Source organism: Stenotrophomonas sp. A3_2 (assembly GCF_036624925.1).
Classification (GTDB): Bacteria; Pseudomonadota; Gammaproteobacteria; order Xanthomonadales; family Xanthomonadaceae; genus Stenotrophomonas; species Stenotrophomonas hibiscicola.
The window spans coordinates 1-41,089 of record NZ_JAZKVY010000218.1 but is presented as its reverse complement, the minus strand read 5'-3'; the positions used below and the strand labels follow the sequence as shown (position 1 = coordinate 41,089).

Sequence of the window (41,089 nt, the reverse complement as noted above, 5' to 3'; positions counted from 1 at the left end):
TGCTGGATGGTGGGGCCGCGGGGGCCGCCGCCCGCCGCCCGCGGGCCCCGCGCCGGGCGGGGGGGGGGGGCCCCGCCGCTACCCGATAACTGAAAACGCCGCCCTGGGGCGGCGTTTTCCGTTCTGCTTACTTGCCGCCCAACCGCTCCCACAGGAAGCTGTAGGCCAGCGCCGACATGTGTGCGGCCTGCGCGTTGTTGGCGGCGCCGCCGTGGCCACCTTCGATGTTCTCGTAGTAGGTCACGTCCTTGCCGGCGTCGATCATCTTCGCCGCCATCTTGCGGGCATGGCCCGGATGCACGCGGTCATCGCGGGTGGAGGTGGTGAACAGCACCGGCGGGTACTTCTTCTTCGCATCGAACAGGTGGTACGGCGAGAAGGTCTTGATGAACTCCCAGTCGCTGGTATCCGGGTTGCCGTACTCGGCCATCCACGATGCGCCTGCCAGCAGGTGGTTGTAGCGCTTCATGTCCAGCAGCGGCACCTGCACCACCACCGCACCGAACAGCTCCGGGTACTGGGTCAGCATGTTGCCGGTCAGCAGGCCACCATTGCTGCCGCCCTGCACGCCCAGGTGCCTGGCGCTGGTGATCTTGCGCTTGACCAGATCGCGCGCCACCGCGGCCATGTCTTCATAGGCCTTGTGGCGGTTCTGCTTCAGTGCCGCCTGGTGCCAGCGCGGCCCATACTCGCCACCGCCACGGATGTTGGCGACCACGTACACGCCGCCCTTTTCCAGCCAGGCGCGGCCCATGCCACCGGAATAGCTCGGGGTCAGCGAGATCTCGAAGCCACCGTAGCCGTACAGCAGGGTCGGATTGGAACCGTCCAGCTTCATCGCCCGATCGTGCACAACGAAGTACGGCACGCGGGTGCCATCCTTGCTGGTGGCGAAGTGCTGCTCGATCACCTTGCCCTTGGCATCGAAGAAGGCCGGCATGGTCTTCAGCGTTTCCGGGGCCTGGCCGATCTCGGCCAGCGCCAGCGTGGTCGGGGTCAGATAGTCGGTGGCCGTCAGCCACACCGCGTCGCTGTCATTGCTGTCGACCGCAGCCACGCCCAGCGTGCCGAAAGCCGGTGCACCAACGAAGCGGCTGGTCTGCCAGCCATTGGCGCCCGGCGTCAGCACCGACAGGCGGTTCTTGACGTCGTCCAGCACGTTCAGCACCAGATGGTTCCTGGTCCAGGTGGCGCTGGCCAGCGAGGTGGTCGCGGTCGGGGTGAACAGCACGTCGAACTCGCGCTTGCCGGCCAGGAAGTCATCCAGCTTGGTGGCCAGCAACGAACCGGACGCATAGGTCTTGCCCCCGACAGTCCACGGATCACGCAGCTCCAGGGTCAGCCATTGCTTGTGCAGGCCCTTCTCGGCCGAATTCGGCGCGTCGATCTTGGTCAGCGTGCCATCGTCACCGCGCAGGTAGATCTCGTTGTTGTAGAAGGCGAGCGTGCGGCTGACCAGGTTGCGTTCGAAGCCCGGAGTGTCATCGTGCGTCGCCGCGATGTACATGTCTTCCGGCTTGCCTTCGTACACCGTCGTGGCCGAGGCCATCGGAGTGCCACGCTTCCACAGCTTGGCCACGCGCGGGTAGCCGGAGGTGGTCATCGAGCCGGCACCGAAGTCGGTGTAGACGAACACGGTATCGCGGTCGATCCAGTTGAGGCCGCCCTTCGACTCCGGACGGAAGAAGCCATCCTTGATCCAGGTCTTGTTGGCCAGGTCGAATTCGCGGGTGACGTCGGCATCGGCGCCGCCGCGCGACAACGCGATCAGGCAACGGCTGTAGTCCGGGCGCAGGCAATCGGCGCCGTGCCAGACCCAGTTCTCACCCTCGGCCTTGTTCAGTGCATCCAGGTCGAGCACGGTTTCCCACTGCGGCGAGGCCTTGCGGTATTCGGCCAGGGTGGTGCGTCGCCACAGGCCACGCTCGTGCTGCTGGTCCTTCCAGAAGTTGTAGTAGTAGTCGCCGATCTTCTGCACGGCGGGAATCTTGGCATCGGAGTCGAGCACCTCGCGGATGCTGGCTTCCATCTGCTTGAATGCCGGGGTCTGCGCAAGGCGCGCCTCGGACTTGGCGTTCTGTTCCTTGACCCAGGCCAGCGGCTTGTCGCCGGTTACGTCTTCGAGCCAGGCGTAACGGTCGGTGTCTTCAGCGGCCACGGCGGTCCCCACCGAGGCAGCGGTCATCATGCCAGCCAACAGGCAGGCGGAAGCGAATCGTGACATTGCAGCTCCAGGCAGTCATAAGCCTTGGAACGCTAGCATGGATCACCGCTGTCGCCCCCGTGTCGAAGGTCAGGCCGCGGCGGTGGCGCCGCGACGGCGGCGGGCCGCACCGCCACCGCGTCGGTCCGCCTGTCCACCGGTGTGACGCGCCCGCCGCAGCCACGACAGGCGAGGCAACGGGAAGCGCAGCAGCGCCCACCAGGCCACCAGCGGCATGCCCACCAGCCACATCGGCAACCAGCCCAGCCACGCGCTGCTACCACGCGCGGCCGGCCAGACCAGGACCAGTGCCACACCGGCCAGGGCCAACTGCCGCACGCTGCGCAGCAGGCGCGGGTCGGCACGTTCAAGGCTGACGCGTTCAGCTGCAGGGCGACGGACGGAACGTGCGTTCATGGGGCTTCTCCGGTAGACAGTGCAACACAGCTTGGTCAATGCCCTTCTCAAAGGCTGCGACACCATTGACGGATCGCGCACGCTCAGTCGACCATGCTCACGCAAAGCCCTCCTGAGCCCGCTCCCGCATGACTTCGATCCGCCCGCTCTGCGCCATGCTCTTGGCCCTGTCCCTGGCGGGCCCCGCCGTGGCCGCCAGCGAGCCGCCATCGCCCCGTGCCAGCGCCCCACGCGTCGCCGACCCGGATGCGCCGATCGACCTGAAGCGCTTCATGGGTACCTGGTACGTGATTGGCCGCGTGCCGAACTTCGTCGAGCGCGGCCATGTGGCCAGCGTCAACGAGTACGAACTGCGCGACGCGCACAAGGTCGGCATCACCTACCGCTATCGTGATGGCTTCGGCGAACCCCTGCAGGAGATCCGCGCACGCGCCAGTGTCGACCCGGACAGCGGCAATCACGGCTGGCGCACCTGGTTCTATCGCGTGGTGCCCACCCATTCACGGGTGCTGGAAGTAGCACCGGATTATTCCTGGGCACTGATCGGCTACCCGGGCCGCGAGATGGCCTGGATCTTCTCGCGCACACCGGACATGGACAAGGGCCTCTACAAGGAACTGGCCGAGCGCCTGCGTGACGAATACGGGGTGAACACCGACAAGCTCAAGCGTGTGCCACAGCGCCCGGAGCAGGTCGGCAAGCTGGGTTACGAAGTACCCAACGTGCGTTGAGAGAGCGCCGGGCGCAGATGTAGTGCCGGCCGCTGGCCGGCAGCTCCGGCACACCTGGAGCAGCGCATCGTTGCCGGCCAGCGGCCGGCACTATCTGAGGCGGGCTACTTGCGGGTGTAGTGCGCGACCAGGCGGTCGCCGAGCATCTGCAGCAGCTGCACCAGGATCAGCAGCACCACCACGGTAACCAGGGCCACGTCGGTGCGGTTGCGCTGGTAGCCTTCGCGCAGCGCCAGGTCGCCCAGGCCGCCGGAACCGATCGCGCCGCCCATGGCAGTGAAGCCAACCAGAGCAACGGTAGTGACCGTGGCGGCGGCAATCAGGCCCGGCCGCGCCTCGGGAAGCAGCACCCGGGTGACCAGTTGCCAGGTGGTGGCACCCATCGACTGCGCGGCCTCGACCACGCCGCGGTCCACTTCGCGCAGCGCGGTTTCCACCAGGCGCGCGTAGAACGGCGCCGCACCGATGACCAGCGCCGGCAACGTGCCGAGCACGCCGATCGACTGGCCCATCAACCACAGCGACACCGGGATCAACACCACCATCAGGATGATGAAGGGTACCGAACGCAGCAGGTTCACCACGATCGCCAGCGCGCCATAGACCAGTGGCCGGCGTTTCATCTGCGGCGCGCCGAACACGTACAGCAGCACGCCCATCGGCAGGCCGATGGCCAGGGTAAGCGGCAGCGAGCCGGCCATCATCAGCAGCGTCTCGAGGGTGGCCTTGCCGATATCCACCCACTTGTCCGCATCCAGGTGGCGGAAGAAGCCGCCGGCAGTAGCGATGATCATCGACGCAGTTCCTCAACGTGCACGCCGGCGGCCACGAACGCGGCCTGCGCGGCGGACTGGTCACCGCCCACCAGGGCGACGACCAGCTGGCCATACGGGGTGTCCTTGATCCGGTCGATACGGCCGGACAGGATGTTGTAGTCGACCCCGGTCTGCCGCGCGACGCTGCCGAGCAGGGGTTCGTAGGTGTCGCCACCGAGGAACGTCAGCCGCACGATGCGGCCACCGACGGCATCGAAATCGCGATGCAGCGCACCTTCGTCCATGTGCTCCGATTCGCTGACGAAACGGCGCGTGGTCGGATGCTGTGGATGCAGGAACACCCGGGTGACCGGCCCGGTCTCGACCATCTGGCCGGCGTCGAGCACGGCGACGCGGTCGCAGACGCGGCGGATCACGTCCATCTCGTGGGTGATCAGTACGATGGTCAGGCCCAGCTCGCGATTGATCTTCGACAGCAGCGACAGCACCGATGCCGTGGTCTGCGGATCGAGCGCACTGGTGGCCTCGTCGCACAACAGGATCTGCGGACGCGTTGCAAGTGCGCGGGCAATGCCGACGCGCTGCTTCTGGCCACCGGACAGCTGCGCCGGATACTTCTGCGCATGCGCTTCCAGGCCAACGGTCTGCAGCAGCTCGACCACGCGTGCGTCGATCTCCGCCTTCGGCGTGCCGGCCAGCTCCAGCGGGAAGGCGACGTTGCCGGCCACCGTGCGCGAAGACAGCAGGTTGAAGTGCTGGAAGATCATGCCGATGCGCCGGCGCAGCGCGCGCAGGCCGTCCGCGTCCAGTGCGGTGACATCCTCGCCACCGATCAGCAGACGCCCACCACTGGGTTCTTCCAGGCGGTTGATCATGCGGATCAGCGTCGACTTGCCGGCGCCGGAATGGCCGATGATGCCGAATACCTCACCGGCCTCGATGGTCAGGTCCAGCGGCTGCAGCGCGCTCACTGCGCGGCCGGCAACGGCATAGGATTTGTGCAGGCGCTGGAACTCGATCACGGGCGTGGCTCACCGGCTGGGTGACGGAAGGGGGCGTGCAGCCTACCAGCGCAGGCGGTCGCGCGCCCGCGCCATGGGCCAGAATGTTATTCCTTTTGGTTCTAAGCCGCTGCCCACGGTAGCGCCGGCCGCTGGCCGGCACCTGCAGCGGTCCCTCCGGCGCGAGGGGTTGCCGGCCGCCGGCCGGCCCTACCCCGGCTCAGGGGTGGTCCAACGGCTTCGGCGGCTCCTGCCGGTTCACCCGCTCGCGATGCAGCAGGTACAGGCCGGACGCAACGATGATCGCCGCCCCCACCCAGGTATAGCCATCGGGCAGCTGGCCCCAGAACGCCAGGTCCCAGCCGATCACCCAGACCAGCCCGCTGTACTCCAGCGGCGCGATCATCGAGGCCTCGCCCAGCTGGAAGGCCCTGGTCAGGGCGATCTGGCCCAGCGCTCCGGCCAGGCCCATGCCGCCGATCAGCGGCGCATGTGCCAGTTGCAGTGGCACCCAGCCGGGTAGGGCCAGCAGGCCGGCACCGATGGCCATGATCACCAGGAACCAGACCACCATCGACTGCGAGGTATCGGTGCGGGTCAGCAGGCTGACCGTGATCGCGGCTACGGCATAGGCGGTGGCCGCGGCCAGCACCATCAGCCCAGGCACCGAAATGAAGCCGTCCACGCCCGGCCGCAGCACGACCAGCACGCCGACCAGGCCGATGCCGATGGCTACCCAGCGCCGCGGCCCGACCCGTTCGCCCAGCAGCGGCACCGACAGCGCAGCGATCAGCAGCGGGGCGACGAAATAGATGGTGTAGGCAGTGGACAGCGGCAGGTCGCGCAGGGCGAACACGAAGCAGCCGATCATCGCCATGCCCAGCGCACCACGCAGCAGGTGCAGCCCCCAGCGGCGCGGCACCAGTGAACGCGGCCCGGCGCTGGCCAGCACCCAGACCAGCACGAACGGCAACGAGGCCGCGCCGCGCAGGAAGGTCACTTCCAGGGTGGGGTAGCTGGCCGACAGCTGCTTCATGCCGGCGTCCATCAGCGAGAAGCAGGCGACCGCAGCGACCATCCAGGCCACTGCGCGCGAAGGGGAGCGTTGCACGTTCATGGCCCATTATCGCCCGGTCGTCGCTTTCTGTAGAGCCGAGCCCACGCTCGGCTGCTCTTCACAAAGCAGCCGAACGTGGGCTCGGCGCTACAAAGGGCGGGCATAGGGCCCTCGCGATAGAATGGCTGCCACTGAATCCTGCGGAGCATCGCCATGCCTTCCTTCGACGTCGTGTCCGAAGTCGACACCCACGAACTGACCAACGCCATCGACCAGGCCAACCGCGAACTGGCCACCCGCTTCGATTTCAAGGGCGTGGATGCCAAGTTCGAGCGCGATGGCGATGTGATCAACCAGTTCGCGCCGACCGAGTTCCAGCTCAAGCAGATGAACGACATCCTGCGTGCACGCCTGGCCGCGCGCGGCATCGATGTGCTCAGCCTCGAATTCGGCGACATCGAGACCAACCTGGCCCAGGCCCGGCAGAAGATCACCGTCAAGCAGGGCATCGAGCAGAAGGTCGCCAAGAAGATCGCCGCTGCGCTGAAGGAGGCCAAGCTGAAGGTTGAAAGCCAGATCAATGGCGACAAGCTGCGCGTGCAGGGCAAGAAGCGCGATGACCTGCAGGACGCCATCGCCGTGCTCAAGGCCGGCAAGTTCGAGCTGCCGCTGCAGTTCAACAATTTCCGCGATTGATCTGGCCGCCGGGCATGGCCCGCCGCCGGCACCTGCGGTACGACGGCGCGTTGCAAGCGACGCGCCTACAATGTCCGCCCCGCCAGCCGACGTGCCCGCCATGACCGACGCCCAACTGCCCACCGAGGACCCGATCGCCGCCACCCGCCTGTGGCTGGAACGCATCGTCATCGGCCTGAACCTGTGCCCGTTCGCCAAGGCGGTGTATGTGAAGGACCAGGTCCGCATCGTGCTCAGCGATGCGACCACCACGGAAGCCCTGGTTGAGCAGCTGGCCGAGGAACTGGTCCTGCTGCGCGATACGCCGGCCGAGCAGATCGATACCACGCTGATCGTGCATCCGCAGGTGCTGACCGATTTCCTCGACTACAACGACTTCCTCGACAACGCCGATGCGGCGATCGAAGCGCTGGACCTGCAGGGCATCCTGCAGGTGGCCAGCTTCCATCCGGACTACCAGTTCGAAGGCGTGGCGCCGGGCGATGCCAGCAACTATACCAACCGTGCGCCCTTCCCCACCCTGCACCTGCTGCGCGAAGACAGCGTGGCGCGCGCGGTGGACGCGTTCCCTGATCCGGACGTGATCGTCGAGCGCAACATCCAGACCTTGGACCGTATCGGCGTGGACGGCTGGCATCGCCGCCTGCGTGGCGAAGACCTGTCGTGAGCACGGTGCCGCCGATTGCCGCTTGGCCGGCCGCGCCGCTGTCGGGCAAGGTGGTGCTGGTCACCGGCGGCGCCAACGGCATCGGCCGTGGCATCGCCCAGTGCGTGCTCGGTGCAGGTGGCCGCGTGTTGATCGGCGACCTGGACGTGGAAGCCGGCCAGGCCTGCCTGCGCGAGTGGCAACGCGGTGAGGACGCCGCATTCCAGCACCTGGACATTACCGACGAAGCCAGTGTGCGCGACTTCATTGCCACGGCCCTGCAGCGTTTTGGTCGCATCGACGGGCTGGTCAACAACGCGGGCATCGCCGGTGCGCACGGCTCGCGGCTGCAGGACATGGACTGGGATGAATGGCAGCGCCGCCTGTCGTCGCTGCACGGCGCTTTCCTGTGCAGCAAGCACGCGTTGCCGGCGCTGACAGCCAGCGCCGCCGGCGCCATCATCAACATCGCCTCGACCCGCGCCTGGCAATCCGAAGCGCACAGCGAGGCCTATGCGGCGGCCAAGGGTGGCCTGGTGGCCTTCACCCATGCGCTGGCGATCAGCGCCGGCCCGGCGGTGCGGGTGAACAGCATCAGCCCGGGCTGGATCGGCACCAGCGAGTGGCAGGCACCCTCACGGCGACACGAGCCGGAGTACTCGGCCATCGACCACGCACAGCATCCGGTCGGCCGGGTCGGCCACCCCGAGGACATCGGCGCGCTCGCGGTATACCTGCTGTCGTCGCTGTCCGGCTTCAGCACCGGCCAGGATTTCATCGTCGACGGCGGCATGACCCGGAAGATGATCTACGCCGAATGACCCGCCACCGGTAGTGCCGGCCGCTGGCCGGCATTCCGGTAGATCCACGCCATGCGTGGATGGCGGTGAAGTGCCAACCAAGGTTGGCACCCACCGCCATGGATTACGCCATGCCCGAGTGGCGAAGCAGCGCATCGATCTGCGGAGCACGGCCGCGGAAGGCCTTGAAGTTGTCCGCCGCCGGGCGGCTGCCACCGCGCGACAGGATCTCATCACGGAAGCGTGCACCGGTTTCAGCCAGTGCCTGCGGCGCTTCCTCGAAAGCGGCATAGGCGTCGGCGCTGAGCACCTCGGCCCACTTGTAGCTGTAGTAACCCGCGGCGTAACCGCCCGCAAAGATGTGGCTGAACTGGTGCGGGAAGCGGTTCCAGGCCGGCGGGTGGTTCACCGCCACTTCCGCGCGCACGCGGTCCAACAGTGCCAGCACGCTGTCCTGCGCTGGTTCGAACTGGCTGTGCAGCAGCATGTCGAACAGGCCGAACTCCAGCTGGCGGACGGTGGCCATGCCGCTGTGGAAGTTGCGCGCGGCCAGCATGCGCTCGTACAGCGCGCGCGGCAGCGGCTCGCCGCTGTCCACGTGCGCGGTCATCGCCTGCAGGTGGTCCCATTCCCAGCAGAAGTTCTCCATGAACTGGCTGGGCAGCTCAACCGCATCCCATTCCACGCCGTTGATGCCGGCCACGCCCAGTTCGCCGATGCGGGTCAGCAGCTGGTGCAGTCCGTGGCCCATCTCATGGAACAGCGTGGTCACTTCGTTGTGGCTGAAGGTGGCCGGTTTGCCGTTGGCACCCCGGCCGAAGTTGCACACCAGGTAGACCAGCGGCGTCTGCACGCTGCCGTCGGCGCGCACGCGACGGTTGCGGCAATCATCCATCCACGCCCCGCCGCGCTTGCCCTCGCGTGCGTACAGGTCCAGGTAGAACTGGCCGACCAGCGCGCCCTGCGCATCGACCAGGCGGAAGAAGCGCACGTCTTCGTGCCAGACCGGCGCGCTGTCCTCCTGCACATGCAGGCCATACAGCTGCTCGATCACCGAGAACAGGCCGCCCAGCACCTTCGGCTCGGTGAAATACTGCTTCACCTCCTGCTCGGAATAGCTGTAACGCGCCTGCTTCAGGCGATCGGCGGCGAACGCCAGGTCCCAGGCCTGCAGCTGCTCGATACCCAGTTGCTCGCGCGCGAACTGCTCCAGCTCGGCACGGTCCTTGGCCGCGAACGGTTTGGCGCGCGAGGCCAGGTCACGCAGGAAACCGAGCACTTCGGCCGGGTCCTGCGCCATCTTGGTCGCCACCGAGTAATGGCCGTACGAATCGAAGCCGAGCAACGCAGCCAGTTCGGCGCGCAGGGCCAGGATGCGGTCGATGTTGCCGCTGTTGTCCAGTGCGTCATCGCCGAATTCGGACGCACGCTGGGCGCTGGCGCGGTACAGGATCTCGCGCAGGTCGCGGTCCTCGCCCCAGGTCTGCACTGGCAAGTAGCACGGCATCTGCAGGGTCAGTTTCCAGCCGGCCTTGCCGTCCTTTCGGGCTGCGGCATGCGCGGTGGCCTTCACGTCTTCCGGCAGGCCCTTCAGCCGCGCTTCGTCTTCGATGATCAGCGACCAGGCATCGGTAGCGTCGAGCACGTTCTGCGAGAACTTCGCCGACAGCGCCGACAGTTCTTCCTTGATCGCAGCAAAACGCTGCTGGGCCTCGGGCGCCAGCTCGGCGCCGCCCAGGCGGAAGTCGCGCAGGGTGTTGTCCAGCACCTTGCGCTGGGCTTCATCGAAATGCGCCGCCTCCGGGCTGGCGGCCAGCGCCTGGTACTGCCGATACAGCGCCAGGTTCTGCCCCAGCGCACTGGCGAAGCGGGTCACCCGCGGCAGGTTGCTGTTGTAGGCCTCGCGCAGTTCCGGGGTGTTGACCACGCCCTGCAGGTGGCCGACCAGGCCCCAGGCGCGCCACAGTCGCTCGGTCGCGTCGTCCAACGGGGTGACGAAGGTCTCCCAACGCACCGGCTGCACCTGCTCGGCCGCGCTGACGGCGGCTTCGGCCTCGGCCAGCAGCACATCCAGCGCCGGCGCGACGTGCTCGGGGCGGATCGCCTCGAAGCGCGGCAGGCCGGAAAAATCGAGCAGGGGGTTGGCAACGGTCACGGCAGATCTCCAGGATACGGGCCCGGCACCCGGGCAGCCCTCCAGATATGGCGCTGCCGGGCGCGGCTGACAAGGGGGCACGGCATTCACATCGGCCTTACGCGCGCCCCCCGAAGCTCTGGATGCGGGGGAGTCCGCAGCGGCACGTACCGAACGAGGCCCCACATGGAAGGTCTGGCTGCAGTTGCATCCGCCTCACCGGCGCGGTCGCTGGCACTGTCTGCCAGCGCGGCCGAACTGGCCTGGATCGCCGCGCTGTGCGATGCCGGCGACGACGCCCCGCGCCACCTGCAGCAGTTGCAGGCGGTGCTGCAGCAGGGCGGCACGTTCAATGAAAGCCAGGAGTGGTACCCGTTCGAAGTGGTCGAGCGCGGCGCCAGCCAGCTGCAGCTGGGCCATGAGCGCGAGTTCGTGATCTGCGTGCTGCTGTGGTTGCAGGCATTGGCCCAGGGCCGCGCCAGCATCCTGGATCCCACCCTGCACCTGGATGACCGCGCGATGGACATCGAGGCCTTGCCCGATGCACTGCGCGACGCGGTGCTCGACGCCTTCACCGCAGCGGGTTACTGAGACACCGTCGCGGACGCCGACATGGCCCGGCGACAACGTCGGCCGTCCTACAACGCTTCCAGGCTGCACCACGGCAATTCGGGCAGTCCCTGCCCGGCCACCGCAGCGGCCAGCTGTGCGTCGGCGCCGTCGACATCAATGCCCTGGCGCGCGTACCACGCCGGATCGTAGTAGCTCTGCGCATAGCGCTCGCCGCTGTCGCACAGGATGCTGACGATGCTGCCCTGGTGGCCCGCCTCGCGCATCCACTGCGCCGCCTGCAGCACGCCGATGAAGTTGGTGCCGGTGGAGCCACCGACGCGTCGGCCGAGCTGGCGGCTGACATGGCGCATCGCAGCCAGGCTCAGCGCGTCGGGTACCTTGACCATCGCATCGACGCTGGTCGGGATGAAGCTCGGCTCCACCCGTGGCCGGCCGATGCCTTCCACGCGCGAACCACCACTGCAGGTCAGGTCGCGCCAGTCCTGTTCACCGGCCACGGCGGCCCGGTAGCCGTCGAAGAACACCGACACTTCCGGGTCCGCACACAGGATGCGGGTGTCGTGGCGGCGGTAGCTGACATAGCGGCCCAGGGTGGCGGCGGTGCCGCCGGTGCCGGGGCTGCACACGATCCATTCCGGAACCGGGCTGGGCTCTTCGGCCATCTGCTTGAAGATGGACTCGGCGATGTTGTTGTTGGCACGCCAGTCGGTCGCGCGCTCAGCGTAGGTGAACTGGTCCATGAAGTGGCCACCGGTTTCACGGGCCAGCTTTTCCGAATCACAGTTGAGGTCGCAGGCGCGTTCGACCAGGTGGCAGCGGCCGCCTTGGAACTCGATCGCGGCGATCTTTTCAGGCGAGGTGGTGGCCGGGATCACCGCAATGAACGGCAGGCCGAGCAGGCGCGCGAAATAGGCTTCGGACACCGCCGTCGAGCCGCTGGACGCTTCGATCACCGGTCGCCCTTCGCGCAGCCAGCCATTGGCCAGCGCATACAGGAACAGCGAGCGCGCCAGCCGGTGCTTGAGGCTGCCGGTGGGATGGCTCGACTCATCCTTCAGGTACACATCGATGCCCTCGAACCCGGGCAGCGCCAGCGGGATCAGGTGGGTATCGGCGGAGCGGTTGAAATCGGCTTCAATCTTGCGGATGGCGGCGGCCACCCATTCACGCTGCGACATGGCGGGCAATCGTTGTCAGGACGGAACGGTGCGATCCGGCCATTGTACGTCGCGGTACCGTCAGGTGCTGGCCGGTAGAATGCCCCCATCCGGCCGGCAACGGCCCTGTCTGAAGGACCTCCCCCCATGACCATTCCCGCCCTGCGCGATGTCCCCGGCGTCGCCGCCCAGGCCCCGGCCGAAACCACCGGCTTCGTGTTCAACCACACCATGCTGCGGGTGAAGGACATCACCGCCTCGCTGGACTTCTACACCCGCGTGCTCGGCTACCAGCTGATCGACAAGCGCGACTTCCCCGAGGCCCAGTTCAGCCTGTACTTCCTGGCCTACCTCCCGGCCGGCGTGGTGGTACCGGAAGACGACAGCCAGCGCCGCCTGTGGATGGCCGGCCTGCCGGGCGTGCTGGAACTGACCCACAACCACGGCACCGAAACCCAGGACGGCGCGGTCTACCACGACGGCAACAGCGACCCGCGCGGCTTCGGCCACATCTGCGTGTCGGTGCCGGACATCGAGGCGGCCTGCCAGCGCTTCGAGGACCTCGGGGTAACCTTCCAGAAGCGGCTGACCGACGGCCGCATGAAGAACCTGGCCTTCATCAAGGACCCGGACGGCTACTGGGTCGAGATCATCGCCAACGTCTGACCCGGAAAGGGGCACAATTCCGGTAGCGCCGGGCCATGCCCGGCGGCCTTGAGCAGGCCGCGCTGCGCGCGCGCCGGGCACGCCCCGGCGCTACCGACTCCGTCCCCTTTTTGAAGAGGTTCGTATGGAAACGATGGAACTGCACCGTGGCCGCCTGATCGACCACATCCAGCTGGTGGTGCGCGACCTGGCCGCCAGCCGCCGCTTCTACCAGGCAGTGTTCGATACGATCGGCATCCCACTCGGCGGCGAAGGGCCGGACTTCTTCTGGGCCGACGAGCTGTTCATTTCCAGCGCCAGCAGCCGTGCCGCCGCCGGCCAGCTGACCGGCCGCCATCATCTCGCCTTCCAGGCCCGCGACAGCGCCACGGTCGATGCCTTCCACACCGCTGCCATCGCCGCCGGTGGCACAGACAACGGCGCACCGGGCGAGCGCCCCTACCACCCGGGCTACTACGGCGCCTTCGTGCTCGACCCCGATGGCAACAACATCGAAGTGGTCTACCACGGCCCGGCGAACTACAGTGCCGACTCGGTGAAGGTGACGTTCTGACTTCACCGACGCCGTGAACGAAGAAGCCGGGCAATGCCCGGCTTCTCTATTTCCAGCGCTGCAGCCCTCAGTGGGCGGCCATGTAGATGTCCTGCAGCACGGCCTTTTCCAGTTCCAGCTCGCCCAGCAGGTTCTTCACGATATCGCCCAGGCTGAGGATGCCGACCAGCTGGTTGCCGTCGGTCACCATCAGGTGACGGCGACGCGAGTATGTCATCAGCGACATGGCCTGCTTCAGCGTGGCGTCCGGCGCAATGCCCTCCAGGCCCGTGGACGGCAGGCTGGAAATCACCCGGCGGCCGGCCTGCGGGCCATCGTCGGCCAGGGTGCGCACGATGTCCTTCTCGGAGATGATGCCGACCGGGGCATCGTCCTTCATCACCACCAGCGCAGCGATCCTGTTCGCGCTCATCTTGTGGGCGGCGGCACCGATGGTGTCTTCGGCATCGATGGTGATGACAGCTTCTTTCTTGGATTGCAGGAGTTCGCGGACGTTCATTCTTGTTTCCTGGTGCAGGTCACTGAAGTCAAAAAAGTGTGCTCTTCCGATACGCCCCCTCCCCGGGAACAGACCTTTCAGCGCACGTCTGGCGCACCCGTCTGCCGCATGGGAGGCATCGGCAGACGACGTGCTGCAACGCGAACGAGGTGGGGGTTCAACCGCTCAACCCGGACCTCGGTCAAATCGATTCTACGACTGCGACCATCGGTCACTACCGGCATCGATTAGGACAGTTCGTCGTGGGAACCAGCTGACGATCCAGAGAATGGCACCGCGGCTGAAACCGTCGCTGAATACAAGCGCAGTTGCGCATTAAAGATTGATTGCCCGCTGCCGACAGCGGACAGAACACCCGGCGGCAATCCCACTTCGCACTGTCCGGCCAAACGAAAGGGCCCACGCGGGGCCCCTTCACTTACAGCATCCAACCGGAGCGATGGGTATTACTCCACCGTCACGCTCTTGGCCAGGTTGCGCGGCTTGTCCACGTCGGTGCCGCGTGCCAGCGCAGTATGGTAGGCCAGCAGCTGCACCGGGATGGTGTGCACGATCGGGCTGAGCACGCCGGCGTGGCGCGGGGTGCGAATCACGTGCACGCCTTCGGACGCGTTGAAGTTGCTGTCCTGGTCGGCGAACACGAACAGCTCGCCGCCACGCGCGCGCACTTCCTGCATGTTCGACTTCACCTTTTCCAGCAGGCTGTCGTTGGGGGCGATCACCACCACCGGCATGTCCTCGTCCACCAGCGCCAGCGGACCATGCTTCAGCTCACCTGCCGGGTAGGCCTCGGCGTGGATGTAGGAAATCTCCTTGAGCTTGAGCGCGCCCTCCAGCGCGATCGGGTAATGCAGGCCACGGCCCAGGAACAGCGCATTGGACTTGCGCGCAAAGCGTTCGGCCCACGCCGCGATCTGCGGTTCCAGGTTCAGCGCGTGCTGCACGCTGCCCGGCAGGAAGCGCAGCTGCTCCAGGTAATCCGCTTCCTGCGCCGCGTCGATGCGGCCATGCAGCTTGCCCAGCACCACGGTCAACTGGAACAGCGCGGCCAGCTGGGTGGTGAAGGCCTTGGTCGAAGCCACGCCGATCTCTGCGCCGGCACGGGTGTAGCAGACCAGCTCGCTGGCGCGCGGAATCGCGCTTTCCGGCACGTTGCAGATCGACAGCGTGTGCTTGTGGCCAAGCGCCTTGGCGTACTTCAGTGCCTCCATCGTATCCAGCGTTTCGCCGGACTGCGAGATGGTCACGATCAGATGCTTCGGGTTCGCGTAAGCGGCGCGGTAGCGGTACTCGCTGGCAATCTCCACGCTGCACGGCAGGCCGGCGATGGCCTCGATCCAGTAGCGCGCGGTCAGGCCTGCGTAGTAGCTGGTGCCGCAGGCTATGATCTGCACGCCTTCGATGCCCGACAGCACCGCCTCGGCGTTCTTGCCGAACAGCTCGGCCGGGAAGCCACCGGCGTCGATCGCCGCTTCGATGGTGTCGCCCAGCGCACGCGGCTGTTCGTGGATTTCCTTCTGCATGAAGTGGCGGTACGGACCCAGCTCCAGCGAGGCCAGCGACACATCGGACAGATGCACGTCGCGCTCGACCGGCTGGTCATGCTCGTCGAAGATGCGCACGCCATCGCGACGGATCTCGGCGGTGTCGCCCTCTTCCAGGAAGATCACCTTGCGGGTGGCCGAGATCACCGCCGAGACGTCGGAGGCGACGAAATTCTCGCCCTCGCCCAGGCCGATCAGCAGCGGGCAGCCCATGCGCGCGCAGACGAAGCGCTCCGGCTCGGCGCGGCTGACCACGGCCAGCGCATAGGCACCGGTCAGCTCTTTCACCGTGTGCTGCAGCGCCACCAGCAGGTCATCGCCGTCCTTCAGGTGGTGGTGGATGAGGTGGGCGATGACTTCGGTATCGGTCTGCGACTCGAAGGTGTAGCCCAGCGCACGCAGCTTCTCGCGCTGCTCCTCATGGTTCTCGATGATGCCGTTGTGCACCAGCGCCACGCCATGGCTGATATGCGGATGCGCGTTGGCCTCGGTGACACCACCGTGGGTGGCCCAGCGGGTGTGGCCGATGCCCAGCACCGCATTGAAGCCCTCTGCCTCGGCCGCGGTGGCCATTTCCGACACACGACCGGTACGACGCACGCGGCGTACATCGCGGCGCTCACCCTGGTCGACTACCGCAATACCCGAGGAATCGTAACCACGGTATTCAAGACGCTTCAGCCCCTCGATCAGTACCGGCACCACGTCGCGATCAGCGATCGCACCCACGATTCCACACATGTCACGCGTTTCCTTGAAGACGATCGGCGCATTCTAGCCCGCGCGTCCGGCGTCGCCCTCCTGTCCGCTTAATGAAAGTGTCCGGAAAGGTGTCCGCGGACACCCGGACACTTCGCCTCCTCATCCAAGCTGTTGAACCAAAAGGAAATAAGGTTGGCACGCAACCTGCTTGGTACTGGTTACCACCGTCAGGCACGCATCCGATGATCCGCGACACCTCCGCACAGGACCAGATCGTTTCCACCGCCCCGGCCGGCACCTCCCGCGTGGCCTGGCACCGCTATCGCTGGCCGGCGCTGGGTGCCATCGCGCTGCTGGCCGGCATCGGCTGGGCGGTACATGCCTGGTCCAATGCCAGCCGCTCCTTCGACAGCAGCCGCGTGCGCATCGCCGAAGTGAAGCGCGGCGACCTGGTGCGCGACATCGCCGCCGACGGCCGCGTGATCGCCGCCAACAGCCCGATCCTGTATGCCATCTCGGCCGGTACCGTGGACCTGAAGGTGGTCGCCGGTGACGTGGTCAAGAAGGGCCAGGAGCTGGCGATCATCGACAGCCCGGAACTGCGCAGCAAGCTGGCCCAGGAACAGGCAACGCTGGCCGGGCTGGAAGCCGAGGCCAGCCGCGCCGCGCTGGACGCGACCCTGGCCCGCGCCAAGTCCCGCAAGGAAACCGACCAGGCCACCATCGAGCGTCAGGCCGCCGACCGTGACCTGCAGCGCTACCAGCGCGGCTACGACGGCGGCGCGGTACCGCAGATCGACCTGGCCAAGGCCAAGGATTCGCTGAAGAAAGCCGACATCGCCCTGGCCAACGCCACCACCGATGCGCGCCTGCAGAGCCAAGGCGCCGACCTGGATGCCCGCAACAAGCGCCTGCTGGCCGACCGCCAGAAAGCGGTGGTGGCCGAAGTGCAGCGCCAGGTCGATGCGCTGACGCTGCGCGCGCCCTTCGATGGCCAGGTTGGCCAGGTGCAGGCCGTGCAGTCCACCAACCTGGCCGCCAACGCGCCGGTGCTGGGCGTAGTCGACCTGTCCAAGTTCGAGGTCGAGATCAAGGTGCCGGAGAGCTTCGCCCGCGACCTGGCGATCGGCATGCCGGCCCAGCTGACCGGTGGCAACGGCCAGCCGTTCCCGGGCGAGATCAGCGCAGTATCGCCGGAAGTGGTCAACGGCGAGGTCAACGCCCGCGTGCGCTTTGCCAGCGCGCAGCCGGAAGGCCTGCGCCAGAGCCAGCGGATGTCGGTGCGCGTGCTGCTCGATACCCGCAAGGACGTGCTGAAGGTCGAGCGCGGCCCGTTCGTCGAACAGGGCAACGGCATGGCCTACGTGATGGATGGCCGCACCGCCGTGCGCCGTCCGGTGGAACTGGGCGTCAGCAGCCTGGGCGAAGTGGAAATCAAGTCCGGTGTGCAGCCAGGCGACCGCATCGTGGTCTCCGGCAGCGACCTGTTCAAGGACGCCGAACGCGTCTCCGTCAACTGACACCTGATACCTGAATCCTGGAGAGAGGACACCCCATGTACATGCTCGAAATGCGTTCGGTCGCCAAGGTCTTCCGTACCGAACAGGTGGAGACCCACGCTCTGCGCTCGCTGGAACTGCAGGTCAAGGAAGGCGAGTTCGTCGCCGTCACCGGCCCGTCCGGTTCCGGCAAGACCACCTTCCTCAACATCGCCGGCCTGCTGGAAACCTTCACCAGCGGTACCTACCTGCTGGACGGGCAGGATGTGAGCACGCTGGGCGACGACGCACGCAGCCGCCTGCGCAACCAGAAGATCGGCTTCATCTTCCAGGGCTTCAACCTGATTCCCGATCTGAATCTGTTCGACAACGTCGACGTACCGTTGCGCTATCGGAAGATGAGCGCCAACGAGCGCCGCGAGCGCATCGAGAAGGCGCTGACCCAGGTCGGCCTGGGTTCGCGCATGAAGCACTACCCGAATGAGCTGTCCGGCGGCCAGCAGCAGCGCGCGGCCATCGCACGCGCCCTGGCCGGCAGCCCTCGCCTGCTGCTGGCCGACGAACCGACCGGCAACCTGGATACGCAGATGGCGCGCGGCGTGATGGAACTGCTGGAGGAGATCAATGCCGCCGGCACCACCATCGTGATGGTCACCCATGATCCGGAACTGGCCGCGCGTGCGCAGCGCAACGTGCACATCGTCGATGGCCAGGTCACCGACCTGGTGCGCGAACCGGTGCTGGCCCCCCCCCCGCGCCACATCGTCGCCGTCAACGAGTGAGGGGCCGGCCATGTTCGCCTACTACGCCCGACTGGCGGTGCGCAGCTTCCGCCGCAACAAGGTCCTGACCGCGCTGATGGTGGTGGCCATCGCCCTCGGCATCGGTGCCTCGATGACCACCCTGACCGTGTTCCATGTGCTGTCCGGTGACCCGATTCCCGGCAAGAGCGACCGGCTGTTCTACGTGCAGCTCGATGCCGCGACCGGCGCCTATGTCGCGGGCGAGGAACCGGAAACCCAGTTGACCCGCTTCGACGGTGAAGCCCTGCTGCGCGAAGCCAAGGGCGAGCGCCAGGCGCTGATGAGCGGCGGTGGCGGCACCATCGAACCGGACAACAGCACCCTCAAGCCCTTCAGCATCGACACCCGCTGGACCTCCGCCGATTTCTTCCCGATGTTCGAGGTGCCGATGCAGTACGGCCGCCCCTGGACGCGCGAGGACGATGAAGGCCGCGCACGCGTGGTGGTCATCTCCAAGGCGCTCAACGACAAGCTGTACCAGGGCGCCAACAGCGTGGGCCGCGACCTGCGCATGGAAGGCCAGAGTTACCGCATCGTCGGCGTGATGAAGGAATGGAGCCCGGAGCCGCACTTCTACGACCTGACCACCGGCAGCTACGGCAAGAACGAAGACCTGCTGCTGCCGATCTCCACCTCGTTCGACCTGAAGCTGGGCAGCAACGGCAACATGAACTGCTTCGGCGAGAATCCCGATGGCAACAGCTACTCGCTCAACGCACCCTGCGCGTGGCTGCAGTACTGGGTGGAGATGGACCCGGCCAAGGCCGCCGACTACCGCCGCTACCTGGAGAACTATTCGAGCCAGCAGCGCCAGGCCGGCCGCTTCAAGCACCCGCCGAACGTGCGCCTGCGCACCGTGATGGAATGGCTGGACTTCAACGGCGCGGTGCCCAGCGACGTGCGCCTGCAGCTGTGGCTGGCACTGGGTTTCCTGGGTGTCTGCCTGGTCAACACGGTGGGCCTGCTGCTGGCCAAGTTCCTGCGCCGCAGTGGAGAGATCGGCGTGCGCCGCGCACTCGGTGCCAGCCGTGGCCAGATCTTCCTGCAGTGCCTGGTGGAAGCCGGCGCGGTCGGCGTGGTCGGGGGCGTGCTGGGCATCGGCCTGGCCCTGCTCGGCCTGTTCGCGGTGCGCCAGCAACCGGTGGAGTACGCAAAGCTGGCCCACCTGGACGGCAACATGCTGCTGCTCGCGCTGGGCCTGACCCTGTTCGCCAGCCTTGCCGCCGGTTTCCTGCCTGCCTGGCGCGCCATGCAGGTCACTCCGGCCATCCAGCTCAAGTCGCAGTAAGCAATCGAACGAGGACTCCCATGGACATCCGCCCCATCCTCAGCACGCTGCGCCGGCACAAGACTGCCGCTGCCCTGATCGTGCTGGAAGTCGCACTGACCTGCGCCATCGTCTGCAACGCGCTGTTCCTGGTCAGCCAGCGCGTGGAGAAGATCAGCATGCCCAGCGGCATCGCCGAGAACGAACTGGTGATGCTCCGCGTCAGCGGCATCGGCAAGCAGACCGATGCCATGGCCCGCACCCGTGAGGACCTGGCGTCATTGCGTGCGCTTCCCGGCGTCAGCAACGTCACCATCATCAACCAAGTGCCTTTCCGCAACGGCTCGTCCAGCAGCAGCATCTCGCGGGAGATCGACCAGGAACGGCCGACCACCAACGCTTCGATGTACACCCTGTCCGAGAACGGGCTGGCCACGATGGGCATCAACCTGATCGCCGGCCGCGATTTCCTGCCCAGCGAGTACCAGAACTTCGAAGACGCCAGCAAGGGGGGCGCCAAGGAAAACGCCATCCCGGTCATCCTCACCCAGGCCACCGCCGCCAAGATGGAACCCAACGGCAGCGCGCTGGGCAAGACCTACTACATGGGCAAGCAGCCGCTGCACGTGGTCGGCATCGTCGACACGCTCAGCACGCCCAATGGCTGGAATGACAACTGGACGAACTCCATGCTGCTGCCCATGCGGCGCACCTTCGACGAGGGTGGCACCTATTTGCTGCGCACTTCGCCGGAACGCCGCCAGGAGGTGCTTGATGCGGGGGCTGCTGTACTGGAGCGCAACGACCCCAACCGGCTGATGCGCGACAAGCTGACCTATGAAGACCAGCGCAAGGACTTCTTCAAGAACGACCGCGCGATGGTTGGCCTGCTGATCACCGTCAGCGTCTCGCTGCTGGTGGTCACCGCACTGGGCATCATCGGCCTGGCCAGCTTCTGGGTGCAGCAGCGCAGCAAGCAGATCGGCATTCGCCGCGCACTCGGTGCCACCCGCGGGCAGATCCTGCGCTACTTCCAGACCGAGAACTTCCTGCTGGCCTCGCTGGGCATCGTGCTGGGCATGCTGGCGGCCTACGCGATCAATCTGGCACTGATGAACCTGTACGAGCTGCCACGCATGCCCCTGTACTACCTGCCGCTGGGCGCGCTGCTGCTGTGGGTGCTGGGCCAGGTCGCGGTGTTCGGGCCGGCCCGGCGCGCGGCAGCGGTCCCGCCCGCAGTTGCCACGCGGGGCGCGTGAGATGCGTGCCTGCCGGATGCTGTTGATGGCACTGCTGCCACTGCCGGCGCTGGCCGGCGGTGGCAGCTCGCAGACGCTGGAATGGCGCCAGGATGATGCCCGCCTGGCGCTGCGCTCGACCGAGGGCCAGGTACGGGTGGAAGCCGCGCGTCCGGAAGCCCGCTTCGGCGTGCGCAGCGGTGATCGCATCCTCCGCGTGGACGACACGGCGGTGCGCCGGGTCGAACATCTGGCCGAGGCACTGCGCCATTCCCACGCCGCCACCGCCTATCTGTTGCTGCGCCGCGACAGACGCGAACTGACGGTGGCGGTCGACGCCGCAGCCTGGCGCCAGGCACTGGAAGTGCCGCCGCCACCTGCGCCGCCAGCGCCCCCGGCGCCTCCCCGGCGCTGAGCAGGGGCCGCTCCTGCACAGCCACGGGTTTGGCTATGCTTGATGGGTGGCGCCGGGCTCTCCCGGTGCGTGGACACGAACGGCTCCAACGGCGCCGCCCATCCCTTTCTGCAGAACCGTTTGATGCCTTCGATCCTGATCATCGACGACAACGCCAGCGTGGGCACCGCGCTGGACGTGCTGTTCTCCCTGCATGACATCGACACCCTGCAGGCGCAGAGCCCGGCCGAAGGGCTGGCCCTGCTCGAGTCGCAGCCGGTTGATCTGGTGATCCAGGACATGAATTTCAGCGAGGACACCACCTCCGGCGAGGAGGGCGAAGCGCTGTTCGCACAGATCCGCGCGCGCCACCCGGACCTGCCGGTGATCCTGCTCACCGCCTGGACCCACCTGAGCAGCGCGGTGGACCTGGTCAAGGCCGGTGCCGCCGACTACCTGGCCAAGCCCTGGGACGACCGCAAACTGCTGACCACGGTCAACAACCTGCTCGAGCTGTCCGAGGCACGCCGCGAGCTGGACCGGCGGCGCGCGCGTGAGCTGCGGCAGCGCAACACGCTGGAAGAGAAGTACAAGCTCTGTGGCGCGGTCTTTGCAGATCCGGCCAGCGAGCGCGTCATCGCGCTCGCCTGCCAGGTCGCGCGCTCCGAACTGCCGGTGCTGATCACCGGTCCCAACGGCGCTGGCAAGGAGAAGATCGCGCAGATCATCCAGGCCAACTCGCTGGTGGCCAAGGGCCCGTTCATCACGGTCAACTGCGGCGCATTGCCGTCGGAACTGATCGAAGCCGAACTGTTCGGTGCCGAGGCCGGTGCGTACACCGGCGCCAACAAGGCACGCGAAGGCAAGTTCGAGGCCGCCGATGGTGGCACCCTGTTCCTGGATGAGATCGGCAACCTGTCGCTGGGCGGGCAGATGAAGCTGCTGCGTGTGCTGGAAACCGGCCGCTTCGAGCGTCTTGGCTCCAATCGCGAGCGCCAGGTCAAAGTCCGCGTGGTCAGTGCGACCAATGCCGACCTGCCGGCGATGATCCGCGACGGCACCTTCCGCGAAGACCTGTACTACCGCCTCAATACGGTGGAACTGGTACTGCCACCATTGGCCGAACGCCCGGGCGACATCGTGCCGCTGGCCGAGCGCTTCCTGACCGCCGGCAAGCCGCTGTCCAGCGCCGCCACCGCGGCCCTGCAACGGCATCCCTGGCCCGGCAACGTGCGCGAACTGCGCAACGTGATCCAGCGCGCCGAGCTGCTGGCGACCGGCAACCGCATCGAAGTGGCCGACCTGAACCTGCCGCGTGCCGCACCTGCTTCGCGACCGGCGCCCAGTGCCGGCAATGATCCTGACCGTGCGCGCATCGAGGATGTGCTGGCGCGCAACCACGGCGTCATCGCCCAGGCTGCCGCCGAACTCGGCCTGAGCCGCCAGGCGCTGTACCGGCGCATGGACCGGCACGGCATCCCACGCGAATGAAGCGGCGTTCGTTCACCTTCCGTCTGTTCCTGCGCCTGCTGCCGGTGCTGGCGCTGGCCGCCGCGTTGCCGTGGCTGCTGGCGTACTGGATGGACCATGGCTGGGTTGTGACCACCGTGTCGGCACTGATCCTGCTGTCGCTGATGTGGTGGACGCTGCGCCGTGCCACCGCCCCCGTGCGGTCACTGATGCGGGCCCTGGCGGGCACCACCAGCAGCTATCGCGACGGCGAATACAACTTCGGCGTGCACTGGCCCGGCAATGACGAGCTCGGCGACCTGGTGCAGGCACACCGCGAACTGGGTGATGTACTGCGTGCACAGCGGCAGGGCCTGGTGCAACGCGAGCTGCTGCTGGACACAATGGTGCAGAACACGCCGGTGGCGATGCTGCTGATCGCCTCCGGCGGCGATGGCATCGCCCGCGTGGTGTTCTCCAACCTGGCCGCGCGCAAGTTGCTGCATGGCGGCTGGAAGCTGGAAGGACAGCGCCTGGAGGACGTGCTGGAACAGGTGCCGGTGGAACTGCGCGATGCCATCGCCCGCGGCGGCGACAGCCTGTTCGCGGTGCATGCGGAAGGCGAAGACAGCGACGAGGATGACGAACAGGTCTATCACCTCTCACGTCGTTCTTTCCACCTCAATGGCCGTCCGCACGACCTGTTGCTGGTACGCCTGCTCACCGCCGAGCTGCGCCGCCAGGAAGTGCAGACGTGGAAGAAGGTGATCCGGGTGATCAGCCATGAGCTGAACAACTCGCTGGCACCGATCGCTTCGCTGGCACACTCCGGCGGCGTGCTGGTGCAGCGCGAGCGCTTCGATCGGCTGCCGGAGATCTTCACCACCATCGAAGACCGGGCGCGCCATCTGGAAGGTTTCATTCGCGGCTATGCGCGTTTTGCCAAGCTGCCGCAGCCGCAGTTGCAGACCGTGCACTGGGCCCCCTTCCTGTCCAGCCTGCGCCAGCAGATTCCGTTCACCATGGAGCGCGAGCCGGACGAGGAACTGAGCAGCCGCATCGACATCGCGCAGTTCGGGCAGGCGTTGTTGAACCTGTTGAAGAACGCGCATGAGGCCGGCGCCGAAGCCGATCCGCCCAATGATGACGTGCAGGTGCAGCTGACGCGGTTGCCGCAATGGCTGCGCCTGGATGTGCTGGACCGTGGCAAGGGCATGAACGAGCAGGTGCTGCAGAACGCGCTGATGCCGTTCTATTCCACCAAGCGCAACGGCACCGGGCTGGGGCTGGCGTTGACCCGCGAGATCGTGGAGGCGCACGGCGGGCGTGTGTCACTGCAGAATCGTGGCGATGGCGGGTTGTGCGTGTCGATCCTGCTGCCGGTGGGGTGAGTTGCCGACTTGGCTCGGTCTGCCAGTAGAGCCACGCCATGCGTGGATGTGCCGACCAGGGTCGGCACCTACCAGACCTGCCGCATCGCCACCCGCAGATGCATTGGAAATCCCAGCGCGGCCTCTTCGGCCATCACCGACTGCAGCCCGGCATCCCACTCCGCCTCCGGCACTTCAACGAATCCTTCGCTGGCATAGAAAGGCGCATTCCACGGTACGTCGATCAACGTTGTCAGCACCGCTGACGCGTAGCCGTCGGCCCTGGCCTGTGCCAACGCATGGCGCAACAACGCGCGGCCATGGCCTTGCCGCCCGTGTGCAGGATCCACATCCATCTGCAGGACATGGAACTCGCCTGCCAGGTCGCCGGCCAGCAGGTAGCCGGCAACACCGCCGGCGGCGCCATCCACCACCCACAGCTGCCCACGCTCAAGGCCTTCCTGCAGCGTCGGCAGGTCCAGGCCGTGGCTGGCAAACACCGGATAGGCCTCGTGACCCCTCAGCAGTTCGCCGGCACGTTGTTCGATCGCCGGCAGCACACCCAGCTCATCGGTGCGCGGAACCCGTGGCTCAGGACTTCTTGACCGGGCGCTTCCAGCCATCGATGGTTTCCTGTCGTGCACGTGCCAGCGTCAGCTTGCCGTCCGGCGCGGTGCGGGTGATGACCGACCCGGCAGCGATGGTCGCGCCCTCGCCGATGGTGATCGGTGCCACCAGCGAGCTGTTGGAGCCGATGAAGGCGTTGTCGCCGATGGTGGTGGTCGACTTGTTCACGCCATCGTAGTTGCAGGTGATGGTGCCGGCACCGATGTTCACCCTGCTGCCGATCACCGCGTCGCCCAGATAGGTGAGGTGGTTGGCCTTGCTGCCCACACCGAGGGTGACCTTCTTGGTCTCGACGAAGTTGCCGACGTGCACGCCATCGGCCAGCACGGTGCCCGGGCGCAGCCGTGCGAACGGGCCAATCTGCGCAGCGCCTTCGGTGACCACGCCGTCCAGATCACAGTGCGCACGCACTTCGGTGCCTGGCCCCAGGTTGACGTCCTTCAGCCTGTTGAACGGGCCTACGGTGACGCCGTCACCGAGCACGATGTTGCCTTCAAGGACAACGTCGACATCGATCAGCACATCGCTGCCCACGGTGACGGTGCCACGGATATCCAGGCGTGCCGGGTCGCGCACGCGCGCGCCCTGTGCGCACAGTGCACGCACCGCACGGCGCTGCCAGGCGCGCTCCAGCTGCGACAGCTGCCAGGGATCATTTGCCCCCTCGGCCTCCTGCGCATCGGCGACCAGCGCCATCTCGGCCGGGGTGTACTCGTTCGCGGCGAACGCGAACACGTCAGTGAGGTAATACTCGCCCTGGGCGTTGCTGTTGGACAGCTGCGACAGCCAGCGGCGCAGCGCGGTCGACTCGGCGGCGATGATGCCGGTATTGATCGTGCGCACGCGCAGCTGGTCGTCAGTGGCGTCCTTCTGCTCGACGATGGAGCCGACCTTGCCCTCCGCATCGCGCAGCACGCGGCCGTAACCGGTCGGGTCATCGAGCTCGGCCACCAGCACCGCCAGGCGCCCCGGCTCCGACAGCAGGTGGCGCAGGGTCTGCGCACGGATCAGCGGCACATCGCCGTACAGCACCAGCACCTGCGCCGCATCGGGCACCTGCGGCATCGCCTGCGCCACGGCGTGGCCGGTGCCGAGCTGCTGCGCCTGTTCGGCCCACTGCAGGTCGGGCTGGTCGGCGAAATACTGCCGCACCGCCTCGCCACCATGGCCATGGACCACGTGGATCGCCGTAGGCTGCAACTCGCGGGCCACATCGATCACATGCGCCAGCATCGGCTGGCCGGCGATCGGCTGCAGCACTTTCGGCAGCACCGACTTCATGCGCTTGCCCGCGCCAGCGGCGAGGATGATGACGTGCAGGGGTTGGGTCATGGAAACGGCGGTCCGTGGTTCGTTGCAGATGATTCTAGAGCGTGGGCCGTTAACATGGGCATCCCGCCTCCTTCACCACGCTGATGGGCCTCGTCCGCCAGGGAAGCACCTATCTCGTCATCGGGCTCGTGCAGCTGCTGGTCGATTGGCTGGTGTTCGTGGCCGCCAGCGCGCTGGGCATGCCGGTCGCGCCGGCCAATATCACCGGCCGCTTGGCCGGCATGCTGCTGGGCTTCTGGCTCAACGGCCGCTACACCTTTGCCGAGGCCGGTGCCCGCAAGCTGGGATGGAAGCGATTCGCACGCTTCTTCGGGCTGTGGCTGCTGCTGACGGCAGCGAGCACGCTGCTGGTCAGCCTGGTCGACCAGGCGTTGGGCCTGCAGTACACGTGGCTGGCCAAGCCGCTGGTGGAAGGCGGGCTGGCCTGCGTGTCGTTCCTGTTGATGCGCTACGTGGTGTATCGCTGAGACGGGGCGGGATCCGGGATGCCGGATCGGGATCGGGATCGGGATCGGCATCCGCATCGGCATCGGTAGAGTCGACTGTCAGTCGACTGCTCTTCCATCAGGCCGCGAAATCCCGCGCTGCGCGCGGTAGTCGACTAACAGTCGACTCTACCCAGTCGGCGCTGCCCCGCCAGCACAAACAAGAACGCCGGCACAGGGCCGGCGTTCTCGTGGGTGCAGCGCGAACCTCAGTGCTTGAGATTCTTGCGCAGGCGTTCCAGTGCCTGCAGCTGGACGACGGCCTCGGCCAGCTTCTGCTGGGCTTCGGCCACTTCCATCGCTTCGCCGCGGTTGGCCAGGATGCGTTCGGCTTCTTCCTTGGCCTTGCGGACCGAGGCTTCGTCGATGTCCTGCGCGCGGATCGCGGTGTCGGCCAGCACGGTCACCACCTGCGGCTGCACTTCCAGGATACCGCCGGAGATGGCGAAATCCAGCTGCTCGCCATTCGGCGTGGTCACCACCACCTTGCCCGGCTTCAGGCGGGTGATCAGCGGCGCGTGCTTGGGCGCGATGCCCAGTTCGCCCAGCTCACCGGTGGCCACGACCAGGGTCGCTTCGCCACGGAAGATTTCCTGCTCGGCGCTGACGATGTCGCAACGGATCGTGCTCATGCAAATCTCTTCGCTGTTCGCGGCGGCGCAATGCCACCGTGGGGGTCCACCGGCGCGGGCGGTTGCCCGGCGCCGGCGTCAGGTCGGGCAGGATAGCTCCCGCCCGTCCCGGATCAGGCCTTCTCGGCCATCTTCTTGGCCTTCTCGACCGCTTCTTCGATGCCGCCGACCATGTAGAACGCCTGCTCCGGCAGGTGGTCGTACTCGCCATCGACGATGGCCTTGAAGCCACGGATGGTGTCCTTCAGCGGCACGTACTTGCCCGGCGAACCGGTGAACACTTCGGCCACGTGGAACGGCTGGCTGAAGAAGCGCTCGATCTTACGGGCGCGCGACACGGCCTGCTTGTCCTCTTCGGACAGTTCGTCCATGCCCAGGATCGCGATGATGTCCTTCAGTTCCTTGTACTTCTGCAGGGTCTGCTGGACGCGCTGGGCGGTGTCGTAGTGCTCGTGGCCGATGACCAGCGGATCCATCTGGCGGCTGGTGGAGTCCAGCGGATCGACGGCCGGGTAGATACCCAGCGAGGCGATCGAACGCGACAGGGTGACGGTCGAGTCCAGGTGGGCGAAGGTGGTCGCCGGCGACGGGTCGGTCAGGTCGTCCGCGGGAACGTAGACGGCCTGGATCGAGGTGATCGAGCCGTTCTTGGTCGAGGTGATGCGCTCCTGCAGGACGCCCATTTCCTCGGCCAGGGTCGGCTGGTAACCCACCGCGGACGGCATACGGCCCAGCAGTGCCGACACTTCGGTACCGGCCAGGGTGTAGCGGTAGATGTTGTCGACGAACAGCAGGACGTCCTTGCCCTTGCCGTTTTCGTCCTTCTCGTCGCGGAAGTACTCGGCCATGGTCAGGCCGGTCAGCGCGACGCGCAGGCGGTTGCCCGGCGGCTCGTTCATCTGGCCGTACACCATCGCCACCTTGTCCAGGACGTTGGAGTCCTTCATTTCGTGGTAGAAGTCGTTGCCCTCACGGGTACGCTCACCCACGCCGGCGAACACGGACAGGCCGCTGTGCGCCTTGGCGATGTTGTTGATCAGCTCCATCATGTTGACGGTCTTGCCGACGCCGGCGCCGCCGAACAGGCCGACCTTGCCGCCCTTGGCGAACGGGCACATCAGGTCGATGACCTTGATGCCGGTTTCCAGCAGCTCGGTGGCCGGGGACTGGTCTTCATACGACGGCGCAGCGCGGTGGATTTCCCAGTTGTCGCTGGCAGCGACCGGGCCGGCTTCGTCGATCGGACGGCCCAGCACGTCCATGATGCGGCCCAGGGTGCCGGCACCGACCGGCACCGAGATGCCACGGCCGGTGTTGACGGCAACCAGGTTGCGCTTCAGGCCGTCGGTGGAACCGAGGGCGATGGTACGCACCACGCCGTCACCCAGCTGCTGCTGGACTTCGAGGGTGATCTCGGTGTTTTCCACCTTCAGTGCGTCGTACACCTTCGGCACCGATTCACGCGGGAATTCGACGTCGACGACCGCGCCGATGATCTGAACGATCTTGCCCTGACTCATTGCTGCATCCTCTAATGTGTGCTTTGAACGAACGCGGTCAGACTGCTGCCGCGCCGCCGACGATTTCGGAGATTTCCTGGGTGATCGCTGCCTGGCGCGCCTTGTTGTAGACGAGCTGCAGGGTGCCGATCAGCTTGTTGGCGTTGTCGCTCGCCGCCTTCATCGCAACCATGCGTGCGGCATGCTCGGAGGCGACGTTTTCCAGCAGTGCCTGGTACACCAGCGACTCGATGTAACGCGTCATCACGTGCTCCAGCACGGTCGCGGCATCGGGTTCGTACAGGTAATCCCAGTCGTGGTGAGCGACCTGCTTCTCAGCCGGCGGCAGCGGCAGCAGCTGATCGAAGCTGGCCTTCTGCACCATGGTGTTCACGAAGCGGTTGTACACCAGGTACACGCGGTCGATCTTGCCTTCGGTGAAGGCGTCGAGCATGACCTTGATCACACCGATCAGCGATTCCAGCTTCGGCACGTCGCCGATGTGGGTCACGCTGCCGACCATGTTGACCTTCACGCGGCGGAAGAAGGTCGAAGCCTTCTGGCCGATGGTCACCAGGTCCACTTCGGCACCCTTGTCCTGCCATGCCTTGGCTTCGCCCAGCATCTTGCGGAACAGGTTGTTGTTCAGGCCGCCGGCCAGGCCGCGATCGGAGGAGATCACGATGAAACCGACCCGCTTGACCTGCTCGCGCTCGACCAGGAACGGATGCTGGTAGTCGGTGCTGGCCTGGGCCAGATGACCGATCACCTGCTTCATCGCCTGCGCGTACGGACGCGAGGTCTTCATCCGATCCTGCGCCTTGCGGATCTTGGAGGCCGAGACCATTTCCAGGGCGCGCGTCACCTTGCGGGTGTTCTGCACGCTCTTGATCTTGGTTTTGATTTCGCGTCCGCTTGCCATCTCTTGTTTCCCGTGGCGCGGGGCTGATGCCCCGCGTTGTTCAACCGTTTGTCATCTGGTCCAGCGGAGCCGGAGGCTCCGCTCTACAGGACCGCGATTACCAGCTGCCGGTGGTCTTGAACTCGGCGATGCCCTTCTTGAAGGCACCTTCGATGTCGTTGTCCCAACCGCCGGTGGCGTTGACCTTGCTGATCAGCTCGCCCTGGGTGTTGGCGAAGTGGGCGTGCAGGCCTTCTTCGAACGCCAGCAGCTTGTTGACCGGCACGTCGTCCAGGTAACCCTCGTTGACGGCGTAGATCGACAGCGCCTGGTTGGCGATCGACATCGGCGCGTACTGCTTCTGCTTCATCAGCTCGGTGACGCGCTGGCCACGCTCCAGCTGCTTGCGGGTCGCTTCGTCCAGGTCCGAGGCGAACTGCGCGAAGGCAGCCAGCTCACGGTACTGGGCCAGCGAGATACGGATACCGCCCGACAGCTTCTTGATGATCTTGGTCTGGGCCGAGCCACCGACGCGCGACACCGAGATACCGGCGTTCACGGCCGGGCGGATGCCGGCGTTGAACAGGTCGGTTTCCAGGAAGATCTGGCCGTCGGTGATCGAGATCACGTTGGTCGGAACGAACGCGGACACGTCGCCGGCCTGGGTTTCGATGATCGGCAGCGCGGTCAGCGAACCGGTCTTGCCGGTGACCTTGCCTTCGGTGAACTTCTCGACGTACTCCTCGGACACGCGGGCAGCGCGCTCGAGCAGACGGGAGTGCAGGTAGAACACGTCACCCGGGTAGGCTTCACGGCCCGGCGGACGCTTCAGCAGCAGCGAGATCTGGCGGTAGGCGACGGCCTGCTTGGACAGATCGTCGTACACGATCAGCGCGTCTTCACCGCGGTCCATGAAGTACTCACCCATGGTGCAGCCCGAGTAGGCGCTGATGTACTGCATGGCAGCCGATTCGGAAGCGGTCGCGGCCACCACGATGGTGTGGGCCAGCGCGCCGTTCTCTTCCAGCTTGCGCACGATGTTGGCGATGGTCGACGCCTTCTGGCCGATCGCAACGTACACGCACTTGATGCCGGTGCCCTTCTGGTTGATCACCGCATCGATCGCCATGGCGGTCTTGCCGGTCTGGCGGTCACCGATGATCAGCTCGCGCTGGCCACGGCCGATCGGGATCATCGAGTCGACCGACTTGTAACCGGTCTGCACCGGCTGGTCGACCGACTTGCGCCAGATCACGCCCGGAGCAACGCGCTCCACCGGAGCGGTCAGGTCGGTGCCCAGCGGGCCCTTGCCGTCGATCGGCTCGCCCAGCGCGTTCACGACGCGGCCCAGCAGTTCCGGACCGACCGGCACTTCCAGGATGCGACCGGTGGTCTTGGCGACGTCGCCTTCGCGCAGGTGCTCGTAGTCACCCAGGACCACGGCGCCGACCGAGTCGCGCTCCAGGTTCAGGGCCAGTGCGAAGGTGTTGTTCGGCAGTTCGATCATTTCGCCCTGCATCACGTCGGCCAGACCGAAGATGCGCACGATGCCGTCGGACACGCTGGTCACGGTGCCTTCGTTGCGCGATTCCGCGGCCAGCTTGACCTTCTCGATGCGGTTCTTGATCAGTTCGCTGATTTCGGAGGGGTTGAGCGTGGTTGCCATCGTCAAGTCCTAGTGCCGGCAGCGGGGCCGGACGTTAAATGAATTCAGTTAGCGAGCGCGGTCTGCAGACGGGCCAGCTTGCCCTTCAGCGAACCATCGATGACCACGTCGCCGGCGTCGATCACGGCGCCGCCGATCAGCGAGGCATCGACCGCGGTGGTCACGTCGACCTCGCGGTTGAAGCGCTTGCGCAGCGCGACCTTGATCGCATCCAGCTCAGCGGCCGACAGTTCGGCGGCCGAGGTGACGGTGGCCTTGACCACGTGCTCGGCTTCGGCGCGCAGGGCGTCGAACATGCCGGCGATTTCCGGCAGCAGCGGCAGACGGTGCGACTCGGCCAGGACGGCCAGGAAGCGCGAGTAGGTCTCGCCGTGCGACACCGGCGCCAGCAGGGCGACGGCGTCGTCACGACCCAGCTCCGGGTTGGCGAGCAGGGCCGCCACGCGCGGGTCGGCGGCGACGTGGGCGGAGAACGCCAGGGCGTCCGACCACGGCGCGAACGCGCCTTCGTCGCGCGCGGTCGCGAACGCGGCGCGGGCGTACGGGCGGGCAAGCGTGAGGGCCTGGCTCATCCTTAGATCTCCGAGGCCAGCTCGTCGAGCAGCGCCTTGTGGGCGTTGGCGTCGATTTCGCGCTTGAGCAGCTTTTCGGCACCGGTCACGGCCAGCGCGGACACCTGCTTGCGCAGATCTTCACGGGCACGGTTGGCGGCGGCGTCGATTTCAGCCTGGGCCAGTTCCTTCTGACGGGTGGCTTCGGTGATCGCTTCGTTACGGGCAGCATCAACGATCTGGTTGGCACGCGCGTGGGCCTGATCGATGATCTCGTTGGCCTTGGTGCGGGCTTCCTTCAGCGCTTCGTTGACCTTCTCCTGCGCCTGGGCCAGATCTTTCTGGCTGCGGTCGGCAGCAGCGAGGCCCTCAGCAATCTTCTGCTGGCGCTCCTCGATCGCGTTCATCAGCGGCGGCCAGATCTTGGTCGCGATGATCCAGATCAGACCAGCGAAGGCCAGCGCCTGCGCAAGAAGGGTGAAATTGATATTCATGGTTAGCTCGATCGCTGGTTTCGGGGTGGACGCGCCGCCGTAGCGGCACATCCGGCCTTCATCCGAAACCGGGTGCATCAGCACCCGGTCGTCTCAAACCGCTGTATCAGCCGGCCAGAGCCTTGGTGACGGCGCCAGCGAAGGCAGCCGACAGCGGGTTGGCGAAGGCCAGCAGCAGGCCAACGGCGACCGAGATGATGAACGCGGCGTCGATCAGGCCGGCGGTGATGAACATGCGGACCTGCAGGACCGGGATCAGTTCCGGCTGGCGGGCGGCCGACTCCAGGAACTTACCAGCCATGATGGCCAGACCCAGACCGGCGCCCAGCGCGGCCAGGCCGATCATGATGCCGACGGCAAGGGCGGTGGAGCTCTGAATCTGCGCGAAGTTGGTCAGGACGGCGAAGTACATGGTTATCTCCAGGAACTTAAGTTGCTAAGGGTGATGAAACGGATGAAGGTTGAAACGCGTTGAAGCTTGAAACTCAGTGAGCGTCTTCCGACAGGCTCAGGTACACGATCGACAGCATCATGAAGATGAAGGCCTGCAGCGGGATCACCAGCAGGTGGAACAGCATCCAGCCGAGGCCGAACACACCACCGGCAATGGCACCGAAGAAACCGGCACCACCCAGCACCCAGATCAGCAGGAACACGATTTCGCCGCCGAACATGTTGCCGAACAGTCGCATCGCCAGCGAGATCGGCTTGCTCAGCCACTCGACGATGTTGAGGATCAGGTTGAACGGCATCATCCACTTGCCGAACGGCGCCGTCAGGAATTCCTTGATGAAGCCGCCCAGGCCCTTGGACTTGAGCGCGAAGAACAGCATCAGGAAGAACACGCTGATGGCCATGCCCAGGGTGGCGTTGACGTCAGCGGTCGGGACCGGCTTCCAGTAGTGCACGCCCGCCCATTCCAGCGGCTTGGCGATGAAATCGGCCGGGATCATCTTCAGCAGATTCATCAGCAGAATCCAGAAGAAGATCGTGATGGCGATCGGCGTGACCAGCTTGCTCTTGCCGTGGTAGGTGTCCTTGGCCTGGCGGTCGACGAACTCCAGGCAGATCTCGACGAAGGCCTGCCACTTGCCCGGCACGCCGGCGGTGGCCTTGCGGGTCCCCAGCCAGAACGCGACCACGATCACCAGGCCCATCAGGACGGCGGTGAGGAAGGTATCGACGTGGATATGCCAGAACATACCCTCACCCTTGCCGACCGGCGCGGTCAGGTTGTGCAGGTGATGCTGGATGTAGCTGGTAGGGGTTAGAGCCTCGCCCGCCATGTGTCCGGAACCTTCAGTTAATTGAATTCTGTCAACGCCTGGCCATGGCCAGGACCTGGAACATCAAGCCGACGGCGATACCGGCCAACAGCGCCAACGCAGGCAGCTTGAAGACCAGGAACCCCACCAGCAGGACGCCGAAAACCACGACCCACTTGGCCACGATCGCAATGATCAGGCGAGCCATCGCCGATCCTGCGGCCACCGCACCTCCGCCCAGCGCCATCCGTGCTGCAACCCAGCCACCGGCCGAAATGGCCACACCAGACGCCAGCGCGCCGAGGGCATATTTCGGACCCACCAGCAGGAAGGCCAGGGCCAGGACAGCGACCGCGGCCAGCGGGTAGACCGCGGCGCGCAGCATCAGTCGCCGACCCGCGTCAACGGAGTTCAGCACAGGACGTCCCGCGTGGTTGCATGTGGAGGGTTGAGGCGGCTACAGCAGGGGGGGCCTCATCGAGCCGCCAAATTATAGCAATGGGACAATTTGCGAGACAACCGCTGCCTGTTCATCCCGGGAAGGCGCAAGTTGCGGTAACGGTTACATTTTTGCGTACCACCGGGGGGACAATGACGTCCGCACGATGTTGCACCGCAGTATTGAACTTTGGTCGCAGTCGACGGAACTTTCACCGGATGCGCCGGTCCGATTACTCGACCTGCCTGCAGCATCCTCGTCGGCTCCACCCCGCAGGTCCCACGATGGCCCCGAAGCCCGTCTCCGGGGCCATCTTTTTGCATCGTCGTGACAGCGCTGAACGGTGCACACGCCGTGGACCATACGTTCACGGATGGTGGACGGGCCTGTCCCGCACAGTGGTCTTCACTCTGATGAACCACTGCAAGGACTCTTCGATGCGCCCCGTACCCACCCTGCTCGCCCTCTCCCTGCTCGCTGCCGGCGCCTCGTTCGCCAATGCCGCCCACGCCGCCGAAGGCGACGACCGTTTTGCCCTGCGCCTGGGTGCGATGAACATCGACTCGGACAACACGCTCCGCGGCAACACCAACGTGGCCGGCCAGGACATCGGTTTCTCCGAGGACTTCAAGCTGGGTGGCAAGGAGTGGGAGCCGCGCATTGACGGCATGTTCCGCATCAGCAACCGCCAGCGCCTGCTGTTCAACTACTTCAAGTACGACAAGGACCGCCGCGAGACCCTCGGCCAGGACATCTCCTTCGGTGACGTCAGCGTGCCGTCCGGCAGCTTCGTCAAGGGCGAACTGAAGTACCAGGTGGCCAGCCTGGTCTATGACTACTCGGTGGTGGACACCGACACCTTCGACCTCGGCCTGCAGCTGGGTGCCGAGTACGCCAAGGTCAGCACCAAGGCCTACGCCGATCTGGGCACTGTCTATGAAGGCCAGTTCCTCAACGAGAAAACCGACGGCGTGGCGCCGGTGGTCGGTGCACGCTTGAGCTTCACCCCGTCCGAGAAGTGGATGATCACCCTGCAGGGCCAGTACCTCAACACGCGCTGGGGCAGCTTCGATGACTACAAGGGCGACCTGAGCCGCGCCAACGCCATCGTCGACTACCGCTTCACCAGGAACTTCGGCGTGTTCGCCGGCTACGACTGGTTCAAGCTTGATGCGGACAAGAAGGGCAGCGATGGCACCATCGGCCTGAAGCAGGAATTCAAGGGCCCGGTGGCCGGTATCAGCTTCGTGTTCTGACACCCGCCCCTTCCACGGCACTCTCTCTCCTGGCGCGGCCTCCGGAACATCGGGGCCGCGCTCTTTTGTGCTGTTTTTCCCTGCGTGCAGCAGCAAGAGCAGCTGGGTCGAGCACTGGAGGGAGCGGGGGCCGCGTGCGAATGTCCCCCGGTGCCGGCCTGAGGCCGTCACCTCCTCCTTTACTTCGCACACAGCCCCCGCTCCCTCCGCGTGTCAGGCATCCCGGCGGCCAGAGCACCGGCTCTCGACTATCCGCAAGCCGAGCCGCTGTGCGGGTGGCAGGCGTTTGGACAAAGTAAAGGAGGAGGCGACCGCCGCAGGCGAGTGACGGGGACATTTGCCCAAATGCCTGCCACCCGCGCGGCGGCCCGAACGCTCGCAATGAGAGTGATCGAGGCTCAACAAAAAACCCCGGCAAACGCCGGGGCTTTTCATTTGGAACGGCGCGGGCGCCTTACTTCTTCTTCGGCATGTACAGATCAGTGATCGTGCCGTCATAGATTTCCGACGCCATCGCCACCGACTCGCTCAGCGTCGGGTGGGCGTGGATGGTGTGGCCGATGTCTTCGGCTTCCGCACCCATCTCGATCGCCAGGCCGATCTCGGCCAGCAGGTCACCGGCGTGCACGCCGACGATCGCACCACCGATGATGCGGTGGGTCTCTTCGTCGAAGATCAGCTTGGTGAAGCCCTCGGTGCGGCCGATGCCGATCGCACGGCCACTGGCGGCCCACGGGAACTTGGCCACGCCGACCTTCAGGCCCTTGGCCTTGGCTTCGGTCTCGGTCACGCCGACCCAGGCGATTTCCGGGTTGGTGTAGGCCACCGACGGAATCACACGGGCCACCCACTCCTTCTTGTGGCCGGCAGCCACTTCGGCGGCCAGCTTGCCTTCGTGCGTGGCCTTGTGGGCCAGCATCGGGTTGCCGACGATGTCGCCGATGGCAAAGATGTGCGGCACGTTGGTGCGCATCTGGCGATCCACCGGGATGAAGCCACGCTCGGTGACCTGCACGCCGGCCTTCTCGGCATCGATCTTCTTGCCGTTCGGCGAACGCCCGACGGCCACCAGCACGCGGTCGAAGGTGCCCTGCGCCAGCGCAGGCGCCTGGCCTTCCTCGGCAGCTTCAAAGGTCACGGTGATGCCCTTGGCATCGGCGGTGACGCCCGAGGCCTTGGTCTTCAGGTGGACTTCGATGCCCTGCTTCTTCAGGCGATCGGCCAGCGGCTTGACCAGGTCCTTGTCGGCGCCCGGCATCAGCTGGTCCATGAACTCGACCACAGTGACCTTGCTGCCCAGCGCGCTGTACACGGTGGCCATTTCCAGGCCGATGATGCCGCCGCCGACGACCAGCAGCGAGCCCGGCACTTCGGCCAGCTCCAGCGCATCGGTGGAGTCCATCACGCGCGCGTCGTCCCACGGGAAGTTCGGCAGCTTCACCGCCTGCGAACCGGCAGCGATGATGCACTTCTGGAAGCGCAGCAGCTGGGTGCTGCCGTCAGCGGCGGTGATCTCCATCTCGTTGGCCGAGATGAACCTGCCGACGCCCTGCACGTTGCGGACCTTGCGCTGCTTGGCCATGCCGGCCAGGCCCTTGGTCAGCTGGTTGACGACCTTTTCCTTGTACTGGCGCAGCTTGTCCAGGGTGATGGTCGGCTTGCCGAACTCGACGCCGAAATCACCGGCATGGGCCACTTCGTCGATTACCGCAGCGGCGTGCAGCAGCGCCTTGGACGGAATGCAACCGACGTTGAGGCAGACGCCGCCGAGGCTGGCGTAGCGCTCGACCAGCACCGTATCCAGGCCGACGTCGGCGGCGCGGAAGGCGGCGGTGTAGCCGCCCGGGCCGGAGCCCAGCACGACCATTTCGCATTCGATGTCGGCCGGCTTGCCGCTGGACAGCGCCGGCTTCGGCGCAGCCGGTTCAGCCGGGGCGCGGTGCGATGGGGTCACCGGCGGCTTGCTGGCCGGAGCGGCCGCAGCCGGAGTCGGCGCAGCGGCCTTGGCCGGGGCTTCGGCGGCGCCTTCAGCGTCCAGCACCACGACCACGGCGCCTTCGGACAGGGTGTCGCCCAGCTTGACCTTGATTTCCTTGACCACGCCGGCAGCCGAGGACGGCACTTCCAGGGTGGCCTTGTCCGATTCCAGGGTCACCAGACCCTGATCCTTCTTCACCGTGTCGCCGACGGCGACCAACACTTCGATCACCGGCACATCGCTGTAATCGCCGATGTCGGGAACCTTGACTTCAATCGTGGCCATGGTGGGTTTTCCTCGTGCCCGACCGGCATGGCCGGTGGGCTGTCACTGCATCTGTTCACGCGGCCGCGCCAGGGGCTGCGGCCGCACGGTGGGGGCGAAGCGGTGCTTTACAGCAGCACGCGGCGCATGTCGGCCAGTACCTGGGACAGGTACGTGGTGAAGCGTGCGGCCAGGGCGCCGTCGATGACGCGGTGGTCGTAGCTCAGCGACAGCGGCAGCATCAGCTTCGGTGCGAATTCCTTGCCGTTCCAGACCGGCTGGATGGACGACTTGGAGACACCGAGGATGGCCACTTCCGGTGCATTGACGATCGGGGTGAACGCGGTGCCACCGATGCCGCCCAGCGAGCTGATCGAGAAGCAGCCGCCGCTCATGTCGGCCGGGCCGAGCTTGCCGTCGCGCGCCTTCTTGGCCAGTTCGCCGGTTTCCTGCGCGATCTGCACCACGCCCTTCTTGTCCACGTCGCGGATCACCGGCACGACCAGGCCGTTCGGCGTGTCGGCGGCGAAGCCGATGTGGAAGTACTTCTTCAGGGTCAGGTTTTCGCCGCTGGCATCGAGCGAGGCGTTGAATTCCGGGAACTTCTTCAGCGCCGCGGCGCTGGCCTTGATCAGGAAAGCAAGCATGGTCAGCTTGATGCCGGCCTTCTCGTTCTCCTTGTTCAGCGCCACGCGCAGCGCTTCCAGGTCGGTGATGTCGGCCTGGTCGAACTGGGTGACGTGCGGGATCATCGCCCAGTTGCGGGCCAGGTTCGCGCCGGAGATCTTCTTGATGCGCGACAGCGGCTGGACTTCGGTCTCGCCGAACTTGCTGAAGTCGACCTTCGGCCAGGGCAGCAGGTTCAGGCCACCACCGGCAGCGACGGCAGCACCGCCGGCAGCCGGCACGCCACCGCTGAGCGCGGCCTTGACGAACTTCTGCACGTCAGCCTTGGTGATGCGGCCGCCCTTCTCGGTGCCGTTGATCTGCAGCAGGTCCACGCCCAGTTCGCGGGCGAACACACGCACCGCCGGGGTGGCATACGGCACCTTGGCCGGCAGCACGCCATCAGCGTTGAACTGCACCGGCGGGCTGGACGGGGTACCGGCCGAGGCGATCTCGCGGGCCGCCAGCTTGTCCGGCTGCGCCGGCACGGCGACCGGCTCGACCTTGGTGGCTGTCTCAGCGGCTGCAGGCGCGGCGGCAGCGGCGGCCTTGGTCGGTGCCGGCGCGGCAGCGCCCTCGGCCTCGATGATCGCAACCACATCGCCCTGCGACAGGTTGTCGCCGACCTTGACCTTGATCTCCTTGACCACACCGGCCACCGAGGACGGCACTTCCATGGTGGCCTTGTCGCTTTCCAGCGTGACCAGGCCCTGGTCCTTCTTGACCGTGTCGCCAACGGCGACCAGGACTTCGATGACCGGAATGCCGGCGTAGTCGCCGATGTCCGGCACCAGCGCTTCAACGGCACCACCGCTGGCAGCCGGGGCAGCTGCGGCCGGGGCCGGCGCGCTCTGGGTAGCGGCAGCCGGGGCAGCGGCCTTGGCCGGCGCCGGCGCGGCAGCCGCCGGCTTGGCGGCTTCCGCTTCGCCTTCAGCCACTTCGATCAGGGCCACGACCTTGCCTTCGGACAGGCTGTCGCCCACCTTGACCTTCAGCTCCTTGACCACGCCAGCCACCGAGGACGGCACTTCCATGGTCGCCTTGTCGCTTTCCAGCGTCACCAGCCCCTGGTCCTTCTTGACCGTGTCGCCGACGGCGACAAGCACCTCGATTACCGGGATATCGCTGTAGTCACCGATATCGGGGACAAGTGCTTCCTTGATTTCGGCCATGGGGATAACTCCGGCAATCTGGTGTAGGGAAACGTCTATTGTGCGGCCAGCGGGGTCCAGCGCCAACCGTTACAGGTGTTTTCAGTACGCACGCAGCCGGGACACGCTGTTGCCCATGGGTTGCGCCTGCCACCAGTCGGTAGCGTATTGTCCCTACGATGTCCGCTTCATGTCGCCAGTGCGTCTGCCACCGGCTGCCAGGCCTGGCGCAGGCGCGGCAGCGACCAGGCCGCATTGGCCGGGCTGGTCGACGGCAGTACCACCCGTTTCGGCGGGGCCTCCAACCGTGGCAGCACCCAACGCTGGAATGCCTGCGCTGACGCGGCGCCATTGCAGCCGACCAGCTTCAGCTCGGGCAACGCGGCGATCAGTTCCGGCAGTGCATTGGGCACTTCCGTGCCACGCACGATGTCCGCATCCAGACTGCCCCGGCGCTCACAGCGGCCGATCACATCCCACAGGCCGATGCCTGCGGCGTTCAACGCCTGCAGCCGCGCTGCATAGGGCAGATCCGCACTGAAGCCACAGATATCGGCCATCAACGGCCAGAAACGGTTGCGCGGATGCGCGTAGTAGCGCTGCTCCTGCAGCGACGCCACGCCTGGCATCGAGCCCAGCAGCAGCACGCGGCACTGCACGTTCACCTGCGCTTGCAGGCCAATGCACAACGTTGCTTCGCTCACATCTTCTCCAACTGCATGAATGTCAGCGAGGGCCGAAAACCCCATGAATGCAGGCATTCCGCACCCGTCGCTGAACAAGGAAAACTATTTTTTAACGTGCGTCGGATTCGATTCATGTTGGGGCGACTACGGTGTGCTCGCCCCGCAACCGGGGGCCCAAAACAAGAAACATTAGGAGATACCCCCATGCGCTCCATCCGTATCCTGAGTCTCGCCCTGCTGACCTCCGCCGCCTTTGCACCGGCCGCTTTCGCCCAGGACAGCAGCAGCACCGACACTGCCTCGGGCAAGCATTTTGCCGTGGTTGGCGGCATCTCGCTGCTGGAACCGAAGAACGACCCGATCACCGGCGTGAAGAAGACCGATGGCGGCCCGGCGCCGACCGTCAGCTTCAGCTACTACATCAACGATAACTGGGCCGTTGAACTGTGGGGCGCTGCCGACAAGTTCGAAAACAAGTTCAAGGGCCCGAACAACGCCCGCCTGGGCTCGGTCGAGCAGCAGCCGGTCGCGCTGAGCGGCCAGTACCACTTCGGCCAGGCAGACAACGTGTTCCGCCCGTTCGTGGGCGTGGGCTACTACCAGTCGAGCTTCAGCAACGAGAAGCTGGGCAACGGCGCTGACACCGACATCCGCTTCAAGGATGCCAAGGGCGTGATCGGTACCGTCGGCGTGGACATGAACATCAACTCCACCTGGTTCGCCCGTGCCGACGCCCGCTACATGCGCGCCCGCCCGGACGTGAAGGTTGGCGGCGAAAAGATCGGCGAAGCCAAGATGGATCCGTGGACCGTCGGCTTCGGCATCGGCGCCCGCTTCTGATCCAGGCTGCACCTGCTTCACTGATGTAACGCGACGGGCCCTTCGGGGCCCGTCGTCGTTTCCGTCACCCGCGTTCCACCTGTAGAGCCGAGCCCCAGGGCGGGGGGGTTTTTGTAGAGGCGGGCCCCAGCGCGACGATAGGGGAAGCCGCCCCGCCAGGGGGCGGGGCGAGACAAACACGG

At 66.2% G+C, this 41,089-nt stretch carries 40 protein-coding genes; 17 read left to right on the top strand and 23 right to left on the bottom strand.

Translation table 11 applies throughout. From position 1 onward, the window contains the following. Positions 1 to 127: 127 nt before the first annotated feature. Together R5H29_RS07615 and R5H29_RS07610 are read right to left on the bottom strand one after the other, a co-directional pair. Positions 128 to 2,224 (bottom strand): prolyl oligopeptidase family protein, encoded by a 2,097-nt coding sequence (locus R5H29_RS07615; RefSeq protein WP_021203894.1) that lies wholly within the window; start codon positions 2,222 to 2,224, stop codon positions 128 to 130. 69 nt (positions 2,225 to 2,293) lie between these two features. After that, positions 2,294 to 2,620 (bottom strand): hypothetical protein, encoded by a 327-nt coding sequence (locus tag R5H29_RS07610; RefSeq protein ID WP_021203893.1) that lies wholly within the window; start codon positions 2,618 to 2,620, stop codon positions 2,294 to 2,296. Positions 2,621 to 2,748: 128 nt separating this feature from the next. Here R5H29_RS07610 and R5H29_RS07605 point away from each other — a divergent pair, with 128 nt between their 5' ends. Next, positions 2,749 to 3,351: a lipocalin family protein gene (locus tag R5H29_RS07605; RefSeq protein ID WP_019660709.1), complete on the top strand. Its 603-nt coding sequence runs from the start codon at positions 2,749 to 2,751 to the stop codon at positions 3,349 to 3,351. A 104-nt stretch (positions 3,352 to 3,455) separates the two neighbouring features. Here the strand turns inward: R5H29_RS07605 and R5H29_RS07600 are convergent, their stop codons facing one another. From R5H29_RS07600 to R5H29_RS07590, 3 genes are all read right to left on the bottom strand, one after another. Next, positions 3,456 to 4,145 carry a methionine ABC transporter permease gene (locus R5H29_RS07600; RefSeq protein ID WP_019660710.1) on the bottom strand — a complete coding sequence of 230 codons (690 nt, stop codon included), beginning with the start codon at positions 4,143 to 4,145 and terminating at the stop codon, positions 3,456 to 3,458. Beyond that, on the bottom strand, positions 4,142 to 5,149 hold the full coding sequence (locus R5H29_RS07595) for a methionine ABC transporter ATP-binding protein (protein WP_021203891.1): 1,008 nt from the start codon (positions 5,147 to 5,149) through the stop codon (positions 4,142 to 4,144). The genes R5H29_RS07600 and R5H29_RS07595 overlap by 4 nt, the downstream gene beginning before the upstream one ends. A gap of 199 nt (positions 5,150 to 5,348) precedes the next feature. Then, entirely contained in the window at positions 5,349 to 6,245 is an 897-nt protein-coding gene (locus R5H29_RS07590; protein WP_019660712.1) for a DMT family transporter, read from the bottom strand. Between the two features lie 153 nt (positions 6,246 to 6,398). On the opposite strand from R5H29_RS07590, the gene R5H29_RS07585 reads away from it, so the two are divergent. The 3 genes from R5H29_RS07585 (at position 6,399) to R5H29_RS07575 (ending at position 8,348) form a co-directional block, all read left to right on the top strand. Further along, positions 6,399 to 6,881 (top strand): YajQ family cyclic di-GMP-binding protein, encoded by a 483-nt coding sequence (locus R5H29_RS07585; RefSeq protein WP_049411069.1) that lies wholly within the window; start codon positions 6,399 to 6,401, stop codon positions 6,879 to 6,881. 100 nt (positions 6,882 to 6,981) lie between these two features. Beyond that, positions 6,982 to 7,548, top strand: coding sequence for a DUF1415 domain-containing protein (locus tag R5H29_RS07580; RefSeq protein ID WP_026347096.1), 567 nt, complete (start codon positions 6,982 to 6,984; stop codon positions 7,546 to 7,548). Further along, complete coding sequence (locus R5H29_RS07575) at positions 7,545 to 8,348, top strand: SDR family oxidoreductase (RefSeq protein ID WP_019660715.1); 804 nt, start codon at positions 7,545 to 7,547, stop codon at positions 8,346 to 8,348. Before R5H29_RS07580 ends, R5H29_RS07575 begins: the two co-directional genes overlap by 4 nt. A 103-nt stretch (positions 8,349 to 8,451) precedes the next feature. Here the strand turns inward: R5H29_RS07575 and R5H29_RS07570 are convergent, their stop codons facing one another. Further along, complete coding sequence (locus R5H29_RS07570; RefSeq protein WP_134735352.1) at positions 8,452 to 10,482, bottom strand: M3 family metallopeptidase; 2,031 nt, start codon at positions 10,480 to 10,482, stop codon at positions 8,452 to 8,454. Positions 10,483 to 10,647: 165 nt separating this feature from the next. On the opposite strand from R5H29_RS07570, the gene R5H29_RS07565 reads away from it, so the two are divergent. Further along, positions 10,648 to 11,052 (top strand): hypothetical protein, encoded by a 405-nt coding sequence (locus R5H29_RS07565; RefSeq protein ID WP_005419475.1) that lies wholly within the window; start codon positions 10,648 to 10,650, stop codon positions 11,050 to 11,052. Between the two features lie 47 nt (positions 11,053 to 11,099). Here R5H29_RS07565 and R5H29_RS07560 read toward each other — a convergent pair whose 3' ends face one another. Beyond that, positions 11,100 to 12,212 carry a PLP-dependent cysteine synthase family protein gene (locus tag R5H29_RS07560; RefSeq protein ID WP_019660717.1) on the bottom strand — a complete coding sequence of 371 codons (1,113 nt, stop codon included), beginning with the start codon at positions 12,210 to 12,212 and terminating at the stop codon, positions 11,100 to 11,102. A 126-nt stretch (positions 12,213 to 12,338) separates the two neighbouring features. Here R5H29_RS07560 and gloA point away from each other — a divergent pair, with 126 nt between their 5' ends. Continuing rightward, positions 12,339 to 12,857: a lactoylglutathione lyase gene (gene gloA / locus R5H29_RS07555; RefSeq protein ID WP_019660718.1), complete on the top strand. Its 519-nt coding sequence runs from the start codon at positions 12,339 to 12,341 to the stop codon at positions 12,855 to 12,857. A gap of 124 nt (positions 12,858 to 12,981) precedes the next feature. Then, entirely contained in the window at positions 12,982 to 13,410 is a 429-nt protein-coding gene (locus R5H29_RS07550) for a VOC family protein (protein ID WP_019660719.1), read from the top strand. 67 nt (positions 13,411 to 13,477) lie between these two features. On the opposite strand, the gene R5H29_RS07545 is transcribed toward R5H29_RS07550, so the two are convergent. Together R5H29_RS07545 and glmS are read right to left on the bottom strand one after the other, a co-directional pair. Continuing rightward, positions 13,478 to 13,909 carry a CBS domain-containing protein gene (locus tag R5H29_RS07545; protein ID WP_014648481.1) on the bottom strand — a complete coding sequence of 144 codons (432 nt, stop codon included), beginning with the start codon at positions 13,907 to 13,909 and terminating at the stop codon, positions 13,478 to 13,480. A 446-nt stretch (positions 13,910 to 14,355) separates the two neighbouring features. Beyond that, positions 14,356 to 16,194 (bottom strand): glutamine--fructose-6-phosphate transaminase (isomerizing), encoded by a 1,839-nt coding sequence (gene glmS / locus R5H29_RS07540; protein WP_332329004.1) that lies wholly within the window; start codon positions 16,192 to 16,194, stop codon positions 14,356 to 14,358. A 203-nt stretch (positions 16,195 to 16,397) separates the two neighbouring features. On the opposite strand from glmS, the gene R5H29_RS07535 reads away from it, so the two are divergent. The 7 genes from R5H29_RS07535 to R5H29_RS07505 all read left to right on the top strand — a co-directional run bounded on the left by R5H29_RS07535 (position 16,398) and on the right by R5H29_RS07505 (position 24,196). Further along, positions 16,398 to 17,675, top strand: a complete 1,278-nt coding sequence (locus R5H29_RS07535; protein ID WP_111102117.1) for an efflux RND transporter periplasmic adaptor subunit — start codon at positions 16,398 to 16,400, stop codon at positions 17,673 to 17,675. Positions 17,676 to 17,710: 35 nt separating this feature from the next. Next, on the top strand, positions 17,711 to 18,436 hold the full coding sequence (locus R5H29_RS07530) for an ABC transporter ATP-binding protein (RefSeq protein ID WP_332329003.1): 726 nt from the start codon (positions 17,711 to 17,713) through the stop codon (positions 18,434 to 18,436). Between the two features lie 10 nt (positions 18,437 to 18,446). Next, the gene (locus tag R5H29_RS07525) at positions 18,447 to 19,745 is read left to right on the top strand and encodes an ABC transporter permease (protein WP_005419489.1); all 1,299 of its coding nucleotides are present in this window, start codon (positions 18,447 to 18,449) and stop codon (positions 19,743 to 19,745) included. A gap of 20 nt (positions 19,746 to 19,765) precedes the next feature. Further along, positions 19,766 to 20,983: an FtsX-like permease family protein gene (locus R5H29_RS07520; protein ID WP_332329002.1), complete on the top strand. Its 1,218-nt coding sequence runs from the start codon at positions 19,766 to 19,768 to the stop codon at positions 20,981 to 20,983. A gap of 16 nt (positions 20,984 to 20,999) precedes the next feature. Continuing rightward, entirely contained in the window at positions 21,000 to 21,377 is a 378-nt protein-coding gene (locus R5H29_RS07515; RefSeq protein WP_332329005.1) for a PDZ domain-containing protein, read from the top strand. A 123-nt stretch (positions 21,378 to 21,500) separates the two neighbouring features. Continuing rightward, positions 21,501 to 22,847 (top strand): sigma-54 dependent transcriptional regulator, encoded by a 1,347-nt coding sequence (locus tag R5H29_RS07510; protein ID WP_332329001.1) that lies wholly within the window; start codon positions 21,501 to 21,503, stop codon positions 22,845 to 22,847. Beyond that, positions 22,844 to 24,196: a PAS domain-containing sensor histidine kinase gene (locus tag R5H29_RS07505; protein ID WP_019660726.1), complete on the top strand. Its 1,353-nt coding sequence runs from the start codon at positions 22,844 to 22,846 to the stop codon at positions 24,194 to 24,196. Before R5H29_RS07510 ends, R5H29_RS07505 begins: the two co-directional genes overlap by 4 nt. 68 nt (positions 24,197 to 24,264) lie before the next feature. On the opposite strand, the gene R5H29_RS07500 is transcribed toward R5H29_RS07505, so the two are convergent. Together R5H29_RS07500 and glmU are read right to left on the bottom strand one after the other, a co-directional pair. Then, entirely contained in the window at positions 24,265 to 24,798 is a 534-nt protein-coding gene (locus R5H29_RS07500; protein ID WP_332329000.1) for a GNAT family N-acetyltransferase, read from the bottom strand. Beyond that, positions 24,767 to 26,134, bottom strand: a complete 1,368-nt coding sequence (glmU, locus tag R5H29_RS07495) for a bifunctional UDP-N-acetylglucosamine diphosphorylase/glucosamine-1-phosphate N-acetyltransferase GlmU (RefSeq protein WP_164144584.1) — start codon at positions 26,132 to 26,134, stop codon at positions 24,767 to 24,769. Before glmU ends, R5H29_RS07500 begins: the two co-directional genes overlap by 32 nt. An 83-nt stretch (positions 26,135 to 26,217) precedes the next feature. Between glmU and R5H29_RS07490 the strand changes: the two genes are divergently transcribed. Further along, on the top strand, positions 26,218 to 26,601 hold the full coding sequence (locus tag R5H29_RS07490) for a GtrA family protein (protein ID WP_019660729.1): 384 nt from the start codon (positions 26,218 to 26,220) through the stop codon (positions 26,599 to 26,601). Between the two features lie 227 nt (positions 26,602 to 26,828). On the opposite strand, the gene R5H29_RS07485 is transcribed toward R5H29_RS07490, so the two are convergent. The 9 genes from R5H29_RS07485 to R5H29_RS07445 form a co-directional block, all read right to left on the bottom strand. After that, positions 26,829 to 27,251 (bottom strand): F0F1 ATP synthase subunit epsilon, encoded by a 423-nt coding sequence (locus tag R5H29_RS07485; protein ID WP_005419509.1) that lies wholly within the window; start codon positions 27,249 to 27,251, stop codon positions 26,829 to 26,831. A 113-nt stretch (positions 27,252 to 27,364) separates the two neighbouring features. Further along, positions 27,365 to 28,771 carry a F0F1 ATP synthase subunit beta gene (atpD, locus tag R5H29_RS07480; RefSeq protein WP_005419510.1) on the bottom strand — a complete coding sequence of 469 codons (1,407 nt, stop codon included), beginning with the start codon at positions 28,769 to 28,771 and terminating at the stop codon, positions 27,365 to 27,367. 37 nt (positions 28,772 to 28,808) lie between these two features. Next, complete coding sequence (gene atpG, locus R5H29_RS07475; RefSeq protein WP_005411129.1) at positions 28,809 to 29,672, bottom strand: F0F1 ATP synthase subunit gamma; 864 nt, start codon at positions 29,670 to 29,672, stop codon at positions 28,809 to 28,811. A gap of 97 nt (positions 29,673 to 29,769) precedes the next feature. Continuing rightward, entirely contained in the window at positions 29,770 to 31,317 is a 1,548-nt protein-coding gene (gene atpA, locus R5H29_RS07470; protein ID WP_005419511.1) for a F0F1 ATP synthase subunit alpha, read from the bottom strand. 44 nt (positions 31,318 to 31,361) lie between these two features. Further along, positions 31,362 to 31,889 (bottom strand): F0F1 ATP synthase subunit delta, encoded by a 528-nt coding sequence (locus tag R5H29_RS07465; RefSeq protein ID WP_019660730.1) that lies wholly within the window; start codon positions 31,887 to 31,889, stop codon positions 31,362 to 31,364. A gap of 2 nt (positions 31,890 to 31,891) precedes the next feature. Then, positions 31,892 to 32,362: a F0F1 ATP synthase subunit B gene (locus R5H29_RS07460; RefSeq protein WP_005419512.1), complete on the bottom strand. Its 471-nt coding sequence runs from the start codon at positions 32,360 to 32,362 to the stop codon at positions 31,892 to 31,894. 106 nt (positions 32,363 to 32,468) lie between these two features. Beyond that, on the bottom strand, positions 32,469 to 32,774 hold the full coding sequence (gene atpE / locus R5H29_RS07455; RefSeq protein ID WP_005411133.1) for a F0F1 ATP synthase subunit C: 306 nt from the start codon (positions 32,772 to 32,774) through the stop codon (positions 32,469 to 32,471). 73 nt (positions 32,775 to 32,847) lie between these two features. Continuing rightward, positions 32,848 to 33,648 (bottom strand): F0F1 ATP synthase subunit A, encoded by an 801-nt coding sequence (atpB, locus tag R5H29_RS07450; protein WP_005411134.1) that lies wholly within the window; start codon positions 33,646 to 33,648, stop codon positions 32,848 to 32,850. Positions 33,649 to 33,679: 31 nt separating this feature from the next. After that, complete coding sequence (locus tag R5H29_RS07445; RefSeq protein ID WP_014648497.1) at positions 33,680 to 34,045, bottom strand: hypothetical protein; 366 nt, start codon at positions 34,043 to 34,045, stop codon at positions 33,680 to 33,682. Between the two features lie 458 nt (positions 34,046 to 34,503). Between R5H29_RS07445 and R5H29_RS07440 the strand changes: the two genes are divergently transcribed. Beyond that, the gene (locus tag R5H29_RS07440; RefSeq protein ID WP_019660733.1) at positions 34,504 to 35,322 is read left to right on the top strand and encodes a hypothetical protein; all 819 of its coding nucleotides are present in this window, start codon (positions 34,504 to 34,506) and stop codon (positions 35,320 to 35,322) included. A 454-nt stretch (positions 35,323 to 35,776) separates the two neighbouring features. On the opposite strand, the gene lpdA is transcribed toward R5H29_RS07440, so the two are convergent. From lpdA to R5H29_RS07425, 3 genes are all read right to left on the bottom strand, one after another. Next, on the bottom strand, positions 35,777 to 37,585 hold the full coding sequence (lpdA, locus tag R5H29_RS07435) for a dihydrolipoyl dehydrogenase (protein WP_019660734.1): 1,809 nt from the start codon (positions 37,583 to 37,585) through the stop codon (positions 35,777 to 35,779). A 107-nt stretch (positions 37,586 to 37,692) separates the two neighbouring features. Further along, a complete protein-coding gene (gene aceF, locus R5H29_RS07430) occupies positions 37,693 to 39,402 on the bottom strand; it encodes a dihydrolipoyllysine-residue acetyltransferase (protein WP_111102934.1) in 1,710 nt (569 codons plus the stop codon). Between the two features lie 167 nt (positions 39,403 to 39,569). Further along, positions 39,570 to 40,085 (bottom strand): DNA-deoxyinosine glycosylase, encoded by a 516-nt coding sequence (locus tag R5H29_RS07425; RefSeq protein WP_058978691.1) that lies wholly within the window; start codon positions 40,083 to 40,085, stop codon positions 39,570 to 39,572. Positions 40,086 to 40,271: 186 nt separating this feature from the next. On the opposite strand from R5H29_RS07425, the gene R5H29_RS07420 reads away from it, so the two are divergent. Beyond that, complete coding sequence (locus tag R5H29_RS07420) at positions 40,272 to 40,907, top strand: OmpW family protein (RefSeq protein WP_019660737.1); 636 nt, start codon at positions 40,272 to 40,274, stop codon at positions 40,905 to 40,907. Positions 40,908 to 41,089: the final 182 nt, after the last annotated feature.

What these genes read in the sequence shown, in the direction of transcription:
- R5H29_RS07615 (WP_021203894.1), bottom strand. Translation starts at nt 2,224, where the DNA reads ATGTCACGATTCGCTTCCGCCTGCCTGTTGGCTGGCATGATGACCGCT.
- R5H29_RS07610 (WP_021203893.1), bottom strand. Translation starts at nt 2,620, where the DNA reads ATGAACGCACGTTCCGTCCGTCGCCCTGCAGCTGAACGCGTCAGCCTT.
- R5H29_RS07605 (WP_019660709.1), top strand. Translation starts at nt 2,749, where the DNA reads ATGACTTCGATCCGCCCGCTCTGCGCCATGCTCTTGGCCCTGTCCCTG.
- R5H29_RS07600 (WP_019660710.1), bottom strand. Translation starts at nt 4,145, where the DNA reads ATGATCATCGCTACTGCCGGCGGCTTCTTCCGCCACCTGGATGCGGAC.
- R5H29_RS07590 (WP_019660712.1), bottom strand. Translation starts at nt 6,245, where the DNA reads ATGAACGTGCAACGCTCCCCTTCGCGCGCAGTGGCCTGGATGGTCGCT.
- R5H29_RS07585 (WP_049411069.1), top strand. Translation starts at nt 6,399, where the DNA reads ATGCCTTCCTTCGACGTCGTGTCCGAAGTCGACACCCACGAACTGACC.
- R5H29_RS07580 (WP_026347096.1), top strand. Translation starts at nt 6,982, where the DNA reads ATGACCGACGCCCAACTGCCCACCGAGGACCCGATCGCCGCCACCCGC.
- R5H29_RS07565 (WP_005419475.1), top strand. Translation starts at nt 10,648, where the DNA reads ATGGAAGGTCTGGCTGCAGTTGCATCCGCCTCACCGGCGCGGTCGCTG.
- R5H29_RS07560 (WP_019660717.1), bottom strand. Translation starts at nt 12,212, where the DNA reads ATGTCGCAGCGTGAATGGGTGGCCGCCGCCATCCGCAAGATTGAAGCC.
- gloA (WP_019660718.1), top strand. Translation starts at nt 12,339, where the DNA reads ATGACCATTCCCGCCCTGCGCGATGTCCCCGGCGTCGCCGCCCAGGCC.
- R5H29_RS07550 (WP_019660719.1), top strand. Translation starts at nt 12,982, where the DNA reads ATGGAAACGATGGAACTGCACCGTGGCCGCCTGATCGACCACATCCAG.
- R5H29_RS07545 (WP_014648481.1), bottom strand. Translation starts at nt 13,909, where the DNA reads ATGAACGTCCGCGAACTCCTGCAATCCAAGAAAGAAGCTGTCATCACC.
- glmS (WP_332329004.1), bottom strand. Translation starts at nt 16,194, where the DNA reads ATGTGTGGAATCGTGGGTGCGATCGCTGATCGCGACGTGGTGCCGGTA.
- R5H29_RS07535 (WP_111102117.1), top strand. Translation starts at nt 16,398, where the DNA reads ATGATCCGCGACACCTCCGCACAGGACCAGATCGTTTCCACCGCCCCG.
- R5H29_RS07530 (WP_332329003.1), top strand. Translation starts at nt 17,711, where the DNA reads ATGTACATGCTCGAAATGCGTTCGGTCGCCAAGGTCTTCCGTACCGAA.
- R5H29_RS07525 (WP_005419489.1), top strand. Translation starts at nt 18,447, where the DNA reads ATGTTCGCCTACTACGCCCGACTGGCGGTGCGCAGCTTCCGCCGCAAC.
- R5H29_RS07520 (WP_332329002.1), top strand. Translation starts at nt 19,766, where the DNA reads ATGGACATCCGCCCCATCCTCAGCACGCTGCGCCGGCACAAGACTGCC.
- R5H29_RS07515 (WP_332329005.1), top strand. Translation starts at nt 21,000, where the DNA reads ATGCTGTTGATGGCACTGCTGCCACTGCCGGCGCTGGCCGGCGGTGGC.
- R5H29_RS07510 (WP_332329001.1), top strand. Translation starts at nt 21,501, where the DNA reads ATGCCTTCGATCCTGATCATCGACGACAACGCCAGCGTGGGCACCGCG.
- R5H29_RS07505 (WP_019660726.1), top strand. Translation starts at nt 22,844, where the DNA reads ATGAAGCGGCGTTCGTTCACCTTCCGTCTGTTCCTGCGCCTGCTGCCG.
- R5H29_RS07500 (WP_332329000.1), bottom strand. Translation starts at nt 24,798, where the DNA reads ATGGCTGGAAGCGCCCGGTCAAGAAGTCCTGAGCCACGGGTTCCGCGC.
- glmU (WP_164144584.1), bottom strand. Translation starts at nt 26,134, where the DNA reads ATGACCCAACCCCTGCACGTCATCATCCTCGCCGCTGGCGCGGGCAAG.
- R5H29_RS07490 (WP_019660729.1), top strand. Translation starts at nt 26,218, where the DNA reads ATGGGCCTCGTCCGCCAGGGAAGCACCTATCTCGTCATCGGGCTCGTG.
- R5H29_RS07485 (WP_005419509.1), bottom strand. Translation starts at nt 27,251, where the DNA reads ATGAGCACGATCCGTTGCGACATCGTCAGCGCCGAGCAGGAAATCTTC.
- atpD (WP_005419510.1), bottom strand. Translation starts at nt 28,771, where the DNA reads ATGAGTCAGGGCAAGATCGTTCAGATCATCGGCGCGGTCGTCGACGTC.
- atpG (WP_005411129.1), bottom strand. Translation starts at nt 29,672, where the DNA reads ATGGCAAGCGGACGCGAAATCAAAACCAAGATCAAGAGCGTGCAGAAC.
- atpA (WP_005419511.1), bottom strand. Translation starts at nt 31,317, where the DNA reads ATGGCAACCACGCTCAACCCCTCCGAAATCAGCGAACTGATCAAGAAC.
- R5H29_RS07465 (WP_019660730.1), bottom strand. Translation starts at nt 31,889, where the DNA reads ATGAGCCAGGCCCTCACGCTTGCCCGCCCGTACGCCCGCGCCGCGTTC.
- R5H29_RS07460 (WP_005419512.1), bottom strand. Translation starts at nt 32,362, where the DNA reads ATGAATATCAATTTCACCCTTCTTGCGCAGGCGCTGGCCTTCGCTGGT.
- atpE (WP_005411133.1), bottom strand. Translation starts at nt 32,774, where the DNA reads ATGTACTTCGCCGTCCTGACCAACTTCGCGCAGATTCAGAGCTCCACC.
- atpB (WP_005411134.1), bottom strand. Translation starts at nt 33,648, where the DNA reads ATGGCGGGCGAGGCTCTAACCCCTACCAGCTACATCCAGCATCACCTG.
- R5H29_RS07440 (WP_019660733.1), top strand. Translation starts at nt 34,504, where the DNA reads ATGCGCCCCGTACCCACCCTGCTCGCCCTCTCCCTGCTCGCTGCCGGC.
- lpdA (WP_019660734.1), bottom strand. Translation starts at nt 37,585, where the DNA reads ATGGCCACGATTGAAGTCAAGGTTCCCGACATCGGCGATTACAGCGAT.
- aceF (WP_111102934.1), bottom strand. Translation starts at nt 39,402, where the DNA reads ATGGCCGAAATCAAGGAAGCACTTGTCCCCGATATCGGTGACTACAGC.
- R5H29_RS07420 (WP_019660737.1), top strand. Translation starts at nt 40,272, where the DNA reads ATGCGCTCCATCCGTATCCTGAGTCTCGCCCTGCTGACCTCCGCCGCC.